Raw genomic sequence first — 46,668 nt, forward strand, 5'->3', positions numbered from 1 at the left:
CAACCGCCCCATCTCAGCCGCTGCGACGAGCACGGTCTCGCTCGTCGTGAAGATATCCGCGACGACCCCGCCCGGGCGAGTGCAGGCGTCGATCAAATGCCGCGCCAGTTCCCGCCCCACAGCCTGGCGATGCCGGCCGCATATTGCTTCGCCCGCACACGGGCCGTCCTTGGCCCTGGCCGTTTCGGTCGTGGTGTCAGAACACAGCCACACCGAGAGCGGCACCAGCCGCCTTTCGGCAGCCCGCGAGCCTCTCGGCCGCGATCCCTGGTTCTTGCTCATCTACGGTGACCCGCGACGGTCACCCGTTCCCATGCACTGAAACACCAGCTAATCGGCGCCAGTTGGAACCGCTCGCGCCTCCTTAGCCGTCTTCTCCAGACACGGTCTCGGAGTCCTTCTGCGCTGCCCTCCACATATCGTGAAGTCGCCTGCGCACCACATGGCCGGGCCATGTGCACACTGCTTGAGGTTCGACGCGCTCGACGGCCATGGCACGCGCGTACCCACGACGAACTGGGTCACCAGGCGGAGGCACGGAGTTGTCCCGGCTGTAATCGGTGCTCGGCACATCCCACACCAAGATCCGCCACTCGGTGTCGCATTCGTCTTCGAACAGGTAGTAGTCCACTGCTCCCGGAGCGACGACGATCAGATGATTCAAGTACGCATCGAAGGTCGCACGGGCGAAGCTGAGGGGGCTTCCTGCTATGTCATCCTCCACGCCGCTTCCCGCCACCCCATCATCGGCGGCTCCATGGTCGAGGACCCAGGACCACTTCCTGTCGAGCTTGTCCCTCGTCTGGATCACGAAGGCGTATGTCCCGTAACAACATCCTGGTGATGAAGTTGGAGCGCTCGTTGGACGGCAGAACACACCAGGCTGACGCCGCTGTGCCGGAGCCTTAAGATCAGTCGCCGTCGACCCGACAAAGGGGAGGAAACGCAGCGTGGAAGTGTCAGGCCAGTTGGACGCAGCTGGTGCCGCCTACCGATCCACGGAGCGTTCTCTGCGTCGTCGGGTGTGGGGCTTCATCTTGCGGCAAGCGATCGTTGCTCTCGCGGTCACGCCTCTCATACTCCTGTATCTGGACCAACCTCCGGTGCCAACGTGGGTTCGGTCGGACGACGGTACGCGCCGAGTCGCTTTCCTGCTGGCGGCGGCGGTGTTCCTTGGCCACGGCTTGTGGGCCTGGCGCGGGCGGAGAACGCTGCATCCGCGCCCGAGGCGGACACGCATGTTCCGCCCAGCAGCAACTACTCTCACGGCGCTGCTCTTCGCGGTGCTCATCCTTGTCCCTGCCGCATCGGCCCTGGGACGGATCGGCTCGACTGGCACTTCTTCGAAGGCCTCGTGTGAGCCGATCCCGGCTCCAGGAGCGCGCGCCTCGGCGAAGCTATCGCTTCGGACGGAGCACCGAGCCATTCCCGATTTCGTCAGCGAGGTGAGATTAGAAGTACCGCACTCGTGGGCCATGACCGGTGCACTGCTTGGACACCATCACTCAGCGGAGTTCCAGCAAGCCATTAACTGCCTGATGCCGAGGAGCCAACATCCGGTGGAGGCGGCAAACGTATCGGTGACGGCCGTCGGCGGGCTAGTCAAAGTCAACGAGACCGTTGAGGTCGACGTCTCCGATGCAGTAAACGATCATATCGGTCCATGGTCGGTGGTGTCGGATGGCGCCACCTGGCAGCTCGCGCTCGAAACATTCCAGAGTCCTGGCGTGGGTCAAGAGCAGAACATTGAGGTAGTACTCCCACAAGGTTGGAGAGGGGAAAGCACCCCGCCACCGGTCGAGGCTGACTCCGCCCGCGCTTCGTGGAAGCTGAACGCGTGGGCGCACATGAGCGTCACGGTACATCCGGATGTACGGGCACGCTTAGTGGCACAGTCCGGCAAGGCGCCGTACACACTGATCGACTGGATCTCCTACCAGTTCTGCGGCATCGCCGTCCTCATCTGGGGATACTTCGCAATCCGCCGACGCGAAACATGGCGGCGAACGTGCGCACCCACGCCCGAGCCAGTGGACCAGCGCAAGATGCGGGCCTATCTCAGCCTCAACCTGCTGCTCGTGCTGTTCGTCGTGGCAGACAGTCTGGCCAGCGAGTTAGGCCTGCTCGGGCCAGTAAGAGCGGGATCGAGATACTGGCTGGTCGAAATACTCGTCTACACAGTCTTCGCAGCCCTTGTGGCGCTAACGGGACGACTATCGCCCACAGTCGTCGCAGTGTTGTCCTCCATTGCGATGACCTGCGTCATCGCCCTCTATCGTCAACCGCAATCCGAATCCCTTACGCCGAAGACGGTGCCACTGATCGTCCTCATGTCGATCACTACGTGGCTGTCAACCACAGGAACGGCCAGCGCCCTGGCCAACGCGATCCAGGCACCTCGGTGGCGTGGCCGTCCAGTCATATCGGTGATCCTCATTGGCACGGCGCTTTCCGCAGTCATCGTCTGCTGGTACGCCGCAATACGGATCACGCACCTTTACGACACCTCCAGCGTGGCGAACCACGAGGTCGCGTGGGCAACTCTCAGCAGCCCGATCACCTGGTTTCCGTGGGAGTTGGCGGTCGCGCTCGGCGATGTTCTGTGGATCCTGCCGATCATCGCGATGGCCGCAGTGCTACGCAAGCGGGCATCCTTCGCCGAGCCAGACTTAGACAGCTCTGATCGCCGCGCCGTGATCTGGATCTTCTGCGTTTCGACATTGGCATGGGAGATCTACATGGCAGGCATGTGGCTGCCACTGAGCCTACTGGTGGCCGGCCCCGTGTTGTCCATTACCCTGCGTGAGGCTCGCAAGTGGGTCGTCCTGCGCCGCCAGGAGCACAAGCAGGCGACGGTAGTGCGAGCCGGCCGTCAAGCACTCATGGACCTTCGAAAGATGCGGTCCGGCAGTTACGACACCGTGCGAGCCCATGGACCGTACACCGACGCAGGACGAACCGCGATCTTCGGCGGACGGATCGCACTGGCGCTAGGCATACTGCCCACGATCTGGTTCACATGGCTCGATATCTCCTCTCAATGGGGAAATCTCGACGATGGCTGGGCCATGGCCGTCGTCAAGATCGCGGGCTTGATCCTCGGCGAACTGGTCCTGTGGTTTGTGGTGGGCTTCGTCCTTGGGCTCCTTTGGCGCGAACTGCCGGGACGCATCAGCCCTTGGAAAGCGCTGCCCCTGGTGCTTTCCTATGGGGCGGGCGTCCTTGCCCAGGTCCTTACAGACTGGTTTCTCGGGCAAGGACCAACATGGTGGGCCCTGCAACGTTCGTTGTTCGTATGGGCAATCCTCACGATCGTAGGCTTCGGCATCGAGCTCAGGACTTGGCGTCAGATCGCACCGGTCCCGCGTCTCGCAGTGTTCTATGGGTACCAAGGACGCTTCCAATGGATGCGGGCGCTGGCGCCTCAGGTCCTTGCTACTGCCTTCCTTGTGTACGCCGTACTGCGCCCCGAGCAGGGCTTCATCCAGCTCGAACTCGGCCAGCTCGTCAGACGGTGACCCCCGTAGGCAAGCGGGCCGGCCCCTGTGCCGTGAAGTGATCTCCTCCTGTCTGCAGAACGTTCAGTGGCTGCCGTGGATCAGCACCGACAACGGACGAGGCGATGGCATGGCAGATCTTTGCCATGCCATCGCCTTCTGAGCAGTGCTCATCAGCAGGTCAGGACGAGTTGGCGCACTTGGTGTGGACTTTGAGCGTAACCTCGGCGCCTGCATATCTTCCCTGCTCAGATGGGCGACGGGAGTACCTGAGAAGAGTTCACGGTGTCACCACATCTTCCCTTGACGCTCCACATTTCCCCCGTCCGGAGGTCGAGACCTGGATCGACCAATCCGGCACGTCTTACGAGGGAACACCATGGCCACCGATCTACAGGGCAACACGACCTCGACGAACCTCAACCAGAACGCTCTTAGCGTGGCGGACCGGGCCTTCCAGCTCCTGATCACCGGTCCCCGCCCGCTCTCAGTAGATGGCTCCGCCATCGGGCATGGAGTACCTCAGCATGCAATCGATCTCGGAGCGCTGAAGACACTGCTGCTCAGTCCGCAAGCCAGCGACGAACTGAAGGACAGCGTGTGGGCGCATCTGGTGCGACGTTCGCGATCCCAAGGTCCGGCGTGGGTGATTGGTTGTGCGGGGATGGCGATGCCAGGGCTAAAGAACCTGGCTGCGAGGACCACGCAGGGCTGCCCTGCCCATGTGGTCGACGACATCGTCTCGGAGATGGTGACGAACTTCGTCGCGCAGCTCCGTCGGATCGATCTCGATCGGCCGAATATCCTGCCTCGGCTGCTGATGTGGGCACGGAAGGGCGCGCTCCAGGTGCGGGCCCGTGAGCTCGCCTCCGCCGAGATCTGCACCGAGACGCCGGAACAGGTGGTCCTGGACACGGAGCCGTTCATGGTGCTCGCCGAGGCCGTCCGGTGTCGTGTCATCACCGCGGACGAAGCGAAGCTGATCAACGCGACACGGTTGGAGGGCCAGGCGTTGCGGGCGTACGCAGGGCGCTTGGGGGTGCCGGCGGATCGGATGTACAAGCGGCGGCGAGCAGCGGAGACACGGCTGGCAAGGGCGATCGAGGAGGGTCAAGTCTCAGTCAGCTACGACGGGCAGGGCTCCAATTCCGGGGGCTGAGTCGGTGGTTCATCAATGTCAGCCGTGATCACGGCTCAGGGCGGAGATCGGGGGGCGGTTGCCCGTTCCCATCGAGTTCATCGTCCCTCGTCCTTTGAAGGAGGACACCCATCCCGGCCCGCTCCGGGCTTGTGATCACGGCTGACTATCCGTTCACGACCTCTCGTCTCGGGGAGCCACGTCATGAAGTCATCTCGGCCATGTCCGTTGTTCGTTATCCGGGTTCCAGCAGGTACGAGCTGGATCCGGCGAGGTGCCGCGTCGTTGGTCTGGACAGCCGGTTGCCTGGGCGCCGCGCTGACCGTGCCGGGAGTCGCCGAGGCGATGACCAAGCTGGCCTCCGCCTCGCTCGATCAGGTCATCACCAACCTGCGCAACGTGGTGATCGGGCTACTCGTCGGCCTGGCCACGCTGTTCTTCACCATCGGCGGAGTTCGCTACATCCTGGCTGGCGGAGACCCCGCAGAGGTCGAGGCGGCCAAGAAGACGCTGCGCTACGGGGCGCTCGGGTTCGGGGTGGCGATGCTCGCCCCGGTCCTGGTGGAAATCCTTCAGCGGATTGTGAGCTCCTGACGTGGCGACTCTCACCCGCCTCAGAGCGTTCGGGCTGATCGCCCTGCTGGCGGTCGGCGCGGCACTCAGCTCGGCGCTGCTCAGCGGGCCCGCGGTCGCCGCGCTTCCCACACCCGCGCCGGCTCCCACTCCTTCTGCCACGCCCAGCCCGGCGCCTTCTGCGGTCAGCCCACCGGAGTCGGACTGCGGCTTCATCGATGTGGCGTGCAAGACGCGTCAGGCGGTGGACGAGTGGTTCACCCATCTCGTGGAGTCGGCGACCAAGCCGGTGTTCGAGATGCTCGGATCGACCGTGCTGGCGACGCCGGAGCTGGACTCCCCGCAGATGGCGCGAGCCAAGCAGCTCTGGGAGCTGTCGCGGACGATCGCGAACACGTGCTTCGTACTGCTCGTGACGATCGCGGGCGTGATGCTCATGGTCGGGCAGGCACTGCCTGGTGGGATCTCGGCGCGGGAACTACTGCCGCGGCTCGTGTGGGCGTTCCTGGCCGCGAACCTGAGCCTGATCGCGATCAAGTACGGGATCACTCTGGCGAACGGGCTGAGTCAGGCGTTCCTGGCCGACGGGGCCGACCGAATCGATCCGGAGCTCGTGTTCGATGCGATCAAGAAGGCGGTTCTCACGGGGATCATCGTCAAAGGCGTCTTCTTCGCGATCGTCGCGCTCGTGGTGGTCGTCCTGGCGGTAGGTGTGCTGTTCACCTACATCGTCCGGCTCGCGCTCACGATGGTCGTGATCGTGGCCGCGCCTCTTGCGTTGATCTTGCACGCACTGCCGATGACGGAGGGGCTCGCCCGGCTGTGGTGGCGGGCGTTCACGGGGCTGCTGGCGATTCAGATGTGCCAGTCGCTCGTGCTGGTCACCGCGCTGCAACTGATGTTCTCCGCCAACCCGGCTGACGACGACTCGTTCTGGATCCCGAGCACGGCGGACATGACCGATCTGCTCATGGCCATATGCCTGCTGTTCGTCCTGCTCAAGATTCCCGGATGGGTGGCGCGGACCATCTGGCAGGCGAGCAAGCCCCGGACGCTCTCGCGTCTGGTCAAGTCCCTGATCATCTATCGCGGGCTGGGCATGCTGCTCGGCAAGGGGTTCAGCGCCGCCCGTGCGGCGCGTCGTCCCAAGCCGCCGAAGCCCCCTTCTCCTCCCAACGGCGGCGGAGGTGGGCCCAGCGGTCCTCCTGGTGGGGGTCCGGGTGGTGGTCCCGGTAGGCGGGGGCCGAACCCGGGTGGGCCCCGTGCGGGGACGCCGCGCGCCCCGCGTCGGCCGCCGGGGATGGCCGCCAGCGGCCGCCCTGGCGCCCGTAGCACGGGGATTCATCGTTCGTTCCCGGGTGGACGCCCAGCGCGTCCCCACGGGCCAGGAAACGGCGCGGGAAACCCCCTGGCCCCCGTCGATCCCCCACAGCCGCAGCCGGTACGGCTTCACCGGCCTGTCGTCCGTCGCGATCGGCCGCCGAACGGTGCCGTCCCGTTCGAGTCGCCCACGGCTCGTCGTTCATCACGCCGCCCTGCACAAGTCGCGCTGCGGCTCCTAACGCCTCGTTCACAGGGAAAGGCAGCACGTCGTGCGCCACGCAAGTAGAGAACAGCTGGTAGCCAAGATTCCGGCCGATGTGGAGATGCCGGACAAGCTCTTCGCGAATCTGACAGTTCGGCAAGTCGGGATCCTGGTCGGTACCGGGGTGCTGGCTGCCTGGGTGTACCTCATGGCCGGTGACCGATTGCCCGTCCCGGTGCTCGTCGCGATCGTCCTGCCGATGATCGCCTGCGGATGCGCATTGGCGCTCGGCAGGCGAGACGGGCTCAGTCTCGATCGGCTCGTCTTCCATGCCTTCACCCACCTGCGGCGGGATCGCAAGCTCGTCTCAGCAGAGGAAGGGGTTCTCCCGCCTCCGGCCTGGTGCCGAGTTCGAGGTCGGCTGCCGGGTGCGCTGCGGCTCCCTGTCCGGGCGATTCGTGAGGACGGAGTCCTGGAGCTGGCCGAAGGCGGAACCGCGGCGGTCGTCCGTGCCGGGACCGTGGCGTTCGGGCTGCGGACCAGCGAGGAGCAGGCGGCGTTGGTCGGGGTGTTCGCCGGATGGCTGAACTCGCTGGACTCGCCCGTGCAGATCCTTCTGCAGGCCCGCCCGGTCGACCTGTCCGCCCTCGCCGGAGTGATCGACGACGAGGCCGGGAATCTGGCCGATCCAGCGCTGGAGCAGGCGGCACGCCGGCACGCCGATTTCCTCACCGATTTGAGCGCCACCCGAGATCTGCTGACCCGCGATGTCCTGATCGTCGTTCGCCACCAAGACGCCGAGCAACCACCCGGGTGGGCGCGAAGGGCCCGGCGTACGGCTCGTCGGGACAGTTCGGCGGCCATCGTGACTCGCCGCGCGGAGGAGACCGTGCGTTTCCTGCTCAATCTCGGTGTTCACGCCTCGATCGTGGACGCCGATCAGGCTCGCGACTTGCTCGTGCGGTCGCTGTCGCCTCGTCATCCGGAACCGGTCGGAGTTGCCCGCCCCGAGGAGCCGATCAAGCTTGGAGAAGAGACTCGATGAGATTCGCCCGACTCGCCAAGGCCACTGCGGACCTGGCCAAAGCCACCGCCGCTCTGCCCGGCCCATCATCGTTGAAGATCAATGCCCGCTCGGTCGAGATTCCCGACGGAGTCTGCGCGTCGTTCGCGATCGCCGGGTACCCCCGCGAGGTCGGCGCGGGCTGGCTCGAACCGCTGATCGGCTATCCAGGTCACCTCGACGTGTCTCTGCACATCGAGCCCGTACCTCCGCTGATCGCGGCTCAGCGTCTGCGCCGCCAGCTCGCACGTCTGGAGTCCGCCTCCGCGGGTGCCCGGACACCGGACTTCGCGGCCGAGGCGGCGGCCGACGACGCCGCAGAGCTGGCCGCATCCCTCGCCCGGGGACACGGGCGTCTGTTCCGGGTCGGCCTCTATCTCACTGTCCACGCCGCAGACTCCGAAGAGCTGGACGCGGAAGTCCAGCACGTCAAGGCGCTGGCGGCCTCGCTGCTGCTCGACGCGCACCCGACGACGTTCCGGGCGATGCAGGGCTGGACGGCAACGCTTCCGCTCGGAACCGACACGCTGAAGACGCGCCGGACCTTCGATACATGGGCGCTCGCTGCGGCCTTCCCGTTCGCCTCACCGGATCTGCGACCCCGGCTCGGCGATGCGCCGGTGCTGTTCGGGCTGAACGCCTACTCCTCCGGTGTCGTGCTATGGGACCGGTTCGCCCACGACAACTACAACTCCGTGACGATCGCCCGGTCGGGGGCGGGCAAGTCGTACTTCACCAAGTTGGAGGTACTGCGGCTGCTGTTTCACCAGGTCGAGGTATGCGTCGTCGACCCCGAAGACGAATACCGCCGCCTCTCGGAGGCCGTCGGAGGAACCGTCCTCGGTCTCGGTACGCCGGGTGTCTGCTTCAACCCCTTCGATCTGCCCGCCTCCGCCGAGGACGACGCGCTCGACCGGCGCGCGATGTTTCTCCAGACCCTTGTCGGAACCATGCTGGGCGAACCACTCACCGCCGCGACGAAGGCCATCCTGGACAAGGCGGTGATCGCCACTTACGCCGCCAACGGCATCACCTCCGACCAGCGCACGTGGAAGCGTCCTGCGCCACTGCTCGCCGATCTGGCCACGATGCTGGACGCCACCGACGCGCCGGAGGCGTCCGAACTGGCCGCACGACTCGCCCCGTACGTGTCCGGTTCCTACCGGAGCTTGTTCGCCGGTCCGACAACCACCCGCCCGGACGGCCACCTGATCGTGTTCTCCCTGCGGGACCTGCCTGAGGAGACCCGACCGGTCGGGATGCTCCTGGCACTGGACGCGATCTGGCGGCGTGTCTCCAATCCCGCTGACCGGCGACGCCGTCTGGTCGTGGTCGACGAGGCATGGACGCTCATGCGCGAGAACGAGGGCGCGAGGTTCCTCTACCGGCTCGCCAAGTCCGCCCGCAAGCACTGGACCGGCCTCGCCGTCGTCACCCAGGACGCTGCTGACCTGCTCGGCTCCGACCTCGGCAAGGCCGTCGTCTCCAATGCCAGTACGCAGGTCCTGCTGCGGCAGGCTCCGCAGGCCATCGAGGAGATCGCCGAGGCTTTCGACCTCACCGAAGGAGAACGGCGCTTCCTGCTGTCGGCCGGCCAGGGAGAGGGCCTGGTCTGCGGGGGCGTTGGAGATCGTGCCGCCTTCCTCGCTGTCGCCAGTGCGTCTGAGCACGCGCTCGCCACCACGGACCCGGCCGAGTGATTCCCTACTTTCCGGATCCGTCCCTCTGCGGAGCCGTGATCGGTGGTGTCATCGCTCTCGTCGTGGCCGAAGCCATCGTCTGGCGGTGGCGCAACGCGCGCTTCGCCCGTAACTCTCGACTGGTCGAGATCGCAGTGCCGCCGCATGTCGAGCCCGGCAGTGCCGCTGCCTGGTGGTCGCAGGTGATGGGGCTGACCGCGCCACGTTGGAAGCGCGTCCTGTTCGGCCAGCCCTACCTCGCATGGGAGTACGTGGCCGATGCTGCTGGCGTTCGGGTGCAGTTGTGGGTGCCTGGTCTCGTTCCACCCGGGCTTGTGGAGAAGGCGATCCGGTCGGCCAGGCCCTGGGCGGCGGTGACCACCAGCCCCGCCGGACCTCCTGCACCGCGAGGTGTCACGACTTCCCGTGGTCGGATGATCCTGGCTCGGCCGGATCACTACCCGCTCACGGCGACGCATGGTAACGACCCGTTGCGTGCGCTGCCGCCTTCACCCGCGACTTCCCCATGTACGGCACCACCAGACGAGATCTCGCCCGTCGCGCCAATCTCACCGCCAGCCGCCTGGTGGTCGATCTCTGTGGCGGAGCGGGCGCAACCGCCGAGGCCATTCTCGCCCTGGCCCCGTCCCAGGCCCAAGTCATCTCCTTGGACACCGCCGCAGCCATGCAACGCGTCGGCCGCCGTACGCTGACCGACCCGCGCCTGTCCTGGGTCAACGCCCCAGCCGAGAATCTGGCTGACCACGTCTCAGGTCCGGCCGACGCCGTGGTGTGCAACTCCGCGATCTGGAAGACCGACGTCCCTGCCGTGTTCGCAGCAGTCCACCGTGTCTTGCGGCCCAGTGGTCGCTTCGTGTTCAACATCGGCGGAGGCTTCGCCGGGGTCGCTCACCCCGACAAGAAGGCCGTACGCGCCCGTCCCTCGCTCAACAGGCTGATCCGGCAGATCGCCGCCCGCGACTACGGCTACTCCCCGCCTCCTGTCACCGACACCGCCACGTTGCCACTGGATACCGTCCTTAAGTACCTGGCCGCAGCCGGGCTGACCGTGGTGGATACCGAAGTCACCGCCCAGCACAGCACCATGGAGGAGCAGAAGGCGTGGTTGTCCATCCCGGTGTTCGCGCGGCCCGACGGTGACTTCACCTATGAGCAGCGTATGGAGATCCTGGATAAGGCATACGCCCTGACCACGCCCGGCACTCCGACCGTGACGAGCTGGCTCGTCGTGGTAGCCCAACGGCCCGGGGAGACGCCGTGACCACCCCGCCCCACACCACGCCTGGTAAGAAGCGATGCGACCACACCAGCGTTGGGGTGCTCATCTCCTCGCCGACCGGCATCCTGGTGTTCGAGCGGGCGACAGCCCCAGTAGGGATCGCGCCGATCGCCGGCCATGTCGACCAGCACGGCCGCCCCGAACAAGCCGCCCGTGCCGAAGTCACCGAGGAAGTCGGCCTGGCCATCACCGACCTCCGTCTAAAGCTGGCCAGGTGGCGGCCCAACCGGTGCCGCCGTCCGGCCATTGGCGAGGTCGGACACTACTGGTGGGTCTTCCAGGCCAGGGCAACGGGCCGACTCAACTCGTCTGTCAGGGAGGTGCGCGCTCCGCGGTGGGCGCATCTCAGCCAGCTTCAGCAGTACGCCCAACGCACCGCCGCGTATGCCTCCGGTCGGATCAGCGAGGCCGAGTTCACGGTGCGGCCCGGGCTGGAACCGGTCTGGGCGCGCTTCCTACACGACCTGCGCCTCGTACTCCTGACCGTGACGCCCTCGCCCAGATCGACCGAGTGATCTGACCGTGCAACAGTGTCGCAGGAACTCAGCGCGCCCTGATCGGATCCTCGGCCGCCAGCCAGCGCACGTACGCCTGGATACGGTGGCGGTCCTCAGGGAAGACAGACTCCCACGCTTCATCGAGACCGAACCACCGCACTGGCTGCCCGTGCTCCCCACCCAGCGGCACGTCGCGGTCGACGATCGCGGCGTACGACAGGCCCAACGTCGGCGACCAATCGGCACGATAGGACCTGACGCAGGCGGCCGCAGGCACTGGCAGCAGCTCAGCTCGCAATCCGGTCTCCTCGGCGAGCTCACGTGCCGCAGCGGCGCGCGGCGTCTCTCCCGGCTCCACCTTGCCGCCTGGCGGCACCCATCCACGCCAGCGGTGCTTGACCAGCAGGACATGCCGGAAGGCCGGATCGGTCACCCAGACCTCGGCAGCCAACGGCTCCATCGGCTGCCAGCGTGCTCGCTCCAGCCAGGCTCGCGCGCCATCGAATTCGAGAACCGCCAGCCCGACGTCGGCGACCACCGCCTCCAAGATCGCCTTGCCAGGCTCACCGTGGATCACCCGCACACCCTATGCCGACCTACATATCGATCGTCGCGATCGAAAGAGGGCCAGTCATGAACACTGAAGGCGCCACACGCAGAGCCTGGATCGTCCTGGGAGGAATTCACCTGCTCAACCAGACCGTGTCCCGGCGTCCGCACGACCCCATCGTCCTGGTTCGGGTCGCCCCACAGGAGGTCAGCGTCCCGAGCACCACTGTGGTGGTGCAGTGGGCCGCGCTCGGGGATTGCCCGGCCAGCGCCCTGACGGCTGCCGGGGCGACGCTCGCGAACCGCTACGTTGTTCCTGGCAGCGCCCTGTTCCCCGACTCCATCGCTGGCCCCGCCCTGCGCGCGATGGTTGGCGAGGCGGCCGCACCCGGCCTCGTGCCGCTGTGCTACCTGGCCGAGCACCACGACGGCTACCACGTGTACGCGCAGATTGGGTTCTACGCTGAAGACGCCTGCTTCCTCCGGATCACCAACGAACCGATCGGTGCGGGGCCGGTGGAGGCGCTGCACTGGCTGGAGCCCGCGCTCGCTGAGCACGCCGCTTCAGCGCTTCGCCTCAACAACCATAAGAGGTACTTCCACACCCACTTCGCCGGCACCGAGCTGGAGTTCAAGTACAACCTGACACCGGGAACGGACATTTGGGCGACCGCCATGGAGCTGCTGACGGCTCTGCGTCACGGGGCTCTGGACGGCTGCCGGCCGGAATATCGGGATGAACTCCAGACCTACTTCACCGAGAACCACCTCTTCGATGTCGTTGGGCCCGAGGAAGAACTCGGCTACGCCTCCTTCGTCCGTGCAGCGGACGGCGGTCATGTGCTGAAGCGAAAGTGGTACGCGGAGGACACCTTTGCGCGCCGCGAGCAGCTCTCCCCCAATGTGCAGGTCCCCCCGGGTGGCTTCGAGGAGCATCTGCGTGAGGAGATGGGCCTTCAGGTGCAGGCCATGCCGCCCTTCCGCCGCGTCCGCTACGACGTCCAGTGCGAGTCCATGGCCACGGGCCACATTTACGGCATCTTCCTCGACCACTGCTCGATCCTCGCCGCACCGGACGTGGTGCTCTCGCAATGCGAGGTAGAATACCGGCGCTCGCGGAGTTTGCTGGACCGCGACCAGGACACGGTGCTGGCGGAGATGGACCGCATCGGAGGCTGGCTCCAGGACTATCTGGCCGCTCGTGGTCTGGCGCAGGTACGTACCTACTATTCCAAGCGCACCTTCCTGCGCGACGCAGTCGCCGCTCGACCTGACCTTGGCGCGTCCCGCTGAGGTGAGGCTGTGTAGTGGGCACGCTCCATGCCTCAACTAGGTCGCGGCACACCACCGCTTCGCACAAGTCTCTGGACGAGTTGCGCAGACCTTAGGGTGGGGGCAAGCACACCTTGGTCGCGTGCGATCGCATACCTTCTTGGCCGCGTCCCGGCCAGTCGTGGCGGCGAGGAGCGCAGCACGCATGCTTGAGGTGTCGAACACGACCAGGGTCGAGTCGGCTAATCATGAACAGCTGGCTCCACTTGCAGCAGCCAAGGAGAACGGCAAACTCTGGCGGCGTACCGGCAGGTGAACAAGTGTCGGCCCCCGCATACCCGGGGAGGGTCCTCCTCCAGATGGTCGCGCCCCTGGTGCGGACGGCGCGTCCGTGAGCGCGCCAGAAGTCGAGTCAAGGCTGCTACTCAGGGCCGGAGTCGATATTCCTCGGCCGGCGATGAGCGACACCGTTTGGCGAGTAGCCTCGTACAAGCTCGCCGATTCGGGCGGCAGCCTCCAGCATGTTCTCGTGCTCCCACACCCGGATGATCGTCCAGCCCGCCTCACGCAGAAGTCGGTTGGTCTCTCGGTCGCGCTCCTGATTCGCGGCAATCTTCTCTTGCCAGAAGTCGGAGTTCCTTCGCGATGGCCGGTAATGCGCCGGTTCTGGACAGCCGTGCCAGTAGCATCCGTCCACAAAGACCGCGATTTTGGCCTTGGTGAACACCAGGTCAGCTGTGCGGCGCACATCAGCGAGTGGTCGTCGGGCGACACGATATCGAAGCCCAAGTGCATGCACTGCAGAGCGGAGACGACGCTCTGGCCCCGTATCTCGACTCCGGTTGGCCCGCATCACTTCCCTCACGGCTGGCGAGGACGCCCACGACTTCTCAGCAGCCGAAACAGGCGGCGCCATCAGCAAGCCCTTGGCTTTCGCGGCTCGCCATGCCACGGCGAGGTTCTCAGCGCGAGTGTCGTGGTCGACCTCTCCTACATAAACGGCAGGTGACTTGCCCTTATCAGACCACCGCAGATAGGCGCGAATACGTCGAGTCTTTGCGTACACCTTGAGTTCTATGGACGCACAGGCGCGACGGCCTTCCCCGAGATCAACGTACCGAACGCCGTGTCCTCCGGCTGCGCGGTCCTGCTCGGCAGAGCGTCCTTGCCGGGTGCGAGCGCGCCCCTTCCACGCCCGCTGAGGCGGCGGCTTATCCTTCCAGCGCCCCTCGTCAAACCTCATCCGCGTTCCTCGGCCTCACGCAACGTTTCGCCTACGGCTCTGGCGAAGACCTCTCCAAGGCGGACTGGTACGGCGTTGCCTAGTTGCCGCATCTGCTCACCTCGAGGCCCTTCCAATTTCCAATTGTCGGGGAAGGTCATGACTCGTGCGGTCTCCCGTACCGTCATGTAGCGGTGACTTCCATCATCAAGAAGTATCACCGACTCGCCACCAGGAACCCCGTGTACGCCAGCCTTCACCGTCTTCGCTGGGCGGTCCAGTTCGTTGGGAGTGTGGCCCGGATAGATCCGGGCGCCGGGCCAGCCGATGTGATCGGTGAATTTGCCGAGGCGACGGTCCACGCGATCGAGGTACCCGACCGGTATGGGAGGTAGCGGCTTCCCGTCGTTCTCGTCGATGCCCTGGATCGCATCCCGCAGGGTCCGCCATGGCTGCAGGTCATCCGCATCAACAAGGGTGTTGGGCACGCGGGCCATGACTCGCTCACGCACCTCATAAGGAACGTCATGCCTCTTCCAGTACGTTCCATCGCGCATGGACTGGTAGAGGGCAGCCTCTGAATGGGTGGGCCGTACCCGCCGCTGAAACGCTCGCAAATCGATGCTCAAGTCAGCGCGGAACGCAACGATGATGATCCGATGGCGGACTTGTGGCACACCATAGTCCGCCGCGTTGACCTGGGTCACCACCACTTGGTAGCGCTGAGTCGGATCAGCATTTCCCTCAGCGAGCTTGTGACGCAGGGCAGCGTCGTGTTCCTGCCACAGCACATCGGCCTTCCGCTCCTCGAACGGAAGTTCAAGCTCACGCAGGATGTAGTCGAAATACGGCTTGAACGAGGGACGCAGCAGGCCACGCACATTCTCGCAGATCACCGCTTTGGGCTTCATCTCTCGGATCGCCCGGAACATCTGGGGAAACATGTTCCGCTTGTCTTCGTCGCCTTTGGCCACACCACCGAGGCTGAACGGTTGGCACGGAGGTCCGCCGGCCAGGACGTCCACCATGCCTTCGAGGTAGGTGAAGTCGACCTTCTGGATGTCGCCCATCGCTAGTGGAGGTCGCTCACTCGGCCCAGGGACCCAGAGATAGTCGCTCTCCCCGTTGGCCTCTTTCTCGGCCACGTCTACGACGATCGGCTTGTCCCCATTTGAGGCGAGGGTCTCGCACGCCCGCGTGGCGAACTCGTTGAACAGCAGAGGTCGGAACCCAGCGCGACGCACGGCCATCGCCAAGCCGCCACCGCCCGCGAACAGTTCTACACCGGTACGGTCCGGGTCCGGCACTTGTGGCTGCTCAAGCATCTTCAAAGTGTACCGCGGAGTTAAGGATCTTCAAGCACTTTCGGACATTGATTCGAGATTTTAGAACGTCTACCCAGGACTGCCGGATGTCAAGCATCATCCCGTTCCGCAGCCAAGGTGTTACCCTCCGCTACCTCTTCGGGATCAGGTTGGGCCTCGGAAAGATCCGCCGCCGCGACCCAATCACCGTCATCGATGCGGCGTCCAAATGCCGCGTTCTCGGCGAGGAAGTCTTCAACCCGATAGACCCGAGAGCGGCGGTCCGCCGCGCCCTTCTTCGCGGGAGACCAAATCATGTTCGCCCTCAAGCCACGCAGCCGCCGAAGTTGGGACTCTCGTTCTGGGTCGTCCTCGTCCCGCAGCACGATGGAGATCCCTGCGAGGATCCGCTCCTCCATCTCAGCGCGAGTGAACCGCCTGTTACACCAAAGAGTGGCGGCGCGCGGACGACCCGGGTGGATCGAGTCCCAGATGGACCGAGCGTTGGTACGCGCACTGCCTGCTGGGTTCGCACCGAATCCTGGCATCAAGGTGTTCCACAACACCGGTGCGTAGGCTCTGAGCAGCGCCCGTTCGCCCAGGACGATCCACACGTCGTCGAGAGGAAGCACCCGGACGTCGAAGTCGGCGACGGAGAGGTTGCCATGAGGTTCGGACGCTTCCGAGATGCTCATCCGATGCTTGCCAGCGATGCGGTCAAAGAGGGCTGGCTTGGCCTCATCGGGCGGATCGCCATAGCTGCTGTTGCCCGCCTCTGCCTTGCCGACGTAGACAGGGACGTCCTTGTTCCTCAGCTCCGCGTAGATCGGGTGATCTCCGGTGTAGTACAGCGCGTAGAGCCCCGCACCAGGGAATTCAGCCAGGGACTCCAGGGGCACCCGAGAGCAATCGTCCACAGCCTCACGGAGGTTGCGGCTCAACTGATCAAGGCTCAGGGGGTCGAACTTACCGCGGACGACGTGAGCTAAGCGAGGAATGGACATATCGAGAGGCTACCGAGGATCTTGAGTAGCGGGCTCGGCGAAGAAGGATCTCAGGAATGCTCGGCAGGGCCGTTTCTGTCGCAGCCCGTAGCTACGCTGAGGACCCTGGCGCGGCCGCACTCAGTAGGCGCGTCTAACCGGACGTCGAAGCCAACCCACCCCAGAAGGAGACCGACGTGTCGCTCGAAGCCAATGTGCGGCCGCACGGAAGGATCTTGTCCGTCCTGGGTGACATCGAGTTCTCCCAGTGGCAGTGCCTGGCCGAGTTGATCGACAACTCCTTCGACGACTTCTTGGCCCAAGAACCGGGCTCACACGTCGGCGAGCGACCTACCGTCACCGTGTCTCTCCCCGGACGGACCAGTGACGTGCGTACCGCCGAAGTGTGGATTCGCGACAACGGCCGTGGCATGGATCTCGAAACGCTGACCAACGCAGTGCGCGCGGGATGGACGAGCAACAGCAGGTACGGCTCGCTCGGCCTGTACGGGATGGGCTTCAACATCGCCACAGCCCGCCTTGGCCGACTCACCACCATCAAGACCACCCGCGCGGGCGACCCATCGTGGACGGTCATCACCCTGGACCTAGAGCAGTTGGCTGGCGGCGATGACTATCTGGTGCCGGTCCGGCACGAGCCGAAGGACGATATCAACGAACACGGCACCCAGATCGTCATCAGTAAGCTGAAGTCGGATCAGTGGGAAGCGCTCTCCAGGCAGGAGAGCAAGATCCGTGAACAGCTCGGCGACGTCTATAGCTACTTGCTCCGCGAACACGGCTTCGTCATCACGGTGAACCGCAAGAGGGTCGCCCCGCGGGTGCCATGCGTATGGGATGAGTCCCGGACCGTCACGCGAAGCGGTGCTGACATCCCGGCGATAATCAAGATCGATCGCCAGCTCCCGCCCGCCAAAGCATGCAGGGACTGTGGGCGCTGGAACAAAGATTGGGTCGACGAGTGCGACGATTGCCAGAGCAGAAGGCTTGATCTGCGGGAACGCCGGATCTGGGGATGGATTGGCGTACAGCGCTACCTGCACAAGACCGACTACGGCATCGACTTCCTTCGAAACGGCCGCAAGATTCTCATTCGAAGCAAGCGTTTGTTCTACTGGGAGGATCCAGACACTCTCGAGGAGGATCTGGAGTATCCGATCGACTCCCAGCGCCATCGCGGTCGCTTCGTGGGCGAGATCCACTGTGATCATGTACAGGTCAACTACCAAAAGAACGCCTTCGAATATGACAGCCCCGAATGGCGCATGATCATCCGCTCGGTTCGCGGAGACAGCCCGCTCCGCGAAAAGATCGCCAAACGGCTGGGGCTCCCCCAGAACGAGAGCCCGCTTGCCAAGCTGTACACGGGATATCGCCGTGAGGACCCCGGACTGAACTATCTGGTCCCTGGCGACGGCCGACAGGCGCTGTTCGACAAAGCCGTCGAATGGGCGAGGAAATTCCGCGATGGGAACCCCGACTATCAGACGGACCAGATCTGGTACGACGCCGCCTACCAACACGATCACCCTGTTGTACCCGAGCCCGCTGGCGACCCCGAGGATCCCTTCGGCGAGATGGGGCTCGACGACCTAGTCACGGTTGATCCCGAAGACCAGAGTGGATCCGCCCCCAACGGATCCACCACACCTACGGCCGGCCCCACGCCGACCCCACCGGATCCCGTGGAGCCCCTCGATCAGCGACTGGCGCGATACCGGAACAACGCGGCTCAGATAGTCGACCTATCGGGTCGCTACGAGGCACCCGAGCTCGGATACGTCGAGCTGACCGCATGGGCTGTGCGCGAACGTGAACTCACCGACCCCGCCGGCAACGCGGTTCCATCCTTTCGACAGATGGCACGTGCCCCCAGACTGGAGATCTTCATCGCGGCCAACCACCCGTTGCTCACGGACTACGGCATCGAGATGCGAGATATCGCCATGATCGAGGTCGCGGAGTACATGCGGGTCCGAGGCGCACCCACTGGCCGGGATCCCAAACCACTCTCCGCCGCGCTCTTCGAGATCAAGAGTAGGGCGGTCGATCAGAAGGTCACCCCAGACATTCTCGCCAACCGGGCCAGCAGACTTCTCGACCGCTTGCGTGATGCAATGCAGCGGGAGATCAAGGGAGCCCCTTCGGCGTACTGGGACATGCTCCAGGAGTCGGAGCGGATGCTGACACAGCAGCGTTTCGCGATCGAGGCGGGCGATGCCGTGTGGGAAACGGTCGTCGAGTCCGGCGATTTCGTCCTCTACCTGCCCGCCAGCGGGCTGGTCCGTCTTCTAGAGAAGCGTCCCGAGGCGTTCCTGGACGGCAAAGTCTTCAAGCGCGCGTACCTCAATCTGACCGACGATACTTCGCGCTCACTCATCGTCTCGCGGTTGGTGGGCTACGTAAGCGACCTGGCACTCATGGAACGCCAGCCACGGCTCGGCACCATCGAACTCCAGCGCGTACGGCTGAGCTGTCTACTGGTCGAAGCTGATCTCGCCGACGCGGAGTGAGGGCTCGCAATGACAGGTTTCCTTGACCCGCCGTTTTTGCTGGAGCTTGGCCCCAACCAGTTCCCAAGGCAGATCGAACGCCTGATGTGGCACCTCGGCTTCGCTGACGTCGCGAACATCGACGGCTCTGGCGACGAGGGCGGCGACCTCCTCGGCAGACGAGGCACCCAGAACTGGGTTCTCCAGTGCAAGTGGAAGAAGAACGGTGCTGTCGGTGCGAGCGCTATCGACGAGGTGGCGCGCGCCCGTGACACCTACCGTGCGACGAAGGCCGCAGTCGTCACCAATACCCGGATCAGCGCCGACGCCATCCGCCGGGTTGACCAGCTCGCCCTCCTCGCGCCACGGATCAATCTATGGCCCGGGCTTACCCTGCATCAGGCATTCGCAAAGGCTCCCGACCGCTTCAGCGAAGTCCGTCTTCGACCGTACCAAGCCCACGCCTGCCAAGCGCTGAACCGGTCACTCGACGAGACATCTCGCGCACTGCTCATCCTTGCCACTGGCATGGGCAAGACCGTGGTCAGCGGGGAGGTCATCAACCAGCACCTCCAACGGTTCCCCGATGACCAAGTGCTGGTCGTCGCCCATACCAAGGACCTAGTGGACCAGTTGGAGCGAGCACTCTGGAGACACCTGCCCAAGAGCGTGAAGACGAGACTGCTCACCGGCGAGGAGCGTCCAGATGATCTTACCGGAGCGACCTTCGCAACGCTTGCCAGCGCGCTCTACGCGGTGCGGCGTGGATATCGTCCAGCCCTAGTCGTGGTGGACGAGTGCCATCACGTCGGGGAAAGCGGCCAGTACGGTGAGCTGCTGGACAGCCTCAATGGCTCCCGACAACTTGGCGTCACCGCGACTCCCTGGCGCGGAGATGAGTACGACATCACCCACCGGTTCGGGGAGGCCTCGTTCACTCTCGGCATCGAGGAGGGCATGCGTCAGGGCTACCTGGCCCAGGTGGACTACCGCCTGTTCGTCGACAATATCGACTGGGATGCCGTCCGCGAGGCCAGCCGCAACGAGTACAGCATCGGAGATCTCAACGCCAAGCTCTTCTTGCCTCAGCGCGACGAGGCGATCCGCGACGAGCTGGCGTCGGTTTGGGGCAGTGTTCCTAGGCCTCGCGCGCTCGTCTTCTGCCGCACCATCGAACACGCCGAGCGCCTAGCCGATCTGCTACGCCGGAACGCCCCATGGCCCAATGTCTTGGCCATCCATGCCGGTCTGCCCAAACGTGAACGACAGACTCGCCTGCTGGCCTTCAGGTCGGGTCAAGTGCCCATCCTCACCTCGGTCGACATCCTCAACGAGGGTGTCGATGTTCCCGATGTCAATATCCTCTGTTTCGCTCGTGTCACACACAGCCGGCGTATCTTCGTCCAGCAGCTCGGACGAGGACTTCGGCTGCGGGAGGGCAAGGAACGTGTGGTCGTGCTCGACTTCGTCAGCGACCTGCGGCGAATCGCCGCCGCGCTCAACCTCCGGCGCGAGCTCGAAGCCGATGACATCGAGGTGCTCGCGGACTTCGCCCGCTCCTCCATCGAGTTCTCCGATCAGCGCGTTGACTCGCTCATGAACGAATGGATCAAGGACGCTGCGTCCTTGGAGACCGCGTACGATGACGCTCGCCTCCAATTTCCTGATCCGTTCATCCCCCCGGGTTGGTAGCCATGTCCGAGATTCCAGAAGTGATCCGCGAGCAAGTCATCACCGAGCTCTACCACCAGGCAGACGAGCTGAACTGGGAACTTCTCCCAGCCAGCGAGAAGAAGCGCCAGTACCAAAAGTGGATCGAGGACTCTCGTGTGGGTGGGGTCCTACGTGAGTTCTTTGACGACCACCGCATGGGGACTTGGATCAAGGACACTCCGATGAAGGAGTACGCCCGCGCGCAGGAGGGCTTTGGCAGCACCGCAAAGTACGTACGTAGCCGGTTCCCCGGCCCGGAGGTCCTGATCGGGCAGGCCCTCGGTCCCGAGTGGATCGTCGTCCCCAACAGCGTGGACGACAAACCCATGCACTGCCTCGCTGCGACTAGAGAATCAACGCGTTATGTGTGCTGGGGACGCCCCAATACCTTCAGAGACCTGATCTGGGCGGCCCTAAACAAGGCGATCACCATGTCGGAGAGACCGCTGGTCATCGTCACGGAGCAGGATGGAATCAGCGTGTCCGCGAATGAAAGGGCGACTCAGGCCGCGATCGCCGAGCATTGCGGCCTCGATCTCACACACATCCACCGTCGTCTCCAGCGGACTTGACCGGCGCGGCGAGGTAGCCGGAAGAACCGAAGAGCACCTTACGGTCAAGGAACCGGTTGAAGTGGTCGCAGGTTGGCTCGCCAAGGTGCATGCAGGCGTGGCAGGCGCCACCGTTGCGTTCGCAGGCAGGGTCTAGCGGGCATCGAGATTCGGCGTGGACGAGGGTGCTCAGGAAGTGATGGAGGTCGTTCTCAAAAACGGCTTGGAGGCCGCCAAGGACGAAGTCTCCACGGGTTGCGGCGAAAATGAAGAATGTCAGGTGGCGAGGTACGAGGTACTCTCCGAGACCCTCGCGATCGACGCCGGCGAAGACGGAGAGTTGGCGTATGACCCGGTGGGAGTAGGAATGAACGAGGGCTAGAAGATCCTCACCCAGGGAGGGCACTTCTTCCGGCTGGGTGAAGCGGCTTGGAACCCTCGCCGAGGCCGCGATCGCCTCCCGAATGGCGCGCCCTCCTCTGGCGGAAGGGATGTCATGACCGCGTGCGAGGAGCCATCCGTACACTCGGGCAGCGTCGAGTTGGAACATGAGAGCTTCTGCTTGCTGGAGGTCGGCATAGACGCGATAGCTCGAACCCGCGCCGTGGAACCGACTGAGGCGGGCGGAACCAGGATCCATGCCTCCCCGTGTGAATCCATACACGGCCTTAAGCACTGGAAACCGGTCAATCAGGTCCACGCCGGTGAGGCCGGCTCGGTTCATTGAGACGGGGTAGTCATGCTCCAACAGCTTCCGGTGGGACGACGTGGTCTTGGCGGTGATCAGGTCTGTGACCAAAGCTCGCGACTCGCTCGTGGCGAGCGCGATGTCGACGGCCTCGCGCTCCGCAGCATCGATGAGTTCACTGGGTGCGTCTGCCAGCAGGCCCAAAGTGTCCTCTGAGGCTAGATGCCCTTCCTTGTTCGCGACGTCAGCCATCTTCTCCGCGACGGTGCGGGGGATGCCTTGGGCCATCAGTGCATCCACGATGGAGGATTCAGTAGCTCTGTGGATGTCGGGTGAACCCTCAAAGCCGCTGAGTGCCCAGATCAAGGATCTACGCTTGCCTCCACCAGCGATGATTTTTTGCATCCTCTCCCGGCTGGGAGGGTTGATCAGCACGAAGGTCTGGGGAGAGTAAACACTCGCAGCTCGATGAACGTTGTAAGTGATGTTTTTGCCGTTCTTACGGTCGGAGTAGGACTTCCCGCACGGACAAGCGCGGTGCCCGAAGCCTCTCCGCAGTACGTTCTCGCATACTGGACAGTCGAATGTTATCTTTGCGGCCTCGATACTGGACTGGTGACGCATTCTGGTTTCGCTGTGCGTCGGGCAACGAGGAATGATCGGAGCCTCCAGACGGCCACATTCATGGAAGCCGACGAAATGGAGCTGTCGGAGCGAATCATGCCCGGCCCTGCACGCTTTCGGCCTCTTGCCAGTCTCCACTCTTCGGCAAACTTGGCATACCCAGACCTCCGGGAAACGTTCGACCCGAACTCCTTGTTTGGGATTGACACGCACGACCTCGATCTCCGTGCCCGCCCACAGGGACTTTACAACCCCAGGGTCCAGCCCGCCGGCAACCCAGCCGCTCATCTCGTCGATCAGGCGTTGGCGGACCATGCTGTCCTCTACATCGATTGTGATGGCGCCTTTCCATTCGGCCGACTTCCAGATGCCTCCGCGCAGGTCCGCAGTCTGCTCAGGGAGTAGACCATAGAGGACCTGGGATCCACTGCGCTGGTCTTTCATCAGGTGAACCTCCTAGTCGTCGCTTACGGGTATCTGTGCCTCAACATCGCGCAAGGACCGCATGGGCTTCCGTCCCTGGTCGAAGAGCTCGTTCGGAAACCTAGCTCCGAATCCGTGATCCTCCAGTCGCATGAAGTAGGCGTTGAGCTGCTGTTGGATGTCGGCGAAAGCCATGTGCTGGGTTTCGTCAATACCCAGAGCGACTGCACAGGCGAGGGCCTCCCCTTCGCTTCCGATGCCGGTCATAGCGAAGTACTTGCGGAGCAGGTCGACCGTTGTTAGGCGTTGAGCGGGGGATTTGGGCTCGTGGATGAAAAGCCTGCGGGACTCGATAGCCGCTGGAGTGGTTAGCTGCAGTACCCGTCGACTCGAACGGGTGACGGGAATAGGCTCGACGAAGCGGTCTCCTTGGTGGATGAAAGGGCCGAAATGGGAGTAGACGGTTGCATCGCGCTCTCGGCCGATCTTATGTATGACGTACACGAGGCCGGGGTGCGAACGTCCAACGCGGGCGGTGGCCTGGATGAACTCGGCGGTCGTAAGCGGGACGCCGAGCACTGTCATGATGTTTAACCGATTGATGTCCACGCCGTGCGACATCATGGAAGAGGCCGTGACAGTGTGGATGCGTTCCGCAAAGTCAGGTTCGGGATTCTGCAGCCTGTCTAGCGCTTCTCGGACCTCGTCGAAGGCTGCCTGACCTGTGAGGGCGACAACGTTCAGGGGTTCGACGGGGACCTGAGTCCCCAGCGAACGCCGCGCCGCCTCGACGTCCCGAACGGTATTGCCGTAGATGACGTTTGTCCCGTAGAGGTCGAGGAGCTCCGGCGCGTATAGGGCGGGTACGCCCACCTCGGCACAGACCACTTCGGGGTCCTCAAGAAGCCGACGGACAGATTGTTGGAGAATGGTCGTCGTCCGATCCGAGACCCACTCCAGCGTCACTCCGCGCGGCCACACAGCGACGAAACGACGCAGGAGGTTGTCGGTCTCCCTGCTCCAAAAGGACTCGCCCGCGGAAGGTCCGGGCACCGGGAAGACGCGGCCTTCCCGCTGGTAGAGGACATCGACCTGCCGCTCGTATCCCGTAAGGGTTGCGGACGAAGCGATGATCTTTGGGCGCGTGCCGGTCAGTTCCAACTGCAGAAAGTCCAGGAGCGCCTCGTAGTGCGAGTCGACTGCACCGAGGGAGTCGCGCAGAAGGTGCAACTCGTCCTGAAGACGAAAAGACGGCGCGAACTGCTTCCGGTCATTAGTGCTGATCGGCTCCACCGTCGCCTGGCAGTCGGGCACCAGGCATCCGTTGGGCCGACTAGACCGCTTGGCATACGTATAGCCATGCATCCGCTCTGTGCAACGCCCAGAAGGACCTTCGACGAACCCTCGCATGTTTGCCTGCATAGCGATCAGGGACGCTTTGTCGAGTGTTCCGATGACGACCGTAGGAAGGAAGCGGTAGATCTCCTGGTCCACGATGAAGATGGGGAGCGGATCACCCTCCGTCGGGCAATCATCCGCCAAGCAGATGTGTCGCAAGGTCCAGTTACCACGGTGGAACTTGGTGATGACCTGCTTTGACTGGCAGAACGGGCAAACGCTAAGGATTCGGTAACGTTCCGGCATGTCGTCGTCGTCGACATCGATCGGGTTGCTCTCCGTGGGAGCCTTTGGGATCTCGTTAGGAGTGGCGCCCGCTCCTACGAAGTACCCAAGAGAGATCGGAGCACCTTTCACCTGCTCCTCGCGTCGGACCAGCTCCGCGGCGGCCAAGGCGTCGGCGAAGCGCTGGGTCTGCTGGAGAGACAACATCCGGAGCGGAAACCGGCTCCACGCGCTGATGCCCGTCACCTTGCCTCGGAGCCTGTCATAGAAGGCAGTCAGTACGAGGAGACCTAGGTAGGTCTCGGTCTTGCCACCTCCAGTGGCGAACCAGACGGTCTCCACGAAATCCCAATCGGGACCAACGTCGCTGAAGCTGGGAAGAATGGACAGGATGAAGCCGAGCTGGAACGGGCGCCAGCGGTCATAGGCTCCATGAGAGGCCTTGTCCATCGCGAGGTTCATGAGAGAGAACGCGCGTAGGAGCTTCACGTCCCGCTGGAGGGCATCAAGACCTCGTCGAAGCCGGGAAAGCTCCTCCTGATGATCCTCAGCGGCGGCTCGCGCCTCCTCTAACATCTCCGGGTTCCAAGCCTCTACGGCTTGCCGCTCCTCCAACCGTTGGTTCGACCAGTGGACCTCGCCCCAGCGACGATATGCCTCGATTAGTTCCGCCACCTTCGAGACCGAATCGGCTGCTAGCCCTCGAAAAGTGAGGTCCAACCGGTCTGGAGATGTCCCTTCGAAGGTGTACTCGGGGCGGCGCCGTTCGACGACCAAGGTATCCGTCGTCCTCAGAGCGCCCGTGGTCGTGACCTCAACTCCGCAGTTGATGCCGAGAGCGGGCATCCGTCGGTCGTAGCGGAAGCTATCCGGCAGGGACTCCAGAATGAAGGGTGCCGTCTCAAGGTCAGTGACCTCGATCTCGACTTCGAACAGGTGCCGTTCGCCTCGGGCGCGGGCGGTCTCCGGGGTGATGTTGACGAGCTCGATCACGAGCTCTGGCGCCCCGCGCCAGGAATCGTCAGTCACACGCACTTGGGCCATGAGGCCATTCGCTCCCGCTGCCGCTAGGGCGTTGGAGATCGGACCTGTCCCGAATCTCTCCGCCTCGGCGTTGGGCCTCACCTCTACGGGGACCATGACATCGATCCGTTCAGTCTTAGCCCAGAGGTCGTCCTTGGAGTCGACGCAGTTCCACGCTGCGGCCTTCACGCGGACGTTGAACGACCAGGGGCCGACCGAGGTGGGCCGCACACGCATTCCCACGGCGCAGGGGTCCATGCGACGCTCTCGCTTCATGCCCTGAGCGGTCTCCGTCTCGGGAGCCACCCGACCGAGCCAGAACCGGCCGGCGGGGCTGGTGTCGAGAGTGAATAGATCGTCACCTCGGCCAGCCACAGTAACCTGATCGTCGAGCCAGGTCACGAAGCGCCGATAGGCTTCAGGCCGCTCCATGTAGACCCTCCTTGAAGTCGCGAGCAAGTTGCACAAGAATCGCGTCAGACCGGATGCGTTCCTTCACCTTCTTCTCAAGCTGGCGAACCCGTTCACGCGAGATGCCAAACTCCTGTCCCAGCTGCTCCAGGGTCATCTCCTCGTGCCCATTGAACCCGCACCGGCCTTCGAGAATCCGCAGGAACCGTCGGTCATATCCAGAAGCGATGAACTCAATCCGCTCATGGATGGCGTTACGCATTTCGATTTCCATAACCTTGTCTTCCACGGAATCCGTGAGGCTGTGCAAGACAAGCTCCCCGAGGGACGTCAGCTCCCCTCCTTCGGTGCTGAGGGGGGCGTCGAGGTGGACGACTGGCGCCGCATAATCCATGATCGCTTTGATGGTGCCAGCACTCTTTCCCAACGCGCCAGCAATTTCCAGGACCGTCGGAGCTGTTCCGTTACGAACCTCGAAGCCCCGGACATAGCGGCGGATCTCATTAACCTGCTCCCAGACATGAACGGGAAGCCGGATGGCGGTACTCTGATTACATATTGCCCTGGAGATGGTTTGCTTGACCCACCATGTGGCATATGTGGAGAATTTGTAACCAAGTTGAGGATCGAATTTTTCGGCAGCTCGATCGAGCCCAAATATTCCTTCTTGAATTAGATCGTCAAGTTCGAGATCTCCCGCCGACGGGAGAAAGCTTCTGGCTATGCTGATTGCCAGCCGAACATTGCTAGCAATCAAATACTGACGAGCTCGGTCTCCATCCGCGATCAATTCCTCGAGTCGATCCGTCGACTCCCCCACCTCACGAGCCTCTCTTGCGCGCATTCCCATTTGAATACAGCGCGCCAGTTCAACCTCATCTTCAGCGTTGAGGATTCGATGCGCGCCCATCCGAGCCGGAATCTCGGAGTTAAGCTGCAGGCTACGACGCCTGGGGCCGTAGGCCGAGGACTTCGTGCCGACAAGAGTGGAAAATCGCGGAGCCCCTTCGCCGCCTTCTAGAACATCCTGCTTGGCAAGAGCATCGATAAGCCGAGCAGTGTCCTCAGGACTAAGACCTCGGCGACCAGCAACACTGACAGCGTGACTGCGAGAAATCCGGCCCATCCGCTCCGAATCTTCGATCAGCACCTCAAGGCACCGCGCAAATGACCCGACTTTTTCCATGGAAGATCTCCACGCCAACCGTCGCCAACGAAGAAGTGTGCACGTTCCCAACGAACTGGAGCGGATTGGATCGTAATGAGTTACCGAGCAGAAGGTCAAGAGCTACAGAAAAGGGTCCAGATTGTCCATGAATTGGACATAAAGAGATAATTGTCCGATTCATTGACGCGCCTCTTTTTTGCTGGATACGCTCATCCGCGAGCGGCGTTAATGTAAGTGAACTTATGGGATACCTGCCAGGCTGGCGTTCTTGAGTCAGCAGCCCCCACGGGCGCTTCCGGTGAGATCGAAGGCGTTGGGACCGCCGTGCGGGAGAATGCCGACCGAGGCGTGCGGCAGCCCCGGACAGTCCGGCTGCCAGGAGTCGCCGAACTCCCATGCATCGCATACCACCAGGTCCGGCCCCACTCGACGATCACCTCGCGGAGGTCGCCGGACATCCGGACGGTCGGCCCCCCCGGGGGGCTCCATGACCGGCTTCTTCATGAAGCCGTCGATCTCCTCGCGTGCACTCAGCTCCGCCAGCGGCTCGGTGATCCAGTTGTACCGGGCTGCATGGTGGGGCAGCGCATGGTCGCGTGTGGCGCCCGCGACGACCTCGGGGGCCCCAGGAGAACCTCGTGCCCGGCGGTCACGGCGGCCCCGTACCAGCGGCACGAGGTCTCGCGTACGTGGGAGCCAATGGGCAGTGTGGTGAAGAGGATGCGCACGTCAACCGCCCTCGACGATCGCAGGAAGGTGAGGGTTATGCCCGTCGGAATCCTCGATCTCGAAGTACGAAGGACCCCCGGGATGTGCTCGACCAGTCCTGCCGCCCTGTGCCGCCAGACCGAGCGCCTCCACCGCACGCCTGGCCCCTCGACCTCGGCCACCTCCAGGTTGAGCGACCCGTCCGTGCCCTGGTCCGACTCGCTGGCGGACAACAACAGGTGAGCCCCCTGTGCGAGCCGGAACTCCAGGATGCCCTCGTCCGGGGACTCCGCCGCAATTCCGATGAGGGCGTCATACCACTTTGCCGATGCGTCGAGATCGCTCACCTCGATGCCGAAGGTGATGCTCTTGATCGGTGGAACCGCCATGCCGTCGTGTCTGCGTTCCACCTCCCAGATCGAGTAACCTGCGCTGCCCCGGAAACGACCTCGTGCCTGTTGGTGACGCCCAGCCGCTCATACAGGTCGTTGAACAGCCGGAACATTTCCGCCTGGAGTAACCCTCTGCCTCGGCCAGGCGTACCACTGTCCGCGTGACTCCAACAGCATCCGCAACGAATCGGCACGACCGCGTTGACAACGGTCCTCAGCGAGTTGCCGGCGGTCCTCCGGCTCACTCGCTTGGATCAGGGTTTCCGAGGGTTGGCTATGGTCCTGTGCCGTTCAGAGGCTTGACCGGGTCGTCGTATACGGTTCCAGATCCGCTGCCACCAAGGCGCCTGCGCTGTGGGCTGGGATATCGTCCCCATATGCATAGCGCGGTCGCGGAAGCTAGCGGCTCGAGTGGCTACCGTCGAGATCTGCGGCAGCCATTCAATGCGGTTGTTACGGACGTTGTAGTGCGACCGACACAGTTGCTGGCCATTCCCAATGGACGGCCGCAGGGACACTGTGCCGTCGAAGGTCAGGATCCAGTCTTGCAGTCCGAATGGAGTCACGACCTTCGAGCGACATCCGCACGCGCACAAGTGGACCGCGGTCTCGAACTGCATTGAGATGTACAGATTGCCCGGCTCGGGTTCGGCTGGGATGTACTCGGTGAACACGGGCGTCAGGGCGTGGGCTTTCACACCACAGTCCCCGGACTATTGCCCGCGTCAGTGCCAGCCGAGCCCGACATGGGCTGGGCATCAGGCTCGATGTTCTCGCTGTGGACTGAAGGGGCGCCGTACCGGTTGTAGAGCTCGTTGGAGTCGATCGCGTACACGGTGTGCAGTTCGTTCTCGGTGTCCACGTAGAATCTGAGGTACTTCTTGTACCTGAAGATGGCCAGGTTGGCGGTGAGCGCGTTGAGCTCGCCGACCTGCAGGTTGGTGTCGTACTCGGCGTCGTCGCCGACGAAGAACGAGATCAAGCTATCTCGCTCAATGTGCTCGGTGCGGCCGGGCAACGAAACTGTGATGCGGACCTGCCCGTTGATGCCGTCGGCGTCTTTGCTGACCCCGACGCCGCTGTCGATGAACGGGACGCCATTGGCGACGAGTACGTCGATGATGATCTTTTTGTCCGGGCCGGTGTCCATCGCGAGGAACACGAAGTCGGAGTCGAGGAGCTCGTCGACGTTTTCGGAGGTGACATTCACCGGGTGCGCTTTGATGCCGCGACGCATTGCTGAGTACATCTGCTCGTAGTAATGGACCTTCTTCATTCCAGCTCGAAGGTCCCCGAGGCCGGCTGCGCCAGGGGCCCGGAAGGCGTTGTGGGTGCGGAAGAAATCGCCGTCGTAGAGATGGAGCGCGACTACGGGGGTCTTCGCTAGCAGGTCGAGCAGATAAGCGCCGGTGCCGCCGAGGCCGACGGTCACGACCTTCTTCAGGGCGAGACGGGAATTGAACTCGGTGATGCCGGCCCTGCTTGAGAAGGTGTCGAGGTAGAGGAAGACGCCGTCGTCCTCGTCGGTCTCGACCGGTTTAGAGGTCAGCGGAGTCACCTCGCGGGCGACGGTCTGGGCGGGCCCGATGACCATCGCAGCGTAGTAGGTGACCTTCTCGTAGTAGTCCCGGTAGCCGCCATTGGGCTTCTGGGAGAACCCACAGACTGCAGTGAGGTCAGGTCCAGTCAGGTCCAGCTGACCACTTCTCGACGCCGTCATTGACGAGCCCGTCGATGGGCTGGCCGTTCTTGTCGCGGGGGACGCCGCCAACGAAACACATCACGTGGCTGCTGGGGGTGATGGTGGTGTCACCGCTCAGATCTAGTGGGCAGAGAAACGAGCCGTACTGCACCTGGGCTTCGTCATCGACGAATGGGATGTCGTCGATGACGAGGAACCCGCCCACGATGCGGACGGCGTAGCCGTCCTGCGCCAGCCGCGCCAGGTCGGCGCTGTTACGAACGAGTCGTGAGCCGGACATTGAAGCTCGTGCCCTTCTTCTTGACCTTCACGGACTCGCCAGTGACGAGGACGCCGTTCCCGCCGTGGGGCCCGATGGCGTTCCTGTAGGTGATGGTGAACATCGCCTGCGGGTCGTGGCCCGGGTGCGCGAGTTGCCCGAGTTCGTCGTAGGTCACGGTGTCGTGGTCGAGGACGACCTGCGTGCCATTGATGATCATCTCGAACGTCTTGTTCCTGGTGTCGTCTTGCTCGTGAGTGGGAGCCACAGCCATGGCAAACCCCCTTCATCCTGCCCACCGCTGGTCAGTGAACCTCACATAACTGTAGCACCATGCGCATCACCCCCTGGGTGATGCAGTGAATACGAGATGCGCAGAAGGGCTTGCGACTTCGACCCGATGGGGCTTGTAGCATCCACTTGAAGTAGGCGGCGAGCGCGTCATCAGCCGATGGGTGATGGAGAGCAGATACGTGGACCGGGAGTACATGGACGAGGAGTTGCGTCGCCTCGCCACGGACCCCGCATTCCGGCCGAGAGACTGGAGTGCCCAGGAGGTCGCGGACTTTCGAGTCCTCGTTCAGTGCGCGCGGGCAGCGAGGCTCGACACCGACCTGCGGAACTCGCGCATGCTGCGTATCCAGCCCGGCGACACCCGCGACCCACACAAGGCACGGGCGACGTTGAGCTCCGGCCGCGCTATCAACCTGACGTTCAAGAACGCGGAGAGCCACGGAGCCGTGGTCTTCGAGCTCTTGAGTCCAGAGATGGAAACCTCGCGATGAATATCCGCCCACACGACCCGCTCCCGATCGCCCAGGTGCCGGTCGGTGAACTCCTCGGGAGGGAGCTTGAGGCCAGAGACTGGTCTCAAGCTGATTTCGCCGCGGTTCTGGACCGCCCTACCCAGTTCGTCTCCGAGATCGTGACGGGCAAGAAGGAGATCACCAGGGAGTCGGCGGCGCAGATCGGCGCCGCGCTGGGCCACACGGCCGAGTACTGGCTTAACCTTCAGGACCAGTACCTGCTCGCCGAGCAGTTTAAGAACAAGGACACACAGGTCAAGTTGGATGAGGTGCGCCGGCGCGCCCGTCTAAACGACAAGGGCCCGATTCAGCTGCTGAAGAAGCGTGGCCTCCTCACCGGCACGACCTTGGATGCCCTTGAGGCCGAGGTGAAAGAACTGTTCGAGCTGGAATCTCTTGACGACGAGCCAGGGTTCGCCGCAGCAGCGAGGCGTGCCAACCGTCGTGAAGACATCACCTTGCTACAGCGAGCATGGGTCGCGTGCATCAGGAGGGAGGCCCGCAAGCTCCGCCCGAAGGAGAAGTACTCTCCGAGCCGTCTGAGAGAACTCGCCAGCACTCTTTCGAGCACGCTTAAGTCTGCCGCCGACTTCCACGACCTACCTGACCGCTTCAGCTCAGTCGGTGTGCGCCTGGTATATGTCGAATCGCTTCCGGGCGCCAAGATTGATGGGTGCGCGATGTGGGTCGACGGATATCCGGTCATTGGCTTGTCCGGCCGCGGCAAAAGGCTCGATAAAGTCCTGTTCACTCTGTTTCACGAGCTCGCGCACATCCTGCTTGAGCACGTCGACGCTGAGCACCTCATCGTTGAAGGGCTCGATGACACTCAAAATAACGAAACAGGGCGAGAGAGGGACGCGGACAGGGAGGCCACGGATTTGATGTTTCCGCACGGCGTCCCCGATGTCCCCGCCCGCATCAGTGCACCTTGGGTCCATCAGACGGCTAAAGAACTTGGAGTGGCGTGCATCGTCGTCATCGGTCACCTCCAGCACCGCCGCCGCCTTGACTGGCGGACGACGTTGGCGAAGAACGCTCCTTCGGTAAGCGACGCTCTGGAGGCGTGGGAGTAGCTCGCTGGCGAGGTTCGCGACGAACGTGTGCCCCCAGCTGCCAGCTGGGGGCAACTACTCGAGTGCTCAGATCGTGCGCCTGGTCGCGCGTCAGGTCAGCAGCGTCGATGGCGGATCAGGTGGGCGGACAACGCTCTAGCCTCGCGTCCGGTCGCGACCATACATCTGCCCGACACGGTCATGTCGACGACCACACTTGCCGGGTACCGCACGCCCCAACTGCCAAGCCAAGCTGATCGCCGCTAAGGAATTGGGGGCAGCGCAGCATTCGGCGCGGACGCCGACGGCAGGCGCACGGAGCCCGGCTGTTCGCTCAGTCGACCGGGTAGTAAAAGCACGTCAGGCCACGTGAATGCGGTGTATGGGGGTGAGGATAGCGCTGGGCCATGTGCGACCGGTGACGCTCGCCCCTCGGACACAAACCTTTTGCACACGTGGAGGCCAGGTACAACCTGAGCCTCCACTAGCTGTTTCTGCGGCCGATACGTGAGACGCAGCCCCAGCTGTGCGTAGAGCTCGGCCTTGTCGAGCGGATCAGCCTCCTGAATGACCTTGACGAGGTCACCGAGCGCGATCATCACTGCGTGAATCTCCTCCCGTGTCATGCGGCGTCGGCCGCTGGACTGTCGTAGCTGTGCCTGAGCTGCGACCCTTTGTGTCTGGGTCTCGGCCATCCATTGAGCGATGAGCGCCGGGTCCGCGCCGGCCTCCAATGCCGCTCGGTGCTGGGCGAGCTTGCGGTCGCACTCGGCGATCTTCAGCTTCAGGGATTCCGCCGCTCCGTCCTTGGGCTCCTGGCCGAGGTCGGCGAGGGCACCCGCAGTTTCGTCGAGACGCCTGCCGAACTCCAGGCCGAGCCACGCGTCCAGCGACGGCAGGAGGTCGGCCTCTCGCAGGTAGACCACCTTGGGATGGTCGACGTCGTTGGCCAAGGCGTATTCGGAGGGGTAGCGACACCTGTAGTAGGACTGGTCATGGTTCCAGTTCCCTTGCATCCGCCGGTTGCAGTAGCCGCAGAAGAGAACCCCGCGCAGAGCGTAGGGCCTGCGCGTGGGATGCGGCTTGTGACTGGTCGGCCCCCGACCCCGGCCTGCAAGGATCTCCTGGACCTGCTCGAACTCCTCCGGTGAAACCAACGACTCGTGGGTGACCTCGGCAGACCAGACCCACTGATCCGCGACATTCCACCGCTGCTTCGTCATGTGACCGAGGGCCACGTCGTTCACGTCGATGAGCACCTCGTCCTTGCGCTGCTTGTTCCAGACCTGGCGCCCCGTGTACCGCGGGTTGGTGATGATCGCCCGGATGGCGCTCTTGGACCAGGCGATTCCGTCACGGTGCCGATTCCTGTCCGGATCTTGAGCGGACGGACACGGAATCCCGTCTCTGGTGAGCCCTTCCGCGATGGCGAGGAGTCCCTTGCCTGCGCGGAACTCGCGGAAGATGCGCCTGACCACTTCGTGAGTCACAGGATGTGGCCCAAGGCCGTGGAGCCGCTTCCCGTCCGCGGCCTTGCTCGGATTCGGGTGAGGGCCAAGATCGATCAGGCAGTAGCCGTACGGCGGCCGGCCGCCCAAGTAGCGTCCTTCCACCTGGGCCAGCGCCGCCATGGACGACCTTACGCGGATCTTGATCCGGTTACGCTCCCCCTTACTGATTCCACCGAACATGGACATGATCAGCTCATGCGCCTCGTTGGCGGGATCGATCGGGCCACCGACCTCAGGCACCCACAGCGGCACGCCGTAGTGCTCGAACAGGGGGAAGGTGAGCCCGAACTGGTTTCCGTAGAACGCCCGCTGGGGCTCACCCACCACCACGGCGTCGAATCCGCGGTCAGACACGGCGAGCTGCCCCAGCAGGAGGGCGGCCTGGGGCCGTCTCAACGGCGGTATGGAGCGCGACTTGTCCACGTCGAAGAATTCCGCCGCGATCCGGCCTCCGCGAGGCTCTACGAGGCTTCTGGCGCGACTGATCTGCCATGCACGCGATGCCTCAGGGTCCTGCCGGTCCTCTGTCGAGCACCGACCCCAGAACGCCAACTCCGTCACATCAGCTCTCCTTTCTCATCTCCTTCTGCATGAGCCGCTCGTAGGCACCCAGCAGGATGCGGAGCAACGTGGCTGCCGCTGCCGGGGACAAACACGGCGGCTCACCAGCCGGCACCAGCCGGATGGCGGGCTGACCGCCTGTTGTTGCAGGCCCGCCAGCGTACGGTTCTGAACGGCATTCGGGAGGCCCTGAGCAGGCCCTATGTGGCCTTCCGGTCACTCTCCGAACTCCTCGGAAGTCGAGTCGGCAACGGCGGCAAGGATGCGGGCGCGAGCGAGCTCGCAGAACGGTTCGCTGATTTCGACCCCGATGAACGATCTGTTGAGTTGCCGTGCGGCAAGTGCCGTGGTTGCCGCTCCGGCAAACGGGTCACAGACCGTGCCGTGGGGTCGGCAGCCGGCGGCAATGGCCCGCAGTGGGATGTCGAGGGGGAATGCCGCGAAGTGTGCCGCCTTGAGCGGCCGGGTGGAGATCGACCAGACGTCTCCAGGGTTTCGGCCTTGTGGGTGCGCGGCGGCATGCCGTTGCCCCGTCGCCAACATGGAGGTGCCGTGGCGCTTGCCGCAGAAGGCGTCTTGGTCATCGCGGTATTTGCCATTGTCAGGCCAGGGTGTCGCGATGCTGTTGGGCTCGTTGCCGCCCTGGCGCGCGCGGCCAGTCAGAGGTCGGTCGCCTGCGTAGGGCTCCCGGATGGCGTCCAGGTCGAACCAGTAGCGGCGTTGTTTCACCAGCAGGAAGAGCATCTCGTATCGGGTGGAGACGCGATCAAGCACGGACTGCGGCATTGCGTTCGGCTTGTGCCAGACGATGGCGTTCCGCAGGATCCAGCCGTCCTCCTGCAACGCGAAGGCGACTCGCCACGGCATGCCGAGCAGGTTCTTGGGCGGCACGGACAGCCGGGAGCGGGGGCGGATCACTGGTTGGAGTTGGTTGTAACCGGCACCTCGTGCCCAGCCGTCCGAGTTCGAGGCGTAGCAGTCGCCGATGTTGAGCCAGAGCGTCCCGTCATCGGCCAGCACTCTGCGTGCCTCGCGGAAGGTTGTCTGGAGGGTCTCGACGTAGGCGGCCGGACTGTCCTCTTGGCCGTACTGCCCGTCCACGCCATAGTCGCGAAGGCCGTAGTACGGAGGGCTGGTGACGAGGCAATCCACCGACGCGTCCGGGAACTCGGCGAGCATCTCCCGCGCATCGGCGAGGTAGAGGGTGGTAGGACCATCAGTCCAGTAGGGCTGCCTCATCGCGCCACCCCCTGGGCGGCGTAGCCGAGGAGCAGCAGCCGCAGGACCGGAGTTAGGGACGACCTCGCTTCCTTTCGGCCATCCGAAACGGATGAACCCGAGATCTTGGACGTCGATGATGCAGCGTGCGTGCACGTAGTCATCGCTTGTTGGGGCGGCCCTCAGATCCGCACGCCCATGTCTGGCGGAGAACCGCTGTAGGGCGCCTTCACAGGCCAACACGAACCTTCGGCGGGCCTCTGGCGCAGCTCTGACATGCCATCAGCAGCAGACGGTGACGTCTGGCGGCTCCAAGGCCAATTGTCGGCGCAAGGCCACTGGCGAAGGGCCGCCAGAGGGATGCCAGAAGTAGCTCCTAAACCGGGTTGCGAGACCGAAATTCCTCTCGCAGTGGAGCAGCCCGATGAGTACCGACCTTCGCGAGACGCCCTTCAGGAACCGCTCACCACTCGATGTCGCCGAGCACGTCTTCCAACTCCTGGCGTGCGCTCCCGGCGGCTTGGCCCTCGACGGCAGGAACCTCCCCCACGGCCTGCCCCGACGTCCCATCCTGCTGACGGAGCTGCGCGACCTGCTAAGCGCACCTACCCTGCCCGACTCCACGAAGGATGGCGCCTGGCGCGAGCTCGTGACCCGGGCACGCCGTGAAGGCAGGCAATGGCTGGTCGCAACGGCAGGGATGGCCGGGCCGGCCCTACGGCAGATCTGTGGCCGACTCGGCCTCTATCTCGCCCGCGGGGAACGGGACGACGTCGAGGCCGCTGTGTTGGCCGCCTTCATAAGCGCCGTCAAGAACATCGACCTCGCCCCGTGCAACATCCTGCAGCGGCTCTGCGCCATAGCTCGCGATGCCGGTGAGCGGGCCCGGCAGAAGGCTGAGGCCGAAGCTGGCCACCACCCTGAACTGCTCGGGTCGGCATCCGAATCAGTCCGGGCACGGCAACGGCGTCACGACTCGATTCTTGCCGATGCCGTTCTTGCCGGCGACCTCGATCCAGCGCTGGCCCGAGCCGTCACCTCCGCCATCCGCAGACGGGCGGAGAACACCACCAAGACTTCCGCGCGGGGCCGGATCACCTCAGATCCGAAGCCCAGCATCATCAAGCAGAAGGGAGGCTGGGGCACCCCCACCGGCTCCGCGCGGAACCCCTCATCACCACGACCTCGGCGCTATTTCCTGCGCGCCATCGTGATGGCGGCAACGGTTGCCGTCGTTCTTGCCACCGCGGCACAGGCGGCGGCAGCCGAGCCCACGCTTCATCCTCACGCTGCGGCAGTGCCGAAGGATCTCAACACGGTCTTCGACAATCTCCGGAACTGGCTCATCGGGCTGCTTGCCGGACTGGCAACGCTCATGCTCACCATCGGCGGTCTGCGTTACCTGGTGGCAGGCGGGGATCCCGGCGAAGTCCAGAAGGCCAAGGCGGCACTCAAGGCCGCCGCGTTCGGCTACGGCCTCGCCATCCTGGCGCCGCTGTTCGTCAGCGTGCTCAAGCGGATCGTAGGCGGCGGGTGACCCCCATGACATCGTCTGCCATCGCAGCGGCAACCGCTCGCGTCCTGCTGGTTGCCGTCGTTGCCGCCTCTCTGATCGGGCTCTCGGCCGGCATCGCATGTGCGGAACCCACGCCCCCATCCATTCCCGGGTTTCCGTCCTTCCCGTCCCCGGTGAACTTCGGCATCGGCGACTGGATCATCAAGCAGATCAACGGCTGGTTCGCCGCTCTCGCCGCGTCGGCCATCAAGCCACTGCTCCAGATGCTCGGGGCGACGTTGCTGGCCACACCCCAGGTGTCCAGTTCCGACCGGATCTTCGACGTGTGGCAGGCGACCGTCGTCATCGCGAACTCCGCCTTCGCCCTTCTGGCCACGATCGGCGCCATCATCGCGATGGGGCATCAGACCGTCCAGACCCGCTACACGGTCAAAGAGGTGCTGCCCAGGCTGGCGATGGCCATCCTGGTGACCAACGCCAGCTTCCTGATCTGCGGCAAGCTCATCGAGACCGCGAACGCTCTGTCCACAGCCCTCCTCGGGCAGGACTTCGACACCAAGCGGGCGGCGGAGCAGATCCAGACGCTCCTTCTGATGCCGTCGAGCACCACGCAGATCTTCTACATCCTGCTCATCCTCGTCGCGATCATCTTGCTGGTCCTGCTGTTGATCAGCTTCGTCACGCGCACAGCACTGGTCCTGCTCCTGGTGGTTGCCGCGCCTCTGGCCCTGGCCTGCCATGCGCTGCCGCACACCGAAGGGGTGGCGAGGTTCTGGTGGCGGGCGATATCCGGCCTCCTCGTCATTCAGGTCGCTCAGTCGCTCACGCTGGTCATGGCCGTCCGCATCTTCTTCAACCAGGACGGCAGGCGGCTCCTGGGGCTGAGCGCCACCGGGCAGCTGGTCAACCTCGTCCTGGTTCTCTGCCTGTTGATCATCTTGGTGCGGATCCCCGGTTGGATCTCACGGCGGATCTTCAGCAAGGGTGGCAGCCGGTCGGCTGTCGTGAGCATCGTCAAGTACGCCCTGCTGTCCAAACTAACCTCGCCCGTCCTCAAGGCTGTTCACCTTCGCGGCGGCAGAAGCGGGGGCAGCGTCGGCAAGAGGGCCAAGCTGGCTGTCGCGGCGGCCAGGAGCCGTTCATGGAGCCGTCACCGTCTTCTCCAGTTGCGATCTCATCGCCGACCCCAGCCGTGCGGCACCGCGCAACAGGCCGGACCGATGAAAGGACTTCCTGGCCGGCACGCCATCGGACAACACCATGGCCGCCCTCCAGTCGTCAGGGATCTGCGCGAGCACAGGCAGGTCGAATAGCGCCTTGCTGACCTCCTGAGAGGTGTACGGCCCACCGCCGACGGTGCACAGCCCGACTGAGACATCCGTTCCTACCCGGCGCCCCAACGCGTCGAGCCGCGGGCGGGCCTGAACCACATGCCGCAGTGTCGGCCGCACCAGCATCACCGCCACATCACAGGCCGCGATCAGGCTCATCGGCGTGTCGGATCGGCCGATCTGCCCCACGTCGACGACCACATCGACCTTCTCCTGAGCAGCCATGAGCACCCCTGCGACGGTCTCCCAGGCACCTTCCAACTGCACGAGGTGGCGGGGATCACGCAGTCCGGGAAGCAGTAACCACTTCCTCGCCTCCTGATCGAGTGCGATGACGTGCTTCCACACGATGGCCGGGTCCGAGTGGTGAGCGGCGGCCAAGGCCAGCTCCAGCAGCCCGTACTCGTGCCCGTCCATGCTTCCGGCCAGGAAGCCCTGCAAGACGCTGCCGCCCTGAGGGTCACACTCGGCCAGCAGCGCCCGCCCCTCCCAGACGTACGTCGTGGCCAGTGCCGTGGTGGTGACCCCGGGAGACCCGCCCGGACTCATCAGCGCGAACATCGCCATCAGGGCCTCCTGGGCGCCAGGGCCATGGCGATGTTCCCGTCTGACGCAAGCGCGGCCAGTCTGGGGCCCTCCCGACTCGGCACGAGGACGTCCACCACCATCAGCCCGTCGTTGTCCGGCCCCTTGACCTGATCCACCACAGCCTCGACCCCTCCGGATGGGGCCTTGACATCAGCAGGTCCCGGCTGAGCGTCCGAGGTGGGCACGACCAGAAGCCGATCACCGGGTCGTAGCCCTCTGGCCGGGAGCCGGCTGGGCTTGACGGCGATCGGAATGAGTTGCTGATCAGTCAGGGGTGTGACCTGATCGGTCACCATCCGGGACTGGACGAGCACGCCCTTCATCAGGTCGACGGCCGCCCGCTTGCCGATCACCCGCTGCAACTCATGACCTCCGACAGCGGCGACGGCCTGATCGGCGCCCACCATGGCAGTCGAGATGTTCTGTGCGGTGAAGGGCTGTCCGAGCGCCACATCCTGTGTGACCACCAGCACCGGCTCACGATCGTTCAGCCGCATGACCGTCTGGACGGTGAGGAATGCGCCGCCGGCGACCACAAGCGTCCCGAACACCAGCGAGCTACGCCGACGCTGACGCGGCTGCGACAGGAGTTTGGGGGCACGTGTCGGAGGCACCTCGCCTGCGGACAGCTGTCCCGATGCCTCGGAAGTCGTCTCGCGAGCCATTCAGGAACCCCTTCCAACCAGCGCCGGCGCCTCGCCGATCCGCAGCGGGAACGTCGTCGAGGTAGTGATGGGTGCCACTAGCCCACCGGAGCCGCCCGACCCGGCCCATCGAGCCGTCCAGACCACCGAGACCTTCACCTGGTACTGCGCCCCTGGGAGCCCAGCGCTCGACTGCGTGAACACGTAGGTGCACCCAAGGTTCTGATCGTCCGGGGATTTCGCGTGGTCATAGGGCGCTCCCGGGCCCGAGCATGTGAGGGCCTTCTGTCCCGCGCCGGGCTGAACGGTCAGCTTGGAGGGAGTGGCGGTCACCTCGGCCCACACAGGTCCTGCCGTGACCTTCTTACTGATCGCATGCCATTGAGCGGGCTGCACCCAGAAGAACTGCCGCAGCCCTACGTAGCCGTTCTTCCCTCGGGGTGGCGCGGTGACGATCCCCGGCTGCGGCGGAGTGAGGAGACGTCGCGCCTCCTTCATGAGGTCTTCTGGCGTGACCCCAGGACCTGCCTGATCAGGAGCAACGGCGTTGAAGATGTTCCGTTTACTGTCAGGACCGCGTTCACACTCGATGTAGCTGATCGAGCCCCCATCGATGCTGTGGCAGCCGCTGAAGGTGCCACCCGACCCTCTCCGGGCGCTTTGAGCAGGGTCACCAGGACTCGCCTGCCCGTGTGAGCTATACGTGACCCAATTCCCACCTAACCGGACGGCTCCGTTGTCGTCATGCGGCGACCCATGCAACGCCGTAGCCAGAATCGTGCTCACCGCGACGGCGAGGTGCATGTCGTTCCCTTCATACTCAGGTCCGTCAGCCGCCACCGCCCATCATGGGAACGTTCCAAGGCTGCCGTGACCGTTGTGGTGGTTTTGTCGTCGGCGGTCTCCGGAAGAAGCCGGTGAGTGCGGCGATCCGCCATCGCCGCCCCCGACATATCCAGACAGTCGGTGACCTCGGCGTATGTGCCACTCACACGTACTTCCTTAATCCGAGGGACTGCCTGACCAAACGGCTCACGCCCCTGCGCCACCATGTCTCGGACGCCGTTGACCAAATGGTCGAGATAGCCGCCCCTCACGTACGGCTGCAGCAATTCGCGCGCCTTCTCGGGCGATGACCTCCCCGCCTCGGCGAGGACGGGCCAGTAAGCCGAGTACGTCTGCACAATCAGGTCGTGGGGCCGGGTTGCCTGCTCTGTCGCCACCGCGGTCGGCGTCGTGGGCGTCGATCTACGTGGAGACGGAGTCGAGGAAGGCGTCGCTTGGCATGCCCCTACGACCAGAGGGACGAGCACAAGAGCTACGGCACGGGCGCGAAACCTCACAAGTATCGCCATCTTGACTCCAAGTCATCATGTGATCGCAAAAGGTAGCGCAGGTTCGATAGATCGATCATCGAGACCGAGAGCGGCGCGTTCTGGGAGAACGTTTCGCGAGGTGCCACACTCAGACCGGACGGGCACTCGTCGGCCCAACGGCTGCGCACGAAATGCGCGACACCGTCTTGCCGGCCCTCAGCGGTGCGAGCCGCCTTGATGGCGACAGGGGAGTGCTGTGAGGGGGCCAAACCCGCCCCCTCGCGCCCTCTATCTCACATCGTCAGGCTTGGGCTTCGCCCATACCGGCGTCCCGCATTTCTCCCAGACCGCATGCCGCTTGGCGTCGAGATGTCCCCAGCAGAGCTTGAAAACCCACACATCGCCAAAGGCCGAGCTGTCGGTCTCGCAGCCTCCCTGGGGGGCACGCACCTCGAACGGCCTTCGCGCGTCGATCTTGTTGTCGTTCATCCAGACCGCTTTGTAGACGCGGTCGTCGACCTTTCCGTCACAGACCTTGACCGCCGATCGGTCCGGTAGGACGATCACCCTGCCGTCGCCGTAGCTGGCCTGCCAGCCCTCAGTTGTCCCTGCGTGTGCCGTCGCCCCCGGCATCAGAGCACCCACCAGGACGCTTGCCGCCGTCCACGCCCGTACTGCCACCCGTTCTCCCATCTCCCGGTTTCCGCCGACCAGAGAAGATAACTTTAAGTAATTGGTCAACTCCGTCAAGTGAGGATTGGGTATGAAGCGCCCCTGGATGACCTCCATAAAGGCATTTCTGAGCAGGCGAATTCAGCGTGCTCGCATCGCTTCGAGCCGGGGGGCGTCGGCGGTGGAGTGGGTGATCATCACCGCCATCATCGCTGGGGTAGCACTTGGGCTGGCGGCCGTGATCAAGTCCGCGGTGGAGAGCCGCCAGGCCGACATCGTGACTCAGCTCGACGGCAAGTAGACGCTCGTATCAGCCAAGCACTCCCCCACAGGGAGAGTGGCACGGCCGGGGAGTCGCCTCCTTGCCGATTGGGGTCCGTCGAGGCCTCGCGACGAACGCCAGGACAGCCACCCTCATGCGGTCCAGCCACGGCAGGTCGTCCACGATGACCAGGAGCGCACCCTTTCCTCGGGGGGCCGGGCCGGTTCGGGCAAGTTGGGTCACAAGGCGGGCACGAGCCCTATGTCATAGGGCTGCTAGCGCCGCTCGAGCGCTGCCCGGCAGTTTGCCCGCTTCGCCCAGCTCACGGCGCTCCAGCCCCCGGTAGCAGGGTTCGTCACGGCTGTGCAGCTGCGCGGCTCGTGTTTCGCGTACGCAGAGCAGGTTCGTCATCCCTCCCCACCGTGCGGCCTAACGCTCATTCCGGGACTCCCGCTGGCTTGGCGCCTGCGGAGACACTTTGCCCTGCGCCATCAGGTCCCGGTTCCTCCGTGAGATTTCGCTGACGTCGCTCCGCACGGATGGTCGCCTTGCTCTCGCCAACGAGGATCCGCCGAATCTTCTCGGCTTGCTCCTCGTTACCTCCAGGAGTCGCTGCTGTTCCTCGGTCTGGCTGATGGGCTCATTCTGAGCCGCCTCCTGCGCTTCGAGATCACGGCGTAGATCGTCCATCAGCCTTATAGCCTCGGCGAAGGCCGCGTTGATGTTGCGCACACGACGGGCGGGTCCGGAGTTTCACTGGCAATGAGGAGCGCGCCCGCATCTCGGTCGGTAAGGTCATTCGGCGCGCCATTCAACGAATCGCCGCTGCCGCCTCGATCTTCGACGAGGAATTGGCGCACCACCGCAAACACCGGACGGCTCTGCTGCTGTCAACCTCAATGACGCAGCTCCTGCCGACCATCACGCGATCTTCAGATGTCTTCACAATCTCCGTGCGATCACGTGGTGGCCGCCTCTATACGACCCGAAGCGCGAAGTGTCAGAGCATGATGGTGCAACAAATCAGGCAGCCTTCTGCGCAGAGGATACAGCCCGCGAGGCACCATGCCATGCTCCCGCCGCTCTCTATCCTTTCGACACCTTTCGCCAGTGCCTCGTCGCCCTTCATGAGCAGATCGCGCTCCGCCTCCGAGGGGGCATGCGGGAGAGCACCCCGGAGGACCAACCGGGCCTCCCGGACACGTTCCAAGCCTTGTAGCGACGCGAGCGTCTTCTGCGTGTAGGGCCCCTGCTCGTCAATGAACGCAAGCCCCTTGCGAACCCGCTCCTTTAGCTCGGCGAGACTAGCCTTAACATTGGCGGGTGCACCGTACTCTGCCGCTCGTTCTGCAAGTGCCTCCACGTACTCGAGCACCCGATGAATATCGACTGTTGGAATCTCCTTTGCCTTCGCGGATGAACAGTTGAACAGCTCAGCCTTATTGACCTTGGCCTCGGGGTTCCGATCCAGCCAATCTACGATGATCTGCATCTGCTTGTACTTCCTTTCTAAATACGCGTCCTTGAGTTGCGTGGCCGAGTCGGAAAGGCGAATGAATGTCATGCCTCCAGCAATCCCAGGCCGCCGAGTTGGTCGGCTCACTTGTGTAAACCATTTGCCCAGCGCACAAACCTGGCGAACCTGGGGAGGTCACGAATGGCTGTCCGCCAAGCGGAGGGTCCTCGCACGATTCGGCTGAGGGCTGAGTCGTCAGGGTTGAATACTCGTCCTCGCGATAGTCCAATGCCACAGGCGGAGGATTGTCTCATACGGTAGGAATGCTAGGTCCGCAATGCCCTCCAGTTGGAAGGTGAATCGAAGATCCAGAGTGATCGTCAAGGGATGACGGGTTGTTTCTCTATTCATGCCGAATAAGGCCACTGGGAATGCCATCGCCCCTGGAAGCTCGGCTCTTTGGAGCTGATTGCCTTGGGAAAGATTGATTAGATTGCGAGTGTTGACCGCTGTTCCAATTACTGATTGCTGCGGTCCTCCTCTCACTGTCTGTGATGAGATCAGCCAGCACTTGCTCCAATTGTCGCCTGAGTGATCACCTGTGTTTCCGTAAATATCGCCGACAAATTGGCAAAACGGTACCGAGATGAAACGGTCACGGCCGGGCCCAACCGCAGGCATCCGGTCAGGCGACAACACGTAGAGCACGGAGATCAGCAGCATGGTTCCCTGCCACAGGTCCCCGTTACTTCGGGAGATACGGCCGCGTAGGCGTATGCCATCCCTCAGCCAGGCCACTTCCGTTTGCCCGGTGAGAACAGCGCTCTGGGCGCTTGCGAACCACATCTCACCGGTGGCTCCCGACCTCTCCAGAGGGCATCGGCCCGAACGTGTAGGGGGCAGGCTTCGACTCCTCCCCTTCGGCGAAAAACTCGGCCATCTTGTCTGCCTGCCGGCGACGGGCCTGCAGCCAGGCATCGTACTCTCGGTCTATGCCGAGCTTTTTGGCGATTGCCTCTATCAGCCGATTTTTGGCTTCAATCGCTTCGCCCCGCGGCAACTCTCGAGGCTCTACGTCCGCGAACAGCATCTTTTCTTGATCGCGCCACACGCGATCAATTACATCGCGATGCGGGTCGAGGGACTGCTGGTCCGTCTCATAGCGTTCGCGAGTAAAACTGCCATAGTTATCGAGCATTTCTCAGACCTTCGGTTCGACGTACGGCTCTCAAGACGCGGGCGTCAGGCCTTCGTTGGAGCGGCTCCTCAGTTCCTGCCAGTTTGGCCACGCATTAGAGCGATATCGAACTCGAAGTCCGGCTTCAGGCTCGAGAAGAGCGCTCGCGCTTCACCTGTGACTGATCAAGGTTTTCGGGACCGTGGTCGGTCTCCGGCACGATTCGATATCACTACGTGCGCAGCACGCGAATCGTTCTGCGATGGCCTTGCTGATTTGCAGGCCGGTGAGAGCTTCCAGCCAGCCATACTGACCATTGGGGTTGAGCTCCAGGAACACGTAATCTCCGTCCGGCCGCCTGATCATGTCGATGGCTCCGAATTCGAGTCCGTACGAGCGAACCAACCGGAGACATTGTGCGCGCACCGGCGCCGGTAGCTCGTGGATCCTATGTTCGATCTCGAAGATGTCACCCTGGCGCCAGTCGACCAGCGCATCTGTATTATTTTGCGAGAGCAATTCAGCGCAGAAGATGGACTCGCCGACAACTGTGACACGCAGTTCGATGTCTTTGTCGACATACTCTTGCAGAAGTGCCGGGCACGCTGCGATGCGCGATATCCCCTCCTCGATCGTCGCACGATCCAGTAGCGTTGTGTAAAGTTCAGCGACGACTGTTCCCTCATCCCAGGCACCTTCGCGGGAGATCAGCCCGACATCACCGACAGACTTGTAGATCACGCGATTGCCATTAGCGGCGACGAAATCGCGGGCCGTTACCGGGTCGTTCGTGAACACCGAGCGCGGCACCCGCATTCCCAGTTGGGACGCCAGACGGAGTTGCCCGAGCTTGTTGGCCGCGGCCGTCATCCTGTCCAGGGAGCTGATCCAGAAAGCGTCCTTGACATGGTCGTACAGGCCGCGCAGCCCGGCGCGCAGCTCACTGAAGGCGAATTCGCGCTCATGGGGCGTGTGAATTGAATTCAGGCGCGGCAGTCCGGGCTTGCGGTACCACACCGCATGGATCGACGAAGCCCGAACGAGCTGACCGCTTTCGAGTGAAAACAGGCAGTCGCTCACACCGCCGTCAAACGACAGAGAAATGGATGCTGACGCCGGATATTCGGCTGGACTGAAGAGGCCGTATTCGAGGCCCAACTTCTCGAGTTCCAGCATCACGAAATAGACTTGCAGGTCCGTTCGGTCGCTGATGATCAGGATCACGTGCCGCCGCCGTTCACGCGCGCTTATGTGCTGTGGTGTTCGATCAGACCTGGAGATTGTCGCAATCCGCCCCCCATGGGTCGGGCCGGGGACCACCGAGTCCGCCGGACGACCAGGAATAGGACTGCTGGAGCGATGCACACGCCCGGAGCACGTTATGGTCTTCGCATGTCTCAGCCGTTTCCGAGACCTGGCGGACCTTTTCCAGGAGTTCCAGGGCGGACATCTGGTCCATCTTGTCGAAGCCGTACACTGGGCGGCTTGGAGGGGTGGCAACGAGCCCGGCGAGGGTGCCGCCCGAGCTCATTGCGAGCTCGGGGCCGAGGTTAACTTTTTTGGCGATCGTTTCGATTATCTCCGCAACCAATGGAGTATCGTAGAAATAGACTTGTTTCTCGCCGATGATGTAATCAGGGACCATGCCGTGCTCGCCGATCTGTTCGCGGCGGATGTAAAATGTCCGTGACGTCGGCAGTCGTACCTCGTTGCGACCGGTTTTGAAACCTGCATAGACGATTCCAATATACGGTGACCCGTCTTCTACTTGTATGGGCACTCCGTACAGCCGGACAATTGTCTGTTTGGGCGACTCCTCCGTCATCGACTCAGGCTCGTTGACGGTCATCTTGGTAGTCATCTGGCTCTTTCCAATCTTAGGTTAGATGTCTAAGTACTAAGGCCGTACATCTACCATTTCCCCTGCGGTCGTCGGCAATAAACCGCCCGTTCGCCTAGGAGCAGCGCTTCAACCCAAAACCAGATCATGCAGAAAGATGCGACAAAGAATGCGGCAGGATTACTGGTTACTGACCTTAAAAGTGTGGTGTCGCAGATAGCTGACGGGTGATGATCGCCGAGGTACGCCATCGTCATGCGATACGCGCAGGGTGGCGGGCTGACCGCCGAGCGGCGAGCTTTCCGCGAAGGGTTG

At 63.6% G+C, this 46,668-nt stretch carries 39 protein-coding genes (1 of these 39 only partly in view); 17 read left to right on the forward strand and 22 right to left on the reverse strand.

Annotated elements, in window-relative coordinates:
* Nucleotides 1–282: the start of a DNA methyltransferase gene (locus DMB42_RS35285; protein ID WP_125641866.1), read on the reverse strand. The gene continues 588 nt to the left of window position 1, outside the view; the window shows 282 of its 870 coding nt (coding positions 1–282); the start codon lies at nt 280–282; the stop codon falls past the left edge of the window.
* A gap of 82 nt (nt 283–364) precedes the next feature.
* Nucleotides 365–811, reverse strand: coding sequence for a hypothetical protein (locus DMB42_RS35290; RefSeq protein ID WP_125641869.1), 447 nt, complete (start codon nt 809–811; stop codon nt 365–367).
* Nucleotides 812–1,238: 427 nt separating this feature from the next.
* Between DMB42_RS35290 and DMB42_RS35295 the strand changes: the two genes are divergently transcribed.
* The 8 genes from DMB42_RS35295 to DMB42_RS35340 all read left to right on the forward strand — a co-directional run bounded on the left by DMB42_RS35295 (nt 1,239) and on the right by DMB42_RS35340 (nt 11,290).
* Nucleotides 1,239–3,518 carry a DUF6185 family protein gene (locus tag DMB42_RS35295; protein WP_221762497.1) on the forward strand — a complete coding sequence of 760 codons (2,280 nt, stop codon included), beginning with the start codon at nt 1,239–1,241 and terminating at the stop codon, nt 3,516–3,518.
* A 358-nt stretch (nt 3,519–3,876) separates the two neighbouring features.
* Nucleotides 3,877–4,656 carry a sigma-70 family RNA polymerase sigma factor gene (locus tag DMB42_RS35300; protein ID WP_125641875.1) on the forward strand — a complete coding sequence of 260 codons (780 nt, stop codon included), beginning with the start codon at nt 3,877–3,879 and terminating at the stop codon, nt 4,654–4,656.
* Nucleotides 4,657–4,920: 264 nt separating this feature from the next.
* Nucleotides 4,921–5,229 (forward strand): pilin, encoded by a 309-nt coding sequence (locus tag DMB42_RS35305; RefSeq protein ID WP_260478138.1) that lies wholly within the window; start codon nt 4,921–4,923, stop codon nt 5,227–5,229.
* 1 nt (nt 5,230) lies between these two features.
* Nucleotides 5,231–6,817 (forward strand): hypothetical protein, encoded by a 1,587-nt coding sequence (locus DMB42_RS53605; protein WP_185845022.1) that lies wholly within the window; start codon nt 5,231–5,233, stop codon nt 6,815–6,817.
* Nucleotides 6,801–7,778: a PrgI family protein gene (locus DMB42_RS35325; protein WP_125641887.1), complete on the forward strand. Its 978-nt coding sequence runs from the start codon at nt 6,801–6,803 to the stop codon at nt 7,776–7,778. The genes DMB42_RS53605 and DMB42_RS35325 overlap by 17 nt, the downstream gene beginning before the upstream one ends.
* Nucleotides 7,775–9,496: a VirB4 family type IV secretion system protein gene (locus DMB42_RS35330; protein WP_125641889.1), complete on the forward strand. Its 1,722-nt coding sequence runs from the start codon at nt 7,775–7,777 to the stop codon at nt 9,494–9,496. The genes DMB42_RS35325 and DMB42_RS35330 overlap by 4 nt, the downstream gene beginning before the upstream one ends.
* A 505-nt stretch (nt 9,497–10,001) precedes the next feature.
* Nucleotides 10,002–10,757, forward strand: coding sequence for a class I SAM-dependent methyltransferase (locus DMB42_RS35335; protein WP_125641892.1), 756 nt, complete (start codon nt 10,002–10,004; stop codon nt 10,755–10,757).
* The gene (locus DMB42_RS35340; RefSeq protein ID WP_125641895.1) at nt 10,754–11,290 is read left to right on the forward strand and encodes an NUDIX domain-containing protein; all 537 of its coding nucleotides are present in this window, start codon (nt 10,754–10,756) and stop codon (nt 11,288–11,290) included. The genes DMB42_RS35335 and DMB42_RS35340 overlap by 4 nt, the downstream gene beginning before the upstream one ends.
* A 28-nt stretch (nt 11,291–11,318) precedes the next feature.
* Here DMB42_RS35340 and DMB42_RS35345 read toward each other — a convergent pair whose 3' ends face one another.
* Nucleotides 11,319–11,849 carry an NUDIX domain-containing protein gene (locus DMB42_RS35345; protein ID WP_312024781.1) on the reverse strand — a complete coding sequence of 177 codons (531 nt, stop codon included), beginning with the start codon at nt 11,847–11,849 and terminating at the stop codon, nt 11,319–11,321.
* Between the two features lie 56 nt (nt 11,850–11,905).
* On the opposite strand from DMB42_RS35345, the gene DMB42_RS35350 reads away from it, so the two are divergent.
* Nucleotides 11,906–13,114 (forward strand): hypothetical protein, encoded by a 1,209-nt coding sequence (locus DMB42_RS35350; protein ID WP_125641898.1) that lies wholly within the window; start codon nt 11,906–11,908, stop codon nt 13,112–13,114.
* Nucleotides 13,115–13,514: 400 nt separating this feature from the next.
* On the opposite strand, the gene DMB42_RS56110 is transcribed toward DMB42_RS35350, so the two are convergent.
* The 3 genes from DMB42_RS56110 to DMB42_RS35370 form a co-directional block, all read right to left on the reverse strand.
* On the reverse strand, nt 13,515–14,336 hold the full coding sequence (locus DMB42_RS56110; RefSeq protein ID WP_125641901.1) for a very short patch repair endonuclease: 822 nt from the start codon (nt 14,334–14,336) through the stop codon (nt 13,515–13,517).
* On the reverse strand, nt 14,333–15,640 hold the full coding sequence (locus tag DMB42_RS35365) for a DNA cytosine methyltransferase (protein ID WP_125641904.1): 1,308 nt from the start codon (nt 15,638–15,640) through the stop codon (nt 14,333–14,335). The genes DMB42_RS56110 and DMB42_RS35365 overlap by 4 nt, the downstream gene beginning before the upstream one ends.
* A gap of 89 nt (nt 15,641–15,729) precedes the next feature.
* Nucleotides 15,730–16,623, reverse strand: a complete 894-nt coding sequence (locus tag DMB42_RS35370; protein WP_125641907.1) for an Eco29kI family restriction endonuclease — start codon at nt 16,621–16,623, stop codon at nt 15,730–15,732.
* Nucleotides 16,624–16,799: 176 nt separating this feature from the next.
* Here DMB42_RS35370 and DMB42_RS35375 point away from each other — a divergent pair, with 176 nt between their 5' ends.
* Genes DMB42_RS35375 through DMB42_RS35385 form a run of 3 tightly spaced genes read left to right on the forward strand, consistent with a single transcriptional unit; the run spans nt 16,800 to nt 21,400 of the window.
* Nucleotides 16,800–19,136, forward strand: coding sequence for an ATP-binding protein (locus tag DMB42_RS35375; protein WP_125641910.1), 2,337 nt, complete (start codon nt 16,800–16,802; stop codon nt 19,134–19,136).
* A gap of 9 nt (nt 19,137–19,145) precedes the next feature.
* Nucleotides 19,146–20,807: a DEAD/DEAH box helicase family protein gene (locus tag DMB42_RS35380; RefSeq protein ID WP_125641913.1), complete on the forward strand. Its 1,662-nt coding sequence runs from the start codon at nt 19,146–19,148 to the stop codon at nt 20,805–20,807.
* A gap of 2 nt (nt 20,808–20,809) precedes the next feature.
* Complete coding sequence (locus tag DMB42_RS35385; protein WP_125641916.1) at nt 20,810–21,400, forward strand: hypothetical protein; 591 nt, start codon at nt 20,810–20,812, stop codon at nt 21,398–21,400.
* Here the strand turns inward: DMB42_RS35385 and DMB42_RS35390 are convergent.
* Genes DMB42_RS35390 through DMB42_RS35400 form a run of 3 tightly spaced genes read right to left on the reverse strand, consistent with a single transcriptional unit; the run spans nt 21,366 to nt 27,357 of the window.
* Nucleotides 21,366–23,135 (reverse strand): hypothetical protein, encoded by a 1,770-nt coding sequence (locus DMB42_RS35390; protein WP_125641919.1) that lies wholly within the window; start codon nt 23,133–23,135, stop codon nt 21,366–21,368. The two genes, DMB42_RS35385 and DMB42_RS35390, sit on opposite strands and share 35 nt — an antisense overlap.
* A 12-nt stretch (nt 23,136–23,147) precedes the next feature.
* On the reverse strand, nt 23,148–26,192 hold the full coding sequence (locus DMB42_RS35395; protein ID WP_125641922.1) for a helicase-related protein: 3,045 nt from the start codon (nt 26,190–26,192) through the stop codon (nt 23,148–23,150).
* Entirely contained in the window at nt 26,179–27,357 is a 1,179-nt protein-coding gene (locus DMB42_RS35400; protein ID WP_125641925.1) for an RNA polymerase sigma factor RpoD/SigA, read from the reverse strand. The genes DMB42_RS35395 and DMB42_RS35400 overlap by 14 nt, the downstream gene beginning before the upstream one ends.
* 747 nt (nt 27,358–28,104) lie before the next feature.
* Here DMB42_RS35400 and DMB42_RS35405 point away from each other — a divergent pair.
* On the forward strand, nt 28,105–28,290 hold the full coding sequence (locus DMB42_RS35405; protein ID WP_125641928.1) for a hypothetical protein: 186 nt from the start codon (nt 28,105–28,107) through the stop codon (nt 28,288–28,290).
* A 403-nt stretch (nt 28,291–28,693) separates the two neighbouring features.
* On the opposite strand, the gene DMB42_RS56455 is transcribed toward DMB42_RS35405, so the two are convergent.
* From DMB42_RS56455 to DMB42_RS35420, 4 genes are all read right to left on the reverse strand, one after another.
* Nucleotides 28,694–29,059, reverse strand: coding sequence for a DUF6527 family protein (locus tag DMB42_RS56455; protein WP_396984626.1), 366 nt, complete (start codon nt 29,057–29,059; stop codon nt 28,694–28,696).
* Nucleotides 29,060–29,133: 74 nt separating this feature from the next.
* A complete protein-coding gene (locus DMB42_RS35410) occupies nt 29,134–30,159 on the reverse strand; it encodes a ThiF family adenylyltransferase (protein WP_125641930.1) in 1,026 nt (341 codons plus the stop codon).
* The gene (locus tag DMB42_RS35415; RefSeq protein WP_125641933.1) at nt 30,116–30,421 is read right to left on the reverse strand and encodes a DUF6791 domain-containing protein; all 306 of its coding nucleotides are present in this window, start codon (nt 30,419–30,421) and stop codon (nt 30,116–30,118) included. The genes DMB42_RS35410 and DMB42_RS35415 overlap by 44 nt, the downstream gene beginning before the upstream one ends.
* Nucleotides 30,396–30,674, reverse strand: a complete 279-nt coding sequence (locus tag DMB42_RS35420; RefSeq protein ID WP_125641936.1) for a multiubiquitin domain-containing protein — start codon at nt 30,672–30,674, stop codon at nt 30,396–30,398. The genes DMB42_RS35415 and DMB42_RS35420 overlap by 26 nt, the downstream gene beginning before the upstream one ends.
* Nucleotides 30,675–30,855: 181 nt before the next feature.
* On the opposite strand from DMB42_RS35420, the gene DMB42_RS35425 reads away from it, so the two are divergent.
* Both DMB42_RS35425 and DMB42_RS35430 read left to right on the forward strand, forming a co-directional pair.
* Nucleotides 30,856–31,185, forward strand: coding sequence for a hypothetical protein (locus DMB42_RS35425; protein WP_125641941.1), 330 nt, complete (start codon nt 30,856–30,858; stop codon nt 31,183–31,185).
* Complete coding sequence (locus DMB42_RS35430) at nt 31,182–32,282, forward strand: ImmA/IrrE family metallo-endopeptidase (RefSeq protein ID WP_125641944.1); 1,101 nt, start codon at nt 31,182–31,184, stop codon at nt 32,280–32,282. Before DMB42_RS35425 ends, DMB42_RS35430 begins: the two co-directional genes overlap by 4 nt.
* Before the next feature lie 242 nt (nt 32,283–32,524).
* Here DMB42_RS35430 and DMB42_RS35435 read toward each other — a convergent pair whose 3' ends face one another.
* Both DMB42_RS35435 and DMB42_RS35440 read right to left on the reverse strand, forming a co-directional pair.
* Nucleotides 32,525–34,333 carry a recombinase family protein gene (locus DMB42_RS35435; protein WP_125641947.1) on the reverse strand — a complete coding sequence of 603 codons (1,809 nt, stop codon included), beginning with the start codon at nt 34,331–34,333 and terminating at the stop codon, nt 32,525–32,527.
* A 216-nt stretch (nt 34,334–34,549) separates the two neighbouring features.
* Nucleotides 34,550–35,572, reverse strand: a complete 1,023-nt coding sequence (locus DMB42_RS35440; protein ID WP_125641950.1) for a site-specific DNA-methyltransferase — start codon at nt 35,570–35,572, stop codon at nt 34,550–34,552.
* 403 nt (nt 35,573–35,975) lie between these two features.
* Here DMB42_RS35440 and DMB42_RS55395 point away from each other — a divergent pair, with 403 nt between their 5' ends.
* Together DMB42_RS55395 and DMB42_RS35450 are read left to right on the forward strand one after the other, a co-directional pair.
* Nucleotides 35,976–37,088: a pilin gene (locus DMB42_RS55395; RefSeq protein ID WP_260478139.1), complete on the forward strand. Its 1,113-nt coding sequence runs from the start codon at nt 35,976–35,978 to the stop codon at nt 37,086–37,088.
* A gap of 5 nt (nt 37,089–37,093) precedes the next feature.
* The gene (locus DMB42_RS35450) at nt 37,094–38,380 is read left to right on the forward strand and encodes a conjugal transfer protein TrbL family protein (protein WP_125641953.1); all 1,287 of its coding nucleotides are present in this window, start codon (nt 37,094–37,096) and stop codon (nt 38,378–38,380) included.
* Between the two features lie 584 nt (nt 38,381–38,964).
* On the opposite strand, the gene DMB42_RS35455 is transcribed toward DMB42_RS35450, so the two are convergent.
* The 7 genes from DMB42_RS35455 to DMB42_RS35490 all read right to left on the reverse strand — a co-directional run bounded on the left by DMB42_RS35455 (nt 38,965) and on the right by DMB42_RS35490 (nt 46,374).
* Nucleotides 38,965–39,651 carry an SAF domain-containing protein gene (locus DMB42_RS35455; protein ID WP_125641955.1) on the reverse strand — a complete coding sequence of 229 codons (687 nt, stop codon included), beginning with the start codon at nt 39,649–39,651 and terminating at the stop codon, nt 38,965–38,967.
* 761 nt (nt 39,652–40,412) lie between these two features.
* Entirely contained in the window at nt 40,413–40,853 is a 441-nt protein-coding gene (locus tag DMB42_RS35460; protein WP_125641958.1) for a hypothetical protein, read from the reverse strand.
* 381 nt (nt 40,854–41,234) lie between these two features.
* On the reverse strand, nt 41,235–41,735 hold the full coding sequence (locus DMB42_RS35465) for a hypothetical protein (protein ID WP_185845027.1): 501 nt from the start codon (nt 41,733–41,735) through the stop codon (nt 41,235–41,237).
* A 1,145-nt stretch (nt 41,736–42,880) separates the two neighbouring features.
* Nucleotides 42,881–43,444 (reverse strand): hypothetical protein, encoded by a 564-nt coding sequence (locus DMB42_RS35475; RefSeq protein ID WP_125641966.1) that lies wholly within the window; start codon nt 43,442–43,444, stop codon nt 42,881–42,883.
* A gap of 739 nt (nt 43,445–44,183) precedes the next feature.
* Nucleotides 44,184–44,534: a hypothetical protein gene (locus tag DMB42_RS35480; RefSeq protein ID WP_125641969.1), complete on the reverse strand. Its 351-nt coding sequence runs from the start codon at nt 44,532–44,534 to the stop codon at nt 44,184–44,186.
* Between the two features lie 150 nt (nt 44,535–44,684).
* Nucleotides 44,685–45,737 (reverse strand): MvdC/MvdD family ATP grasp protein, encoded by a 1,053-nt coding sequence (locus tag DMB42_RS35485; protein ID WP_125641972.1) that lies wholly within the window; start codon nt 45,735–45,737, stop codon nt 44,685–44,687.
* A gap of 43 nt (nt 45,738–45,780) precedes the next feature.
* Nucleotides 45,781–46,374, reverse strand: coding sequence for a hypothetical protein (locus DMB42_RS35490; RefSeq protein ID WP_125641975.1), 594 nt, complete (start codon nt 46,372–46,374; stop codon nt 45,781–45,783).
* Nucleotides 46,375–46,668: the final 294 nt, after the last annotated feature.

This window comes from Nonomuraea sp. WAC 01424 (genome assembly GCF_003947315.1).
Taxonomy (GTDB): domain Bacteria; phylum Actinomycetota; class Actinomycetes; order Streptosporangiales; family Streptosporangiaceae; genus Nonomuraea; species Nonomuraea spiralis.

Coding starts and splice junctions, on each gene's coding strand:
- DMB42_RS56455 (WP_396984626.1), bottom strand. CDS start 29,059: ATGCAGTTCGAGACCGCGGTCCACTTGTGCGCGTGCGGATGTCGCTCG.
- DMB42_RS35465 (WP_185845027.1), bottom strand. CDS start 41,735: ATGGAGGTCATCCAGGGGCGCTTCATACCCAATCCTCACTTGACGGAG.
- DMB42_RS35480 (WP_125641969.1), bottom strand. CDS start 44,534: ATGCTCGATAACTATGGCAGTTTTACTCGCGAACGCTATGAGACGGAC.
- DMB42_RS35390 (WP_125641919.1), bottom strand. CDS start 23,135: ATGAAAGACCAGCGCAGTGGATCCCAGGTCCTCTATGGTCTACTCCCT.
- DMB42_RS35385 (WP_125641916.1), top strand. CDS start 20,810: ATGTCCGAGATTCCAGAAGTGATCCGCGAGCAAGTCATCACCGAGCTC.
- DMB42_RS35405 (WP_125641928.1), top strand. CDS start 28,105: ATGCCCGTCGGAATCCTCGATCTCGAAGTACGAAGGACCCCCGGGATG.
- DMB42_RS35380 (WP_125641913.1), top strand. CDS start 19,146: ATGACAGGTTTCCTTGACCCGCCGTTTTTGCTGGAGCTTGGCCCCAAC.
- DMB42_RS35300 (WP_125641875.1), top strand. CDS start 3,877: ATGGCCACCGATCTACAGGGCAACACGACCTCGACGAACCTCAACCAG.
- DMB42_RS56110 (WP_125641901.1), bottom strand. CDS start 14,336: ATGAGGTTTGACGAGGGGCGCTGGAAGGATAAGCCGCCGCCTCAGCGG.
- DMB42_RS35430 (WP_125641944.1), top strand. CDS start 31,182: ATGAATATCCGCCCACACGACCCGCTCCCGATCGCCCAGGTGCCGGTC.
- DMB42_RS35420 (WP_125641936.1), bottom strand. CDS start 30,674: ATGGCTGTGGCTCCCACTCACGAGCAAGACGACACCAGGAACAAGACG.
- DMB42_RS35475 (WP_125641966.1), bottom strand. CDS start 43,444: ATGACATTCATTCGCCTTTCCGACTCGGCCACGCAACTCAAGGACGCG.
- DMB42_RS35370 (WP_125641907.1), bottom strand. CDS start 16,623: ATGTCCATTCCTCGCTTAGCTCACGTCGTCCGCGGTAAGTTCGACCCC.
- DMB42_RS35410 (WP_125641930.1), bottom strand. CDS start 30,159: ATGACGGCGTCGAGAAGTGGTCAGCTGGACCTGACTGGACCTGACCTC.
- DMB42_RS35440 (WP_125641950.1), bottom strand. CDS start 35,572: ATGAGGCAGCCCTACTGGACTGATGGTCCTACCACCCTCTACCTCGCC.
- DMB42_RS35490 (WP_125641975.1), bottom strand. CDS start 46,374: ATGACTACCAAGATGACCGTCAACGAGCCTGAGTCGATGACGGAGGAG.
- DMB42_RS35455 (WP_125641955.1), bottom strand. CDS start 39,651: ATGGCTCGCGAGACGACTTCCGAGGCATCGGGACAGCTGTCCGCAGGC.
- DMB42_RS35330 (WP_125641889.1), top strand. CDS start 7,775: ATGAGATTCGCCCGACTCGCCAAGGCCACTGCGGACCTGGCCAAAGCC.
- DMB42_RS35395 (WP_125641922.1), bottom strand. CDS start 26,192: ATGGAGCGGCCTGAAGCCTATCGGCGCTTCGTGACCTGGCTCGACGAT.
- DMB42_RS35415 (WP_125641933.1), bottom strand. CDS start 30,421: ATGTCCGGCTCACGACTCGTTCGTAACAGCGCCGACCTGGCGCGGCTG.
- DMB42_RS35450 (WP_125641953.1), top strand. CDS start 37,094: ATGACATCGTCTGCCATCGCAGCGGCAACCGCTCGCGTCCTGCTGGTT.
- DMB42_RS35400 (WP_125641925.1), bottom strand. CDS start 27,357: ATGGAAAAAGTCGGGTCATTTGCGCGGTGCCTTGAGGTGCTGATCGAA.
- DMB42_RS55395 (WP_260478139.1), top strand. CDS start 35,976: ATGAGTACCGACCTTCGCGAGACGCCCTTCAGGAACCGCTCACCACTC.
- DMB42_RS35350 (WP_125641898.1), top strand. CDS start 11,906: ATGAACACTGAAGGCGCCACACGCAGAGCCTGGATCGTCCTGGGAGGA.
- DMB42_RS35365 (WP_125641904.1), bottom strand. CDS start 15,640: ATGCTTGAGCAGCCACAAGTGCCGGACCCGGACCGTACCGGTGTAGAA.
- DMB42_RS35295 (WP_221762497.1), top strand. CDS start 1,239: ATGTTCCGCCCAGCAGCAACTACTCTCACGGCGCTGCTCTTCGCGGTG.
- DMB42_RS35335 (WP_125641892.1), top strand. CDS start 10,002: ATGTACGGCACCACCAGACGAGATCTCGCCCGTCGCGCCAATCTCACC.